Genomic DNA, 54,927 nt, shown 5'->3' with positions numbered 1-54,927 from the left:
GCGCCGAGCACCCGGCCGTCGAGCGTGGTGGCGCCGTTGGCGGCGAACACCATGTCGGGCAGGCCGGGCAGCGGCTCGATCAGCTCCACGGTGTGGCCCAGGCGCCGGAACAGCGCGTGCAGCTGGTCCCACTGGGCCAGCGCGGTGCCGGTGTCGGTGGGCTTGGCCGGGTCCATCCACGGGTTGATGGAGTAGTCGACGGTGAAGTGCGCGGGCCGGCACATCAGGTAGTGGCGCGGGGTCGCGGTTCGCGGCGACACGGTGGTGTCTCCTTCCGGGGCGGGACGGAACGGCCGACGGTCGGTCGGGGGCGTTCCGTGCGCGGGCACGTGCGGTTCCGCACGTGCGGTTTCACGCGTGCGGTTCCGCACGTGCGGTTTCACGCGTGCGGTTTCAACTGCCGATGGACTGCGGGAAGGCGAACAGCCGGTCCGGGTCGTGGCGCTGCTTGGTGGCCACCAGCCGGGGGTAGTTGGCACCGTAGTAGGCGTCGCGCCAGCCCCGCAGGTCCGGATCGGTGAAGTTCAGGTAGGCGCCGCCGGTCGCGTGCGCGGCGATCAGGCGGTCGAGTCCGGCCAGCCAGTCCAGGTGCGGGGCCGGGTCCTCGCCCGGCAGCCAGGAGGTGTCCAGGCTGACCAGGTACTGCGCGTCGCGGTGGACGAAGGCGGTGGCCGCCGGGTCGACCCGGTTGATCGCCCCGCCCCAGCCGAACAGCGCGAACCCGCAGCCGTCGGCGTTGCCGCCGGGCGGCGCGGCGGCCAGGTGCGCCAGTGCGGCGGCCAGCGCGGCGGGCGGCAGCGGGCGGGCCGCGAAGTGGGTGCGGACGGCGAACGCGCCGCCGCTGGTCTCGTGCCGCAGGTAGTCCATCGCGTCCCAGAAGGCCCGGTCGGCGATCTCCGCGCGCAGCGGCGGCCCGGCGGCGAACGCCGGGGCGAGCAGCTCGCGCAGCTCGGCGGCCGGGCCCAGGTGCAGGCCGACGGTGGAGACCAGGGTCCGGCCGCCGGAGGTGGCGACGCCCAGCCGCAGCGAGGTCTCCTCGGGCGCGGTGAGCATCAGCTCCTGGACGGCGTGCAGCACGTGCTCGGCGTGCTCGGCCTCCCAGAGCAGCAGGCAGGTGGACGCGGCGGGTGCCTCGACGGCCTGGAAGGTCAGATCGAGGTTGATCCCGAAGTTGCCGCCGCCACCGCCCCGGCAGGCCCAGTACAGGTCCTCGTTGCGGTCCGCGTCGCAGGTCAGGACGGTGCCGGCGGCGGTGGCCAGGGTGGTGGCGCGCAGCGTGTCGGCGGTCAGTCCGAACCGGCGGGAGGTGGCGGCGGAGCCGCCGCCGAGCGCCAGCCCGGCGATCCCCACCCCGGCGCCGTTGCCGAGCGGCAGCGCGAGGCCGTGCGGGCGCAGCGCGGCGTACAGCGCGCCGGTCAGCACGCCGCCGCCGACGGTGACCCGCCCGGTCGCCGGGTCGACGGTGATCGCGTCCAGGGCCCGCAGGTCCACCACCAGACCGGAGTTGACGGAGTTCCCGGCGTACGAGTGCCCGCCGCCGCGCGGCACGATCGGCACCGCGTGGTCGCGGGCCCAGTCGATGGCCCGCAGCACGTCCGGCGGGCCGGCGGCCCGCAGCACGGCGGTGGGCGCGCGGTCGGCCCAGCGTTCGTTGAAGGCCGCGGAGGACTCGTGGAAGGCGCCGTCCCCGGGGCGCAGCAGCGGGCCGGTGGTGTGCTTGTCGAGCAGCGCCCAGTCGGCGGTCACGGGGCGATCTCCTCGATGGTGGAGGTGCCGGTGCCGGGGGTGGGGCCGTAGCGCTCCCAGGTCTCGTGCAGGCGGATGCGGCCGTCGGGGGTGAGGGTGGGGGTGTTGTGGGTGCGGCCGCAGACGATCTGGCCGTCGGTGAGGACGAAGGTGTAGCCCATGGCGAGGGTGCCGTCGGGCTGGCGGGTGCCGGCGGTCCAGCCGCGCTGGATGGTGCCGCCGGTGACCTCACCCCAGACCAGGTCGCCCTGCTGGTGGTAGACGGCGACGGTGCGGCGGTCGCCGTCGGGGGCGTGGAAGCGGCGGCCGTCGTAGTCGAGCGGGGCGGGGTGGCGGGGGTTCACGCCTGCCACCAGATGGCGTAGTAGGCGAAGTCGGTGTCGTGCGGGTTGGCGACGGCGTGGTCGGTGTCGGCGGGGAGCAGGACGAGGTCGCCGGCGGCGATGGGGTGGCTGCCGTCGGCGGTGCGGACCTCGCCGCGGCCGCTCATGCAGATGAAGAGTTCGCGTTCGGTGTGCTGGTGGGTGTCGGTGAGGTCGCCGGGGCGCAGCACGCACCAGGCGCCGTGGAAGGGGGTGGTCAACTCGCCCCAGGGGTGCAGGAGTTTCAGGTCGAGTCCGTGGGCGCGTTCGAGCTGCCGGGGTTCCTGGCGGCGGATCACCAGGCCGGGCGGCGGGCCGTTCTCGGGCATGGCGGGGCTCCGTTCGGCGGAGGCGGTGGCAAAGGGGCGGAGGTGGGGGGAGCGCGGGTCAGCGGGCCGCGGCGGCGTGGCCGAGGCCGGCGTCGCGGGCGAGGACCAGGGCCTGGGCGCGGTCGGCGACGCCGAGCTTGCCGAGGATGCCGGAGATCCGGTTGCTGACCGTCTTGGAGGCGAGGGCGAGTTCCCGGGCGATGAAGGTGTTGGAGCGCCCGGCGGCGAGGTGTTCGAGGACCTCGCGTTCGCGGTCGCTGAGCTGCGGGAACGGGTAGCTGCGCGGGCGCGGGCCGACGCCGATCAGGGTGCCGAGCCGGGCCGCGATGGCGCGGTCGAGGATGGCCTCGCCCGCGCCGACGGCGTGGATGCCGCGGACGATCTGGTCGGCGGTGGCGCGTTTGACCAGGTAGCCGCGGGCGCCGGCGTGGAAGGCGGCGGCGACGGCCTTGTCGTCGTCGAGGGGGCTGAACACCAGGACGCCGGTCTCGGGGGTGAGCCGCAGCACCTGGCTGATCATCCGCATGCCGGTGCCCTCGTCCATCTGCGGGTCGAGGACCAGCACGTCGGGCCGGTGCCGGGAGGTCGCGGCGAGCACTTCGCCGGTGGTGCCGGCCTCGCCGACCACCGCCGCGCCGCCGCCGGACTCCACCATGGAGCGGACGCCCTGGCGGACGGCGGGCTGGGCGTCCGCGAGCAGCACGGTCAGCGGTGCGGTGGTCCCGTGCTGGTTCATCGTCCCCTCGCGGCGTGTGGTGGTGCGGCGGGTGGTGCGCGGCGTGGCAGCGGCGGTGCGGCGGTGCGGCGGTCCTGCGGCGGCGGTAGGGCAGCGGTACGGCAGCGGATGATCACGGGTAGTGATGATTCCGTTATCTCATCATGATCCGATCAAACCGGCACCTCAAGTGCGCAATGTCATACAGGAGTTGGCAGATGTGACGATTGGGCGGCGGCTTCCCGGGCCTTGCGCATGATCTCCTCGCGGCCGCGCCAGTGCGACCAGAAGGCGCCGGTGTAGCCGAGCCCGCCCAGGCTGGTGAGGAAGGGGTTGTCGGCGTAGTTGTTGTCGTGCTCGCTCATCCCCTCGACGGTGGGCAGCATCACCCGGTGGTGGTCGGCCGGGTCGATCAGCGCCCACAGGTCGGTGACCGCGCCGTGCCAGCGCTCGGCCGGGTCCGCGGCCCGGGCCGGGTCGGGCAGCAGGTCGGGCGAGAAGTAGCAGACCAGCCGGAAGTTGCCGTGCTCGTCGAACATGAACTGCCGCTCGTACTCGGCCGGGGAGGCGCACATCCGCAGCGGCTTGAGCACGATCGGGCCGTCCGCGGTGTTGGACTGCAGGCCGGGGACGGTGCGCACGCCCGCGCACCGCTCGGCGATGTCGATGCCCATCGGGGTGTACGGGAACAGCCGCAGGCCGAGCGAGAAGCCGGTGACGGTGGCGTCCAGTGCCATGAAGGCGTCCACGCAGGCGCGGACCGTCTCGGGGGTCTCCCCCGGCATGCCGAACAGCGCCTCGACCATGGTGAGGATGCCGCGCTCGTGGCACAGCCGCACCAGCCGCTCGGTGTCGGCGAAGGTGTAGTAGGTGCCGCCCTTCTCGGTGACCTTCCAGCCGCTGAGCACCTCGGGGCGGATGTGGTCGCTGCCCACGTTGACGCCCCGGCAGCCGGCCGCGGCCAGCAGGTCGGCGAACTCCTCGTCGAACGGACTGGGCTGGCAGTAGACCCAGAGCCGCAGCTGGTTGAGCGGGTTGTCCGGGTCGGCGTGCCGGCGCCGGACCACCTCCCGCAGCAGGTTCTTGGCGTGCGCGATGGACAGGTTGAACTCGCTGTCGGTGGTGTGCTGGTCCAGGATGCCCTGGGCCGCCAGCGACTCCATCTCGTCGACCACCGAGGCGAGTTCGCGCTGCCCGTAGCGGGTGCCCTTGGCGTCGGGCTCGACGCAGTGCGAGCAGCGGTAGGCGCAGCCGTTCTTGGTCAGGATCGAGCCCAGGCCGCCGCGCCGGTAGTACTCCAGGTTGTCGACCCGGCGCGGCACGCCGGAGCGCCGCCGGTACACCGAGAGCCGGTCGACCTGCCAGACCCGGGGCTCGAACTGCCCGGTGGCCTCGGCGGGTTGGGGCTTGCCGTGGCGGACGGTGAGGACGGCGGGCGGCACCCGGACGGCGCCGCGCGCGGTGTTGCGGATCAGGCCGGGGATGCCGGCGGTGTCGCGGCCCTCGGCGATCGCGGCGGCCAGCTCGCAGAGGATCTTCTCGCCGGGGCCCTTCACGCCGTAGTCGATGCCGAAGTACTCGACCAGCGCGAACGGCATGGTGGAGAAGCCGATCCCGCCGCCGACCACGGGCGCGTCGGTGTGCCGGCGGATCTCGGTGATGATCTCCCGGTGCTCGCCGACGAACGGGCGCTGCTCGAAGGCGTACACGGTGTCGGTGTTGCGGACGGTCACCCCGACCAGCATCGGGGAGCGCTCGGCGAAGTACTCGTGCAGGCAGGCTTTCCAGTCGTCGCGGCGGAAGGTCAGGTCGAGCACCTCCACCTCGAAGCCGTCGTCCTCCAGCGCGGTGGTGAGCACGTCGAGGGCGTACGGCGCGATCGGCGGATGCACCTTGTTCGGGTTGACCAGCAGGACGAGTCTGCTCATCGGGGTTCCCTCCCTTGGGGGTTGGCGGCGGGGGGCGCAACTGCGGCGCGGGCTCGGCTGCGGCGCGGGCTGGTCCGCGGCGGGGGCTCGGTTACGGCGGGGCTCAGACCAGGCCGAGGCTGATGCCGAACTCCGGCTCGGAGCCCAGCAGGTAGGCCCCGGCGGACTGCAGGATGCGGTCCTGGGCGACCAGGTGCTGGACGAGCACGGTGGTGTCGCGCAGCCAGCGGTCCATCGGCGAGGAGCGGTTGATCGACCAGGTCTGCAGCAGGTCGTAGAGCCGGGCGACCACGTCGCGCGAGCTGCGGAAGGCGTGCAGCCAGGACAGCGGGGAGGCGGCCCGCTCGGTCGGGGTGAGGTCGTCCAGGGTGCCGCCGGCCGCCAGCACCGCCCACTGCCGGCGCATCGCGCCGTACACGCCCTCCCGGGTGGCGTTGAACTCGGCCTCCAGCCGGGCGAGTTCGGTCTGCACCCGCCAGCTGTCGGCCCAGCTGCGGCCGGCCATCCGGTCGTAGCGGGTGGTGGCCACCTCGCGGGCGTGGTCGAGGGCGGCGCGGGCCACCCCGAGCGGGACGCCGCACATCGCCCGGGTGAAGGAGTCCGGCTGGGCGAGCGGGCCGGGGCGGCCCTGCGGGGTGGCGAAGGTGTAGGTGTGCTCCTCGGGGACGAACACGTCGTCCATCGTGTAGTCGCAACTGCCGCTGCCGCACAGGCCGGTGGTGTCCCAGTTGTCGACCACCTCGACGGCGGAGCGGGGCACCAGGAACTGCCGGGAGTCGTGCCGGTGCTTGCTGCCGGGCTCGGCCCAGGGCTCGCCGTCCTGGTAGAGGAAGGCGCCGGAGGTCACCCAGTCGGCGTGCTTGACGCCGGAGCCGAACGACCAGCGCCCGCTGAGCCGGAAGCCGCCGGGGACCCGCTCGGCCCGGCCGGCGGGCTGGAGCAGCCCGGCCACCACCAGGTCCAGGCGCGGGAAGACCTCCTTGGCGACGGTCTGGTCCAGGAAGTTGGCGTAGATGCCGGTGTTGGCGCCGATCACCGCGCACCAGGCGGCCGAGGCGTCGCCGTACGCGAGCGCCTCCACCACCTCGGTCTGCTCCATCGAGGTGAGCCCGGGGCCGCCCCACTCGGGGCCGTAGCACATGCCGAACACGCCGGTGGAGCGCAGCAGTTCGACCACCTCGGCGGGCAGGGTGCGGTGGGCCTCGATCTCCGGGGCCCGCTCCCGCAGCACCGGCGCCAGCTCCTTGGCCCGGCGCAGGATCTCCGATGTCATCGCGTCACTTCTCCTTCTCTGTCGGGGGTGGGGGCGTCGGGTCAGGTGGAGAGGCCGAGGCTGATCCGGAACAGCGGCGGCCGGCCGAGCAGGTAGGCGCCGACCGACTCCAGCACCGCGTCCTGGGCGGTGAGGTTCTGGCACATCACGGCGGTGTCGCGCAGCCAGCGGTCCATCGGCGAGGAGCGGTTGATCGACCAGGTCTGCAGCAGGTCGTAGAGCCGGACCACGACGGCCCGGGAGGTGCGGAAGGCGTGCAGCCAGGCGAGCGGGGAGGCGGCCCGCTCGGTGGGGGTGAGGTCGTCCAGGGTGCCGCCGGCCGCCAGCACCTCCCACTGCCGCCGGGCCGCCCCGTACACGCCCTCCCGGGCGGCGTGGAACTCGGCCTCGCAGCGCGCGAGTTCGGTCTGCACCCGCCAGCTGTCGGCCCAGCTGCGGCCGGCCATCCGGTCGTAGCGGGCGGTGGCCGTCTCGCGGGCGTGGTCGAGCGCGGCGCGGGCCACCCCGAGCGGGACGCCGCACAGGGCGCGCATGAAGGAGTCGGGCTGGGCGAGCGGGCCCGGGGTGCCGCGCACCTCCCAGAAGGTGAAGGTGTGCTCCTCGGGGACGAACACCCCGTCCATCGTGTAGTCGCAACTGCCGGTCCCGCGCAGGCCGGTGGTGTCCCAGTTCTCGACGACCTCGACGGCGGAGCGGGGCACCAGGAACTGCCGGGAGTCGTGCGCGTGCGGGCTGCCGGGCTCGGCCCAGGGCTCGCCGTCCTGGAACAGGAAGGCCCCGGAGGTCACCCAGTCGCTGTGCTTGATCCCGGAGCCGAACGACCAGCGCCCGCTGAGCCGGAAGCCGCCGGGGACCCGCTCGGCCCGGCCGGCCGGGGCGAGCACGCCCGCGGTGATCAGGTCCAGGTCGGGGTAGACGTCCTTGACCACGGACTGGTGCAGGAAGTTGGCCAGCAGGCCGCTGTTGGCCCCGATCACCGCGCACCAGGCGGCCGAGGCGTCGCCGTACGCGAGCGCCTCCACCACCTCCAGCTGCTCGATCGAGGTGAGTTCCGGGCCGCCCCAGGCGCGGGCGAAGCACATCCGGAACACGCCGGTGGAGCGCAGCAGTTCGACCACCTCGGCGGGCAGGGTGCGGTGGGCCTCGATCTCCGGGGCCTTCTCCCGCAGCACCGGCGCCAACTCCTTGGCCCGGCGCAGGATCTCGGCGGCGTCCAGGGCCGCGGCGGCGCTCACCGGTCCACGTCCAGCAGCCCGGCGGGCATCGCGAACGGGGCCCGCGGGTCGGCCGGGCCGACCTCGGAGACCCGGGCCTCGACCAGTTCGGCGGCGGCGGCCAGGCGCTGCTCGCAGGCGGCGAGGCTGTCGGCCTCGCAGACCACGAAGGAGTGCCGGGCCAGGTAGCCGCCGGGGGGCAGCCGCAGCACGGTGCCGGTCGGGGCCATCGGCGCGGCGTGCAGCAGGCCGGGCGCGTCGCCGGGCTTCGGGAGGGTCAACTCCTCCAGCCGGCAGTCCTGTTCGGGGCAGCCGAAGCGGATGCCGGCCACCGCGGCGCGGCTCGGGGCGGTCTGCGGGCGGCGGCCTACCGCGACGTCGAACAGCACCTCGCCGGGCTCGATGCCGGTGGCGATCCGGCCCAGCAGCGGGATCAGGTCGCCGCCGAGCCGGCCGTTGACCTCGATGATCAGCGGTCCGCGCGGGGTGAGCCGCAGCTCGGTGTGGGTGATGCCGTCCTCGACGCCCAGCGCCCGGTGCGCGTCGGCCAGCACGGCCAGCAGCGCGGGGTCGGCGAGCAGCGGGTCGGCGGCGTCGACGATGTGGCCGACCTCCTCGAAGTACGGCTCGTCGCTGCTGTACTTGCGGGCCAGGAACAGCGGCAGGTACTCGCCCCGGTGGACGGCGCCGTCCACGCTGATCTCCGGGCCGCCCGCGTACTCCTCGACGATCACGCTGGCCCGGTACGGCCCGGGGTCGACCCGGCTGGCGGACAGCGCGGTGTCGAACGCCGCGTCGAGCTCGCCCTCGTCGGCGGCGAAGACCACGCCGATGCTGGCGCCCATGGCGCGCGGCTTGAGCACCACCGGGTAGCCGATCCGGGCGGCGGCGGCGCGGGCCTCCGCCAGGTCGGTGGTGAGCGCGAAGCCGGGCTGGCGCAGTCCGGCGGCGGTGAGCACGGTGCGGGTGCGGTCCTTGTCGCGCACGCCGCGCACGCCGCGCTCGGACAGGCCGGGGACGCCGAGTTCGGCGGCCAGCAGGCCGGCGTCCAGCACCAGCGGCTCGTCCCAGCAGAGCAGGCCGACGATGTTCCGGCGGGCGGCGATCTCCCGGACGGTGGCGTTCATGGTGGCGGTGTCGAAGACGTCGGCGACCACGATCTCGTCGAAGTACTCGCGCTGCCAGGTCGGCCGCAGGTTGTTGACCAGCAGCAGTTCCAGTCCGGCGGCGCGGGCCCGGCGGCTCATCGGGCCGACCAGGTACTCGCGGTACTCCTTCAGTCCGCTGCCGATCACCAGCAGCGTTCCGGGTGTTGCTTCCTGACGTTCCGTCATGCTTCCTCCTCTGCGTGGGAGTCGAGGTCGAACCGGACCAGTGCGGCGGCCTCGTCGGCCAGTCGGCGGGCCTCGGCGGGGGTGTCGGCGAGGGCGGTGACGATGCCGACCCGGTCCCAGGAGCTGCGCAGTCCGGCGGCGCGGTGGCCGGGGGCGATGCCGACCACGGCCAGTTGCACGCCCTCGGCGGCGGCGGCCGCGTCCAGGCCATGCACGGCGGTGACGGTGCCGGGCCGGTCGGGGGCCAGGAAGGCGGCGGCGGTGGCCCGTTCGGCCTTGGCGGGCAGCGGGCCGGGGTCGTCGCCGCGCATCAGCGCGTAGTAGGCGCGGGTGAGGTCGACCGGGTAGGCGGCCTCGATCAGGTCGGTGATCGAGTCGCCGGGCAGCCGTCCGGCGCACTCGACCAGCACCGGGACGCCGTCGGCGAGGATCCACTCGCAGTGCAGCACGCCGGTGCCGAAGCCGACGGCGGCGGCCAGCCGTTCGGTCTCGGCGGCCAGGAGTTCGCAGGTGTCCGGCGGCAGTTCGGCCGGGACGGTGTGCCCGGCCTCGATCGGGTACCGGCCGGGGTAGAGCAGCTTGCCGGTGGTGTTGGCGAACACCGGGCGCCCGCCGGAGACCAGCATCTCGACGCTGAACTCCGGCCCCCGGACGTACTCCTCGGCCAGCATGGCGGCCGCGATCGGCCGGTCCGGGACGAACACGCCCTCGTCCTGGGCCTGCCCGAACGCCCAGGCCGCCTCGACCTCCTCCGGCCCGCGCACCACCAGGGTGCCGACCGAGGCCTGCCGGTTGGCGGGCTTGAGCACCGCCGGGCCGGGGTGCCGGGCCAGGAAGCCGGCCAGTTCGGCGGCGTCGGAGACCGGCTCGCTGGCCGGGTTGGCGATCCCGGCGGCAGCCGCGACCACCCGCAACTGGTGCTTGTCGCGCAGCAGTTGGGCCGCGCCCAGACCGGCCCCGGGCAGCCCGTAGCGTTCGGCGAGCCGGGCCGCGAACGGCACCGCGTACTCGACGGCGGGGATCACCGCGACCGGGTCGAGCCCGGGGTGGGCGGCGAAGAAGGCGTCCGCCCGGCCCGGCAGGTGGTACTCCCACTCGATCAGCCCGCGGGCGTAGTCGATGCCTTCGACGGCCTCGGCGAGGTGCCGCTTGCGGGCGACGTCCGGCTCCTCGACGTAGACCACCGAGCCGGTCTCCTGGAAGGCGGCCACGACGGGCACCGCGAAGGCCACGTAGCCGACGATCAGCACCGGGCCGGCGGGGGTGGGGCGGGCGTTCATACGGTCTCCTCCACGGGTTCCGGGTCGGTGTCCCGCCGCTCGGCGTCCGCCGGGCCCGCCCGGTGCTTGATGCCGAGCAGCGCGAGCACCCCGGCCAGGCCGTTGACCAGCGCCATCAGCACCCAGAACCCGGCGTGCAGCCTGGTCCAGGCCCAGACGCCGAACAGCGGTCCGACCGCCGAGGCCAGCCCGGCCGCGGCCTGCATGGTGGCCAGGTAGCGGGCCTTGGCCGCGGCCGGGAAGGTCGCCGGGTGGGCGAACATGCTGGGCCCGGCGATCATCAGGCCGCTGACCGCGAGCACCGCGCCGAACAGCACGAACGCCCCGGAGTGCACGGCCAGCCCGTAGGCGGCCAGGCCGAGCGAGTTGACCAGGTGGCCGACGCCGACCGCCAGGTGGGTGGGGATGCGGGTGATGTACGCGGTGATCTTCAGCTCGCAGGTGATCAGCACCAGCGAGGAGGCGGTCAGCACCGCGCTGTACAGCCAGGTCGGGTAGCCGTCGTGAACGATCTCCAGCGGCAGCGAGATCGAGGACTGCACGTAGGCGACCGTCCCGAGCACCACCGCGGCCAGGTAGGCCAGGTAGGCCCGGTCCCGGAGCATCGCCGCGTACGCCGCCCGGCCGCCGGAGCGCCGCTCGGCCTTCGCCTGCGGGGTCGGCTCGGGCACCTGGTGCCGGGGCAGCAGCCGGTGGGCGAGCAGCGCGTAGACCAGGGTGGTGGCGCCGTCCAGCCAGAACAGCAGGTCCCAGTCGAGCAGGATCACGCCCGCGGCGATCAGCGGGGCGAGCGCCGCGCCGGTGTTCAGCGCGATCCGCATCATCGAGAACGCCATCACCTGGTAGCGCTCCGGCATCAGGTCGCTGAGCAGCACCGAGGCGGCCGGCCGGTACGCCTGGGCGCACAGCCCGGCCAGCGCGATCGCCACCAGCAGCACCGGGACCCGTCCGGGCCGGGCCAGCAGCGGCAGCACCGCGACCAGCGGCGCGGAGCAGGCCATCGCCGCGACGATCGCGGTGCGCGCCCCGAGCCGGTGGGTGATCTCCCCGCCGAGCACGGTGCCGAACACGGTGCCCAGGCTGTAGGCGGCCAGCGCCAGGCCCGCGGTGCCGTCGGACATCCCCCGGTGCGTCAGGTACAGCACCAGGAAGGTCTGGACGAACGCGCCGAGCTGGTTGACCAGGACGCCGCCGAGCAGGTAGCGGACGGTGGCCGGGGTGGCCCGGAGCGTGTCGAGGACCCCGATCGGTGGCCCTTCGTCGGTCATGCCGCCTCCCTCACTGCCTCGGCGATGCGCTCCGCGACCAGCGGAGCGGTGGAGAACCCGCTGCCGCCGCAGGCGGCGCGGGTCCACAGGCCCGGGGAGACCCGGGCCAGCAGCGGGCCGCCGGTGGCGGCGTCCGCGGTGTAGTGGCAGACCCGGACGCCCGCCACGGGGTAGCGCTCCAGGTCGGGCAGGACGCCCTCGGCGGCCAGCCGGTCCAGGTACGGGCGCTGGTCCTCGCCGCCGCTGTCGGTGTCCGCCACTGGGCGGCACACCGTGTCGGAGCTGAGCTTGAGCAGGGTGCCCGCGCCGGGCGGCAGCACCCAGCCGCGGCCCTCGCGGCCGAGGCCGCCCGCGGTGGGGGCGGCGTCCCAGCGGTCGCCGCCGGCCGGCCGGCCCAGGTAGAGCATGGTCTGCCGGTACAGGGTGACGGGGCTGTCGGCGAGCCGGCGCGTCCACGGGCCGCCGGCCAGCAGGGCCAGGTCGCCGCGGAGCACCTCGCCGGTGTCCAGCACGATCCGCCCGGAGCCGGTGAACACCGAGCGGACGGTGCTGTGCGGGCGCAGCGCCACCCCCGGCCGGGCGGTCAGCCAGCGGACGGCGGCGCGCAGCACCCGGTCGGCGAGCAGCACGCCGCCGGTGCGCTCGCGCACCCCGACGGTGCCGGGCGGCAGGCCCAGCGGCGGGAGGTCGTCCGGCGCGGGCAGGTCGACCGGGACGCCCGCCTGCTCGGCCGCGGCGAGCAGTTCGTCGAGGCGGTCCGCGGGGTGGGCGGTGAGGACCCCGACCCGGCGGTACAGCGCGGTGCCGAGCAGGGTCTCCAGGTCCTCCCAGTGGCGGTGCGCGGCGAGCCGGCGGGCGGTGCCGTCGGGGTCGCCGGGCAGCAGGGTGCGGAGGGCGCGGTGCTGGTCGTGCGAGGTGGCGTCGGGGTTGGGCAGCGGGCCGCGCTCCAGCACGGTGACCCGGTGCCCGGCCCGGGCGCAGGCGACGGCGGTGAGCAGCCCGGTGACGCCCGCGCCGACCACCAGCACGTGCGCGGCGGCGCTGCCGGTGGTGCCGCTGCCCGTGCTGCCGCTGGTGCCGCTGTCCGCCCGGGCGGCGGCGGTGCTCACCGTCCGCCGCCGCGCACGCGGGTCGCCAGCCGGGGCAGGGCGCGGGGCAGGGCGGTGGTGGCGGACGGTTCGGCGGGGATGGCGGGGTCGGGCAGGGCCTCGGCGCCGAGGTCGACCAGCAGCGGGGCGGCGCAGCGCAGGAACAGGTCGAGTTCGTGCCAGAAGTCGCCCGCGTCGGCGTCGGTGACCTCCCAGCGGTCGAGCCGGCCGAGCTGTTCGGTGAGGGTGAACGCGGCGGCGCTGAGGCTGAAGCGGCGCGGGCGCAGGGCGGCCGCGAAGCGTTCGGCGATCAGGGCGGCGGCGTGCCGGGAGCGGTCGCTGACCGGCAGCGGGCCGCGGTCGAGGTACGCCTCGGCCTTGGCGGCGACCCGGTTCCAGGGTTCGACCAGGCGCTGGCCGCAGACCCGGTCCATGGCGGCGCGGGTGAAGTTGGTGCGCTGGAAGTCCGGTCCGGTGACGGCCAGGTAGTAGCGGGCCAGGTCGCGCGGGACTTCGGCGGTGAGCTGGCGTCCGGTGACGACGTGGCCGCGGCTGGTGGAGAACTTGTCGCTGTCGAGCTCGTAGAACTCGTTGGTGACGAAGTGCGCGGGCAGGGCGAGCCCGCCGAGGGCCAGCAGCATGGCGGTGCCGGCCAGCGCGAAGGCGAAGCTGGCGTCGGAGCCGAAGAAGTAGACCACTTCGGGCCCGGCCTCCAGCGCCCAGTGCCGTTCCTCGTCGCCGGGCACCTCGCCGCGCGACTCGGCGGCCAGCGCGATGGCGTGCAGGCTCCAGGCGACCGTCTCGGTGTCGGAGTACAGCACCTGGCCGGGGGTCTCGGCGAACGGGGCGGGGATGCCCCAGTCGATGGGCAGGGTGATCGGGTAGTCGGGCAGCCGGCGGGCCATCAGTTCCTCGACCAGTTGGGCGAGCCGGGGCCGCATGGTGGGGGCGAGCCGGGCGAAGTGGCTGGCGAGGGCGGCCCGGTGCTCCTCCAGCGGCAGGACCAGGACCTCCTTCTCCCGCAGTTCGACCGGGAGTTCGGGGTGCCGGGTGGAGCGCGGGCCGAGCAGTTCGCCGGAGGCGATCCAGTGGCCGCAGTTCTCGCACAGCCCGGCGCAGCCCTCGGCCAGGCAGACCGGGCAGCCGCCGCGGACGTAGGCGTCGGTGAGGTACTCGCCGGTGGCCGGCAGGTACGGGAAGCGCACCTTGCGCAGCCGCAGGTGCCCCTCGCCGTGCAGCCGCTCGAAGAAGGTGCGGACGGTCTTCAGGTAGCGCTCGTCGAAGCGGACGAAGCCGTCGGGGACGATGCCGGCCGCGGCCAGGGTGGCCTCGACCTGTTCGGCGGCGCGCAGCCGCAGTTCCTCGGGGGCCTCGCCGAGCCGGCGGGCGGTGGTGACGATGTAGTTCTGGGTGAAGTGGACGCCGGTGCCGAACAGGCTGTCGCGGCCGGTGGCGCGGGCGTAGCGGGCGCAGACGTCGGCGGAGAGGAACGGCCCGGCCAGGTGGCCCAGGTGCAGGTCCCCGTTGGCGGTGGGGCCGGGGGCGATCACCAGCAGCGCGGCCATCAGCGGGCACCGGCCGGGGCGAGGCCGTGGCGCTCCAGCAGGTCGCCGGTGATGTCGCGGGCCCGGTGGGCGAGCACGCTGATCAGCGAGTCGGCGATGCCGTGGGTGGCCTCGTTGACGCCCTGGAGGTAGAGCGCGGCGTCGGTGCCGGTGCCCAGGTCGACCCGGTAGTCGCGGCTGACGGTGACGTCGGACAGGCCGGTCTTGCCGGTCAACTCCCTGACCAGGGACGGCATCCGGCTGTCGTAGCCGGTGCCGAGCAGGACCAGGTCGCAGCGCATCTCGGTGACCTTGCCGGTGCGCCGGTCGCGCAGGTCGAGGACCACCTCGCCGTCCTCCTCGCGGGCGGCGAGCACCTCGGTCATCGCCCGGACCTCGGCCCGGCCGGTGCCGATCATCTTCTCCCGGTAGAGCAGCATGTACAGCTCGTCCAGGAACGGCGGGGCGAGGGCCGCGTAGTTGGTGAACCGCATCTCGTCGAGGAGCTGGGCGCGGGTCTCGGCGGGGGCGTCGAAGAACTCGTCGACGAAGGACGGGTAGAACAGCTCGTTGACGAACTTGCTGGTCTGGTAGTTCTGCAGGCCGATCGAGCGGACCAGCATGGTGACGGTGGAGTTCGGCAGGTTCTCGTACAGCGCCATGAACATCTCGGCGGCGCTCTGCGCGCCGCCGACCACCACGGTGCGCAGCGGGGCGTCCTTGTCGACGGCGTTGATCCGGCTGCGGAAGCGGGCGCTGTGGATGAGCTTCTCGGCGGGCAGGTCGGCGAAGACCTCCGGGATGTGCATGTCGCGCCCGGCGCCGACGACCAGGTCGCGGCAGCGGACGGTGTCGCCGTCGGCGAGGGTGACCTGCCAGCCGATCAGCCGGCCGTCGGCGTCGTGGCGCGGCTCGGTGGCGGTGACCCGGGCGTCGTAGCGGATGCGCACCTTCTCCAGCGAGCGGGCCACCCACTGGAGGTAGTCGGAGAACTCCCAGCGGTGCGGGTGGAAGGTGCCCAGGTTGATGAACTGGTCGAGCCGGTCGTGCTGGTGCAGGAAGTTGAGGAACGAGAAGCGGCTGCGCGGGTCGCGCAGCGTCACCAGGTCCTTCAGGAAGGACACCTGGCTGCGGGCCCAGGGCATCAGCAGGTCGCGCTGCCACTTGATGTCCGGGGCCTGCTCCAGCAGCAGGGTGCGCTCGGCCAGTTCGGCCGATCCGCTCTCCTCGATCGCGGCGGCGAGGGCCAGGTTCGCCGGGCCGGCGCCGATCGCCAGTACGCCCACCTCTAGGTCAGCCACATTCTCCCCCTCGGGAACTCGGTTGAACTCGGTTTCGTCCAGGGCCGGTTGTCGTGTCGGCATCGCGGCGTCGTCGCGGCGTCGTCGCATCGAGGAATCTAGGAAGCCGGGCTTCCCGGCGGGTAGGGCGCGCTTCCCGGCGGCGGGGGAAATTCCGGACGGGCGTGCGAAGGGCCCCGGGGGAGCTTCCCCCGGGGCCCTTCCGGCGTTCCCTACTTGCGGGTGATGCGCAGCACGCCGGTCTCGGTGCCCTGGTAGAGGGTGCCGTCGGGCGCGGTGGTGCCGGTCATCTGGAGCGGGTTGTACAGCAGTCCGATGCCGAAGGCGGTGCTGGTGAGCTTGGCGCCGGTGGCCGGGTCGATGACGGCGTGCGCGTAGGTGGCGAAGGTCTGCGCGCCGATCGAGTCGGTCGGGCCGCTGACGGTGGCGGTGTAGATCAGGTTGTCGCCGAGCGAGAGCCGTGGCAGCGCCGCCGACTTGACGTCGCTCTCCCAGACGGTGGCGCAGCCAGTGCCGCTCTCGTTCAGGTCGACCCGGGCCAGGCCGCCCTGGTAGGAGGCCGAGGACGGGACGCTGGCGGGCGCGCCCTCGGGCAGCGCCGGGTACGGGTAGCCGTAGGTGTTGGTGACGAACACGCTGCGGCCGGAGGCGATCACCGCGTCCTCGGTGCCGCTGGCGGCCCACTTGGTGAGCACCGGCGTGGCGCAGACCGGCGCCGGTCCGGCGTCGACCTTGTAGACCAGCAGGTTCTCGTGCGGGGCGGCGTTGTCGGTGAGGGTGACGTACTCGGTGCCGGTGCCGGGCCCGAAGAAGCTGGGCGTGGCGCCGGTGCCCCAGCTGAGCTGGCCGGGCTTGCGGCCGGGGCCGCGGTCGTAGGGGGCGCGCCACTGCACGACGGGCGTGCCGTCGGCGGCCTGGCCGAGCAGGTAGAGGGCGTGGTCGGTGGCGACGGCGGTGTGGCCGGGGACGGTGGAGATGCTGTTGGCGACGCCCTCGCCGGTGGCCAGGGTGCGCACCGCGCCGGTGGCGGTGTCGGCGGTGCCGATCACGCCGCCGCCGGTGGCGAACCAGACCTTGCCGTCCCAGCCGGGGCTGAGGCCGACGATGTTGTCGCCGGACGGGACGGCGCCGGCCAGCGGGGTGCTCTGGTCGACGGTCAACTGCCAGCCACTGCCCGCCCGGTGGTGGCCGATCCGGAGCAGGTTGTCGTTGCCGTCGACGCCCACCAGCCGGTCGTCCTGGTCCAGGTAGGCGTACACGCCGCCGAACAGCGCGCCCTTGGGCAGCTCCAGCGAGGCGAGGTCCTTGCCGTTGGCCGGGTCGAGCAGGTGCACGGTCGGGGTCTGGCCGAAGATCGTGGTGCAGAGCGCGACGGGGTAGCCGTCCCGGCCGACGGTGACGGTCGGGCAGGCCGAGGCGAGCGCGGTGCGGCTCCAGTTGACGGCGCCGGTGCCGGGCCCGGCGTACGGGGTGGTGTCGCTGGACGCCGAGTCGCCGTGCATCCCGGCGTTGCCGTTCGGGGCGGTCGCCGGGTTCTGCGGCGGCAGCGGCCCGAAGGCGGTGGCGGCGAGCGCGGCGGCCAGGGCGAGGGCGGGGAGCAGCAGTCGTGAGCGCATGGCAGGTCCTGTTCCGGGAGTCGGACGTGTTCCGCCGGGAGCGGAAGGAAAGGACGCCGGACGGCACCGGGGCAGGAAGGCGCGGAGCCGCTCGGCGGAGTGCGTGAGCGGCCCTCGGCAGGAGGGAGGGGAACGGGCCGCGTCAGCCGACGCGGCGACACCCCGTCGTGGTGGCACGGCCATGGTCGACATGGCGGCGGCTCACCAGCAGGGTCATGTCAGGCACCTTAGCGCCGGCACCCCGCCCCCCGCCGCCCCCGTCCCACCCCTCGGACGGGCCCGTCCCCCGCCTCCCGCCCCGGCGCTTCCCGACGTTCGGTCGGAAACCGGACCGCTCGCGCGGCGCTAACATGCCGTCAGAGTGAGCGTTCCGGACGGGAGTCGACGATGGTCGAACTGGTGGTGGGGTCGCGCGCCAGCCAGCTGGCGCGGGCCCAGGTCAAGGAGTTCCTCGCCCCGCTGCGCGAGCGCTTCCCGGACGTCGTGTTCCGCCACCGGGTGATCCTGGAGGACGGCGACCTCGACCGGAGGTCCGACCTGCGCGAGGTCTCCGAACGCGGCGGCGGCGCCGCGTTCGCCGGACGGCAGGCCGCCGCCCTGCTCGGCGGCGAGGTCGACGTGGTCGTCCACTCCCTCAAGGACCTGCCCACCGCCGACCCCGACGGCCTGGTGCTGCTCCCCTCCCCGCCGCGCGCCGACGTCCGGGACGCCCTGTGCGGGGCCGCCCTCGCCGACCTCCCGGCCGGCGCCCGGGTCGGCACCTCCGCCGCCCGCCGGATCGCCCAACTCCTGCACGTGCGGCCCGACCTGGCCCCCGAGCGGATCCGCGGCAACGTCCCGACCCGGCTGGCCCGGCTGCGCACCCTGGACGCGGTCGTCGTGGCCGCGGCCGGCCTGCACCGGCTCGGCCGCGCCGGGGAGGCCGCCGAGTTCCTCCCGCTCGACCGCTTCCCGCCCAGCCCCGGGCAGGGCGCCCTCGGCATCCAGGTCCGCGCCGACGACGCCCGGGCCCGCGAACTGCTCGCCGGCACCGGCGACCCCGGCACCGACGCCGAGGTCCGCGCCGAACGCGCCATGCTCGCCGAACTCCACGGCGGCTGCTCCGTCCCGGTCGGCGCCCTCGCCACCACCGCCGACGGCGTCCTCACCCTGCACGGCCAGATCACCTCCCCCTGCGGCACCCGGCAGATCGAGGCCCGTCTCTCCGGCACCCCGGCCGGCCCCGAGAAGCTCGGCCGCGCGGTGGCCGGCCTGCTCCTCGACCAGGACGCCGAGACCCTGCTGCGCGGACCGCGCCCGCGCCCCTGAACGCGGGGGAACGCACCGACCGATTGCCGCCAGCACCCGGTGCCCGCCCGGACGAAGCTCGACGCCATGGACAGCAACCGACTCGAAGGACACGTCGCCCTGGTGACCGGCGGCAGCCGGGGCATCGGCGCCGCCATCGCGCTGCGGCTCGCCGCGGAGGGCGCCGACGTCGCCCTGACCTACCGCCAGGACGCCGAACGGGCCGAACAGGTGGCCCGGAAGATCGAGGGACTGGGCCGCCGGGCCCTGGCGATCCGGGCCGACAGCGCGGACGAGGCGGCCCTGACCGGCGCGGTGGCACGCACCGTGCGCACGCTCGGCCGACTGGACGTGCTGGTCAGCAACGCGGCCGCCTTCCCCTCCGGCCCGCTGGACGGGGTCGGCACGGCGCAGCTCGACGCCGTCCTGGCCGTCAACGTCCGCGCCCCGTTCCTGCTGGCCCGGGCCGCCGCGGCGCACCTGCCCGAGGGCGGCCGGATCATCGGCATCGGCAGCAACATCGCCGACCGGGTCCCCTTCCCCGGCCTCGCCCTGTACGCGATGACCAAGACCGCCCTGGTCGGCCTGACCAAGGGCCTGGCCCGCGAACTCGGCCCGCGCGGCATCACCGTCAACCTGGTCCACCCCGGTCCGACCGACACCGACGCCAACCCCGCCGACGGCCCCGGCGCCAGCGCGATCAGCGGCCTCACCGCCCTCGGCCGCTACGCCGTCCCGGCCGAGATCGCCGCCACCGTCGCCCACCTAGCCGGGCCCGACGCCGGGTACGTCACCGGCGCGGTGATCGCGGTGGACGGCGGCTTCTCGGCCTGACCGCCTGGCGCGGCGCGGGCGGTCCGGGACGGCCCGGCGCGGTCAGAGCACCAGGTCGTCGTGCTCGTCGAAGATCCAGCCGTCCTCGTACAGCACCTCGAACAGGTGGCCGTCGGGGTCGGTGAAGTACCCGCTGTGCCCCCAGGGGTTCGGGCCGGCCGGGCGGGTGACGGCGGCGCCCAGCTCGGCGGCCCTGGCCATGACCCGGTACACCTCGTCGGCGCTGCGGGCCACGTACGCCAGGGCGAAGCCGGCGAAGCCGCCCGGCCCCCGGTCGGGCAGCCCGGCGTCGGCCGCGAAGTCCGCCCGGGACTGGAACCCGACCGCGACGCCGCCCAGTTCGAACAGCGCGAACCCGTCCGAGCCCGCCGCGGACCGCCGCCAGCCCAGCTCCTGGTAGAACGCCACCGAGGCGGCGACGTCGCGCACCCCGAGCAGGATCAGGTTGAGTCGCTGTCGCACTGTCTTCCTCCGATGGCCGGGTCCGGCGCGCCATCCTGCCACCCGCCACCGACAGCCCCGCCCGGCGCCCGCGGGCTCAGCCGCGCAGCCCGCCCCCGAGCAGCAGCAGGCCGAGCGCCAGCGCCGCCGCCGCGATCACCGCCAGGAAGGGGGCGCGGCTGCGGGGCGGGGCGAGCAGGGTGGCCAGGGCGGGCGGGGCGGTGACGGCCAGGGCGGGCCAGCCGGGGGCGAGCAGCAGGGCGGCGGCGGTCGCGGCGAGGACGGCGACGGCCGCCGAGGCGCGGCGGCCCAGCCGCTGGGGCAGGCCGCGGATGCCGGCGGCGCGGTCCGCGACCAGGTCGGGCAGCACGTTGGCGAAGTGCCCGGCGACACCGAGCAGCGCGCCCGCACCGAGCACCTCGGGGGCGGGCCAGGGCCGTCCGGGCAGGGCGAGCGTCACGAACGCCGGCAGCAGCGCGAAGGCCACCGCGTACGGGAGCCAGGACCAGGCGGTCGCCTTCAGCCGCAGGTTGTACGCCCAGCCCGCGGCCACCGCCACCAGGTGGACCGCCGCCGCGGCGACCCCGCAGGCCGCCGAGAGCAGCACGCAGCACACCACCGCCCAACGGGTGGCCCCGGCGACCTGCCCCGCCGTCACCTCCGCCGCGGCGAGCGGCTTGTCGGGCCGCCCCGCGTCCGCGTCCCGCCGCCGGTCGATCAGGTCGTTGCTCCAGCCGATCGACAGCTGCCCGGCCCCGACCGCACCGGCGGTGAGCACCGTGCCGAGCGCGCCGCGCCCGGCCGCCGCGGCCATCGCGGCGGCCAGGGCGGTCACGGCGGCGGAGGGCGCGGGGTGGCAGGCGCGCAGCAGCGCCCCGATCCGGGCCCTGGTCACCACCGCTGCGCTGCTCACACCGGCCAGACTAGGCGGTGCGCGGCGGATCGCCGCCGAGGACATGGACGAATCGTCAAGATCCCATTCGGGAAAGGCAGTTCACCCGCCCGCCGCGGCCCGGCGGACCGTATACTCCCCCGACCCGTTCACGGCCGCCCACGACCGCTCAGGTCCATTCAGATCCGCTCAGGACCGCCCACGGAAGGAGGAACCGACGGTGGGGAACCCCGGTTTCACCGTTGCCCTGCCGATCGCCGCACCGCTCGCGGAGGCGGCCTCGAACTGGGCCTCCGACTACGGCGAACTCGCCGTCGACCTGTTGGTGGTCGTCCTGCTCGCGCTGGCCGCCCGGCTGCTGTCGCTGCCGCTGCTGCGCCGCGCTCAGCGGGAGGCCCGGGGCCGGGCGGCGGCCGCGGTGTCCGGTCCGGCGCCGGTGGGCACCGGGGCGACGGTGGCCGAGGTGGTGGCGTGCGCGGTGTTCGCGGCCGGGCTGGAGGCGGCGATGTTCGCCGGGCCCAACTACGGCTTCGACCTGCTGCGCAGCCCGGTGGCGTTCGCGGATTCACGGCAGATGGCGATCGCCCTCGGGCTGGCCTCCGCCGATGTGCGGGTGCGGGTGCTGGTCGTCGGAGCGGTGCTGCTGGCGCTCTGGCTGCTGCTCGCCCACCTGGCCCGGCGGGCGCTGCTCACCGCCGGGATGCCGACCGCGGTGGCCGCGGACGGGCGGGTCCGGGGCCGGAGCCTGCTCCGGCTGGGCCTGTTCGCCGTCGCCGGGGTGCTCGTGCTGCCGATGGGCGTGCTGGCCGCCGGGGCGGTGTTCCAGGCGGTCGCGCTGCTCTCCGCCCGCAGCCTGCCGACGCTGTCCGCACCGACCGGTCCGACCGGACCGACCGGACCGGCCGCCGCCGTCCCGTTCCCCCCGCGCCCCGAAGCCGCACCCGCCACGCCGGTGACGGCCCCCGCGACCGCGTACACCCCGCCCGTCCCCGCCCTTGCCCCCGTCCACTCCCCCGCCCCCGCGCCCGTCCACTCCCCCGTCCCGCACCAGCCGCTGAACGGGCACGAGCCGCGCAGCATCGGCGGGTACCAGCTGCTGGGCCGGATCGGCGCGGGCGGGATGGGCACCGTCTACCTGGCCCGGCGGGAGGGCGCGGCGACCCAGGTCGCGCTCAAGACGATCAACCTGGAGCTGCTGGACGACCCCGACCTGCTGCGCCGCTTCCAGCGGGAGTCCGAGGTGCTGGCGATGGTGCCGGGCGCGTACACCGCCCGGGTGCTGGACACCGGCGTGGACGCGGGTCGCCCGTTCCTGGCCATGGAGCTGCTGGACGGCCGCCCGCTCGACGCGCACCTGCGCGAACTCGGCCCGCTGCGCTCCCCGGAGGCCCTGCGGGCGCTCGCGCTGGCGCTGGCCGTGGCGCTCTCGGGCGTGCACCGGCTCGGACTGGTGCACCGGGACCTCAAGCCCGCCAACATCATGCTGACCTCGGCCGGCCCGCGGCTGCTCGACTTCGGCATCGCCGCGCTGGTCGACGGCACCCGCCTGACCATGACGGGCGCCGGGCCGGGCACGCTCACCTACATGGCCCCCGAGCAGTTCGGCGAGGAACGGGTCGGCACCGCGGCGGACGTCTGGGCCTGGGCCTGCTGCGTGGTCTGCGCGGCGCACGGGGCCAGCCCGTTCGCGGCGACCAGCACCGGCGGGGTGATCCGCCGGATCGTCGACACCGGCCCCGAACCGTCCGCCCTCGCCGCCGTCCACGCCCTGGACCCGGCCCTGGCCGCCACCGTCACCCGCGCCCTCACCCCCGATCCGGCCGACCGCCCGGCCGATGGCGCCGCCCTGCTCTCCCTGCTGACCGCCGGTCAGCCGACCGACGTCCGGGCGGAGATCACCCGAGGCTGGAACACCCTGCGCCTGTGACGCCCGGCGTCTCCACCGGCCCGCGCGGCCGTCCGCGCGGGCATCACGTAGGGGACGCCCCACGTCCACCACGGCTCGGCGCACCGGCTGAAGTGCCGCTCCCCCGTCCCCGCCCCCGTCCAGGGGAACAGCCCCCGCACCCGCCCGCCAGCCCGCACCGCCCGTCGACGTCGACGGCGACGGCGACGGCGACGGCGACGGCGACGGCGACGGCGACGGCCCGGGGTTGACGCTCCGTCACCGGCCGGGACGCGCCCGGCCGGGCGAATTGACCGGTTCTCTCCGAATCTTCCCTATTCTGGGCCGGTGACGCGGATCGCGGCTGTGCACGGAGTGCTCCCGGCCCACCGCTACGGGCAGCGGGAGTTGGCCGGGGCGGTGGCGGCGCTGCGCCCGGGCGCCGGGCAGGCGGGGGCGTTGGCGGAGCGGTTCTTCGCGGGGGCGGGGGTGGAGTTCCGGCACCTGGCGTTCCCGTTGGAGCGCTATCCGGAGCTGAGCGGTTTCGGCCGGGCCAACGACGCCTGGCTGACGGCCGCCGCCGAGCTCGCCGAGCGGGCCGCCGCGCGGGCCCTGGACGAGGCCGAGATCCCCTCCCAGCGGGTCGACTTCGTGGTCTCCACCACGGTCACGGGCATCGCGGTCCCGTCCCTGGAGGCCCGGTTGGCGTCCCGGCTGGGGCTGCGCGAGGACGTCCGGCGGCTGCCGCTGTTCGGGCTGGGCTGCGCGGGCGGGGCGGCGGGGGTCGCGGCGGTGGACGACCTGCTGGCGGGCCGTCCGGACGGGGTGGCGCTGCTGCTGGCCACCGAGCTGTGCTCGCTGACGCTCCGGCGCGCCGACACCTCGGCGGCGAACCTGCTGGCCACGGCGCTGTTCGGGGACGGCGCGGGCGCGCTGGTCGCGGTCGGTGACGCGGCCGGTGCCGCGCTCGGCCGCACGGGGCCCGAGGTGGTGGCGACCCGCAGCCGACTGTACCCGGGCACCGAGCGGCTGCTCGGCTGGGAGGTCGGCGACTCGGGGTTCGGCATCCTGCTGGGCGCCGAACTCCCGGAGCTGGTACGGCTGCACGTGGGCGAGGAGGTGGCGTCCTTCCTGGCCGCGCACGACCTCAAGCCGGGCGACGTGACGGCCTGGATCTGCCACCCGGGCGGCCCCCGGGTGCTGGACGTGCTGGAGGAGGAACTCGGCCTGCCCGCCACCGCGCTGGCCCCGAGCCGGGCCTCGCTGGCGCGCTGCGGCAACCTCTCCTCGGCGTCCGTGCTGCACATCCTGCGGGACGTGCTCGCGGCCGGTCCGCCGCCGCCCGGCTCGTACGGGCTGATGCTGGCGCTCGGGCCCGGCTTCGCCTCCGAACTCGTCCTCCTGCGCTGGTAGTCGAAGATGATCCCCTACACCGTCCTGATCGCGCTGGTCGCCGTGGAGCGGCTGGCGGAACTGCTGGTCGCCCGCCGCAACGCCGTCTGGAGCCTGGCCCGGGGCGGCGTCGAGTACGGGCGGGGGCACTACCCGGCGATGGTGGTGCTGCACACCGCGCTGCTGGCCGGCTGCCTGCTCGAAGTCCGGTACGCGGGGCGGCCGTTCCTGCCCGCGCTGGGCTGGCCGATGTTGGCGCTGGCGCTGGGCGCGCAGGGGCTGCGCTGGTGGTGCATCCGGACGCTGGGGCCGCGCTGGAACACCCGGGTGATCGTGGTGCCGGGCCTGCCGCTGGTCTCCGGCGGCCCGTACCGGTGGCTGCGGCACCCCAACTACCTCGCGGTGGTGGTCGAGGGCTTCGCGCTGCCGCTGGTGCACACCGCGTGGGCCACCGCGCTCTGCTTCACGGTGCTGGACGCTTGGCTGCTGGCCACCCGGCTGCGCTGCGAGGACGCCGCGCTGACCCGCTGCCGGGTGGCCGGGTGATCGACCTGCTGGTGGTCGGCGGCGGCCCGGCCGGGCTGGCCACCGCGATCCACGCCGCCCGCGCGGGGCTGGTCACCACCGTCCTGGAGCCGCGGCCGACGCCGATCGACAAGGCGTGCGGCGAGGGCCTGATGCCGGGCGCGGTGCGGGCCCTGGAGCGGCTGGGCGTCGAGGTCGGGGGCCGCCCGTTCGCGGGCATCCGCTACCTGTCCGCGGACGGCGCCCGCACCGCCGAGGCCCGCTTCCGCACCGGGCACGGCCTGGGCGTGCGCCGCACCGCCCTGCACGCCGCGCTCGCCGCCCGCGCCGAACAGCTCGGCGTCCACCGCCTCACCGCGCGGGCCGACGGACTGCACCTGGGCCAACACTCGGTCACCGTCGGCGGGTTGACCGCCCGCCACCTGGTCGCGGCGGACGGCCTGCACTCCCCCGTCCGCCGCGCGCTCGGCCTGCACCTGCCCGCCCCCGGCCGGCACCCGGCCCGGTACGGGCAGCGGCGGCACTTCGCGGTCCGGCCGTGGAGCGACCTGGTCGAGGTGCACTGGTCGCGGCACGCCGAGGCGTACGTCACGCCGGTCGCGGACGGGACGGTCGGGGTCGCCGTGCTCGGCACCGCCCGCCTCCCGTTCGACCGCCAACTCGCCTCCTTCCCGGCCCTGCTGGACCGACTCGGCGACGCACCGGCCGGCCCGGTCCGGGGCGCGGGCCCCCTGCGGCAGCGGGCCGGGGCCCGGGTGCACGGCCGGGTCCTGCTGGTCGGCGACGCGGCCGGCTACCTGGACGCCCTCACCGGCGAGGGCGTCGCCCTCGCCCTGGCCTCCGCCGAGGCCGCCGTCCACTGCCTCACCACCGGCCGCCCCGCCGCCTACGAACGCGCCTGGCACCGCGCCACCCGCCCCTACCGGCTCCTCACCTCCGCCCTCCTGACCACCCGCCACCACCCCTGGCTAGGCCCCCGCATCGTCCCCCTCGCCGCCACCCTCCCCCCGCTCTTCCGCACCGCCGTCAACCTGCTGGCCCGCTGACCCACCCCGCCGGGGCTACGGAGCGGGCCAGGCCACCGCGGTTTCGACCCCGACGGCGTAGTCCACGCCGGGCACGTCCCAGCCGTACAGCTCCCGGAACCGCCGGTGGAACCAGGCGGCCCCGGTCGGGTCGGCGGCCAACGCGACGGCCGGGTCGGCCCACCGGGCCCGGACCTGCTCCTGGACCTTCTCGTCCAGCTCCCAGCCGTCGAGCCGGATCCGGCCCTGCGCGTCGAGGCCGAGCGGTCGCTCGCCGGTCAGCCGGGCCCACAGCTCGACGGCCTGGTCGTCGGTGGTGCGCCAGCCGTCCGCGCCGAGGACGCCGCGCAGCAGCGAGGTGTACAGGGCGATCGAGGGGATCGCGGTGGATGCCTGGGTGACGGCCGCACCGGCTACCACGGTGAACGCCCGGCCGGCGCCGTCGGCGAGGACGCCGTCGGCCAGGGTGCGGGCGGTGGCCTCCAGGTGCTCCTTGGCGGCGCCGATCGTGCCCCGCCGGTAGACGGGGGCGGTGATGTCGGAGCCGACGTAGGACAGCGCGACGGTGGTGAAGCCGTCACCGAGCAGGCCGCGTCCGGCCAGCGCCTCGACCCACAGCCGCCAGTCCCCGCCGCCCATCACCTCCACGGTGGCGCGCCGCTCCTCCTCGCTCGCCGGGTCGAGCCGCACGGTGCCGACGGCTGCGGCCCCGCCGTCCGGGAAGACCAGGGAAGCGGCCTCGTACGCCTCGCCGATCGGCTTGATGACGGAGTGGTGCACTTCGCCGGTGGCGGGATCGGTGCGGCGGGGCGCAGCCAGGCTGTAGACCAGGTGGTCGACGGGGCCGAAGCGTTCGGCGACCAGGTCGAGCACCTTCTTCTTGGCCTCGCCGGAGAAGGCGTCGGCGTTGAGGAACACGAAGTCCGAGCCGTTCTCGGCGGCGAGCCGGGCGGTGGCCGCGGTGCGGTACCACCCGGCGGTGGCGGTGCGGCGCTCGGTCGGGGCACCCTCGTAGGCGACGCCGACGCCCCGGATACCGTGCCGGCGCAGACCGGCCAGCAGGATCGACAGGCCGTACCCGGCGCTGGAGCCCAACAGCAGCACGACCGGGGCGCGGCCGCCAGGGGTGCGGGCGGGGATCGACCGCCAGGCGCGCTCCACCGTCTCGGCGCAGCCCTCGGGGTGGGAATTGACGATCAGGTAGCCGCGCTGCTTCGGGGTGATCTGCTGGAGGGTCACTCGGGGGTCCGTTCCGATGGGGTGACCGAGTCGGGCGAGGAGGCCGCGCAGGTCGGCGACGGTGGCCAGGCGGCCGACCTCCTCGTCCGGGACGGTCACGTTCAGCTGCTGCTCCAGGTGCACGACGAGTTCGTGCAGCGCGAGGCTGTCGATGCCGAGGTCGTGCTCCAGGTGCCCGTCTTCGGGGAGCGTATCCGGGGCGGTGCCCGTCGCCCGTGCGAGCGCGCCACGGAGGATCCGCGCGGTGGTTGTCGGTGTCGTCATTGCGGTGGAACCCCTTCCTGAGCTACTGGGTGGAGACACGCCGCAGCAGGTCCTGCGGCGGGATGATCGGCAGCGGCCGGGCGGGCGGCAGTCCGCGTTCGGCGCGGAAGCGGTCGGAGAGCAGGCCGCAGGAGTCGCAGAACCCGCCGCAGGTGGTGTTCTCGGTGAACTCGGCCGACACCGAGCCGTGCAGTCCCTTGAGTCCGCCGCCGGCGGCGATGAGCCGCAAGTACTCGGAGTCGTTGGCGCGTTCGATGATCGTGCGCAGCGGCGTGGTGAAGAGGTTCCCGAAGCCGAGGGACTCGGGCACGTCGAAGGAGGCGCAGGCGTACCAGCGGCCGTCCTGCTTGAGCAGCGCGGAGGGCAGGACGTACGTGCCGACGGTCGGCGCGAAGCAGTCGAAGCAGGCGTCCATCCAGCGCTTGACGGTGGTGCGGCCGGGCCGGTCGGCCTTCTTCTGCTCCTCCAGGCGGTCGTTGTTGAGGTAGACCCGCATCGTGGAGTGGACGCGGTCGTGCGGGAAGTCGCCGTACGCCTTCTCGTAGACCTCGATCAGCTCGTAGATCCGGTGGTTGCGGTCGGCCGGGTCGGCGAGGGAGGAGACGGCGACGTTCAGCTCGCGGTCGCTGTAGTGGGTGACCGCGTGGTGCAGGATCCGGGCGACGTACTCCAGCGGCACGGTCTGCTCGCCGACGGACAGCATGATCAGCGGTACGACCAGCTCGTTGCCGAACAGCCCGGCCCGCTCCAGCCGGTCGAAGGTCCGTTCGCAGCGGCGCGGCGCGCCCCACACTCCGTTGGTGGTCAGCTTCGAGACGTCGATGCGGCGCGAGCGCAGCGCGGAGATCAGCGGGGTGAGCGCGTGGAGGGCGACGAACGGCTCACCGCCGGTGATCGCGGCCGTCGGCAGGCCGATCGAGTCGAACTCGTCGACGAACCGGGCGCGTTGGTCCGGGGTCAGCGTGATGCCCTGCGCCAGCGGCAGCGCGCCCATCCCGCACGAGGGGCAGGAGTCGTTGCACTTCGTGGTGATCTCCAGCTCGATCCGCAGCGGCCGGTAGCGCAGGCCGGCCAGTCCGGCGGCGGCGAACCGGGCCTCGATCACCTCGAAGACGTCCGCCCGCTTGGGCGCGTACTTGCCCAGGAACGGTTTCACCGGGCCGCGCCCGGCGATGAAGGTGTGCGCCCCTTCCTTGATCACGACGCCCCTCCTGCGGTGAACTCCTCGACGGCGACCTCGCGCTCCACCAGGTGGACGCCTCCCGGTACCAGGCGCCGCAGATCCCGTCGCCGTCGGTGCCGTACAGGTTGTGCAGCGAGGTGTACAGGCCGGCGTCGGCGAGTTGCTGCCGGGTGATCGGGGTGACGTGGGTGGGGTCCATCGCGGGCACGTCCACGACGTCCGGGTTCGGGGTCGTGATCACCACGCCGTGCACCGCGCTGGTCATCAGTCGCTCCAGCAGCCGGAACGGGTCGCGCAGGTGCTCCAGCACCTCCAGGCAGGCCACCCAGTCCCAGCGCACCGGCGGCGACCACACCTCCAGGTCCACGGGGCCGGTCCAGCGGTCCACCGGCAGGTAGCGGCCGCGCCAGCCGTGGACCGTGCGCAGGCACACGTCCAGCTCGGTGTGGCCTGCGCCGACGTCCGCCAGGCTGTGGCGGTCGGACAGGCCGCCGGCCGTCAGGCGGTCGGCGGCGATCTCGTAACGGGCGCTGCGCTCGCCGTACGGGCGCCGCACGTGCCGCAGTACGGGGACGGGCGGGAACGCGGTGACATCGGTCCTGGTCACAGGTCTGCTCCTCTCGGATCAACGGGAAGACCAGGGAACCGCCGCCGGTGGGGTTGCCAGAAGGGCTCACACGGGGGGCTCACCATCACGACCCCTGTCACCGAGAGCGGTGGACGTACTACGCTCGGCCACCCCGGCGGTCGTGGGGGAAGTACCGACCGGCCGGGTCCGACCGGGACCGCAGGGGGTTGTCGTGCCAGCAGGGCGCCGCACCAAGGAGCCGAACCGCAAGCTCGGCCGGCTGATCGAGGAGTCGGGGGCCAGCCACGCCGCGCTGTCCACCCGGATCAACCAGCTCGCCGCCCGCGCCGGGGTCAACCGCGCGTACAGCCACACCTCGATCGTGAACTGGACCCGGCGGGGGATGCGACCCAAGCCCCCGGCACCGGCGCTGCTGGCCGCTGCGCTGGGCGAACGCCTCGGCCGGCCCGTGACGCTCCAGGAGATCGGCATGGCCGACGTCCCGCCGACGGGCCCCGAGATCGGATTCACTTTCTCCAGGGACACCGATCACGCCCTCCGGATCGCTGCCGAGTATTGGAGAACCGTGGACCGACGAGACTTCCTCAGCAGCAGTCCCTTCGCCGTGGCCGCGTTCGCCACCCCCTTCAGCCGCTGGCTGTCCGTCCCCGCCGACCCCGCCACCGCACGTCTCGGCGGACGCCGCGTCGGACGCGCCGACCTGGACGAACTGTGGGCCGCCTCCGAAGAGGCCCGGGCCTGGGACAGCCGCTGCGGCGGCGGCAACTGGAAGTCCTCCATGGTCACCGAGTGCCTGCGCCTGCGCGCCGCCCCGCTGCTCGAAGGGACGTTCACCGAGGCGATCGGCAGCGAGCTGTTCGCCGCGACGGCCGAACTCGCCCGCGTCGCCGCCTGGTCCGCCGTCGACATGGGCGACCACACCGAAGCGCAGCGGCAGTTCGTCCAGGCCCTGCGGATGGCCCGCGCCTCCGGCGACGTGGCGGTGGGCTCGTACGTCCTGGCCACCATGAGCCTCCAGGCGTTCCTGCGCGGCTACCCGGTCGAAGCCGTCGACATGGCCGAAGGCGCGTACGAGCGGGCCAAGCACGACGCCCCCGCCCGCGTGCTGGCCTTCGCCAAGCTCGCCCAGGCCCGGGCCCACGGACGCGCCGGCGACGCCAAGGCCGCCGCCGCCGCGATCATCCACTCCGAGCAGCTGGTCGACGCCGCCGCCACCGACCCGCGCGACCCCGCCTGGCTGGCCTACCTGACCCGGGCCCGCATCGCCGCCGACGCCGCCGAGATCCACCGCGACCTCCACCGTCCGAAGGAGGCCCTGCGCTGGCACCGCGAGGCGGCGGCGATGCCCAGCGGCGTCTACACCCGGGCCGTCGGCATCCAGCACGCCGTCATCGGGACCGCCCACCTCCAGAACCGGGACCTCGAACCCGGCCTGGAGTCGGGCGAGCTGGCGCTGCGGATCCTCGGCACCGTCCGGTCCACCCGCGCCCGCGACTACCTCCGCCGGTTCACGACCGCACTGGACCCCTGGGGCGCCGAGCCGATCGCCGCGGACTTCCTCCGCCGGGCCCGGACCGCCTGCTGAGCGGCTCCGACCCATACCGGCCGACCGCGAAAAGTAGCCGGTCAAGCACTCTCCGCGACACCGACGGGCCGTCGCGCGTGGGGCGCGGGACACTGGGGGTATGAGCGAGTCCGGAGACATATTCCACCCGCCGGTCGTGGTCCGCCCGCCGACCCGCGGGGGACGGTCGTACCGGCGGGTGGAGATCTACGGGCGGACGGTGGGGCGGGCGACCGGGCCGGAGGAGGTGGTGGAGCTGATCCGGCGGGCGGGGGTCGCGGAGCCGGACCTGGACGATCCGGACCTGGTGGGGTGGCGAGGCGGGGACCGGACGGTGTGGGGGCGGACGGCGTGAAGCGGTCGTGGCGGATCAGGGGGCGGGGAGGGCGCGGAGGTAGGCGCGGACCGCTCCGGAGGTCTCGTCGGGGCGGCCGATGACCAGCAGGTCCGGCCCCGGTGCGGTTCCGTGCAGGGGTCGGTAGGTGAGGCCGGGCAGGGTGATCCGTTCGGTGGCGGCGGGGACGAGGGCCACGCCCGCGCCGGCCGAGGCGAGGGCGAGGACGCCGAGGGTGCTGCCGACCACGCGGACCCGGGCGCGGTCCTCCTCGGCGGCGGGCCGGATCCGGGACAGGACGGTCTCGTCCTCCTCGCGGCCGGCGAAGACGATGAGGTCGTGGGCGGCCAGCGCGGCGGCGGTCACGGCGGGGGCGGAGGCCAATTCGTGGTCGGAGCGCAGGGCGACGGAGAGCGGGGTGGGCGCGCGGCGGGTGACCCGCAGGCCGTCGGCGTCGCCGAGGGCGAGGTCGGGGCAGTAGCCGAGGTCGAGCGTGCCGTCGCGCACCGCCTGGACCTGGGCGGCGGGCGGGAGTTCGGTCAGGGCGAGTCCGACCCGGGGGTGGGCCAGGCGGAAGTCGTGCAGGTCGTCGGGGAGGACGCCCTGGAGGACGGCGACGCCGGAGAAGCCGATCCGCACCGTCCCCGTCTCGCCGCGCACGGACTGCCGGGCGGCCCGCAGGGCCCGGTCGGCCTGCGCCAGGGTGCGGCGGGCCGCGGGGAGCAGCAGTGCGCCGGCCTCGGTCAGCTCGACGCTCCGGCTGGTCCTGGTGAACAGCCGCCCGCCCACCTCGCGCTCCAGGGCCTGCACCTGGGCGCTGAGGGTGGACTGGGTGACGTTCAGCCGGGCGGCGGCCCGGCCGAAGTGCCGTTCGTCGGCGACGGCGGTGAAGTAGCGCAGGTGCCGCAGTTCCACGGTCCGTCCTCCCCTCCATCGCTCCCATCGCTCCATCGCTCCCAGCGATCGTTCGATCGTATCTTTCGGTTGGACCCATCGCTCTGCGGAACGAAGACTGGACGCATGAACGCGACACTCCAGGACCGACAGGACATCGCCGACCTCATGACCGGGTGGATCCACCGCGACCTGGGCGACTGGGAGCGGCTGAAGGGCCTCTTCCACCCCGACGGCCGGATCGAGATCACCTGGTTCGAGGGGCCGGCGCACGAGTTCGTCGACGCGTCCGCCCGGATGGGGGCCTCCGCCTTCCGCACCAAGCACCTGATCACCGCGCCCGTGGTGGCCTTCTCCGCAGACGGCACCCGCGCCGTCAGCGAGACGAACGCCGTCATCATCGGCGAGAACACCGACCTCCGGCTCGGCTGCGAGGGCCACAACCGGTTCGTCGACCGCCTGGAGAAGCGGGACGGGGTGTGGCGGATCGGCGACCGCAGGAGCGTCTACGACTTCGCCTCGTTCACCTTCCCGGCCGGCCCCGTCGACATCGACCCGCGGGCACTCGACCGGCACCCGCGGGAGTACGCGGCCCTCGCCTACCTGCTGGAGGCCACCGGCTACCCGGTGGGCCGGGTCTTCGCGACCAGGGGCAGCGAGCTGGAGCGCGACCTCAAGGAGTCCGCGACCGCCTGGCTGCACGAGCGGACGGACGGCTGACGACCCGCCCGCCACCCGCCACCGCGCCTGCCCCCGCGCACGGGGGCGCCGGACGGCGCGATCGGGCCGATCACCGTCGAGGAACGCGCCCCGCCCCCGGAGCGGCCCGACGGACCGGCCGGGCGGACCTGTCGCGGGACGCCGCTCAGACCGCCCGGCGGTAGAGCCAGACGCCGAGCGGGGCGAACACGGCGATGATCCCGGCGTCCCAGGCGAGGGCCTGCCAGACCTGGGTGCCGAGCGGGCCGCCGACCATCAGGGCGCGGACGGCCCCGGCGGTGATGGTGACGGGCTGGTGGTTGGCGAAGACCTGGAGCCAGCCGGGCATGGTCGAGGTCGGGACGAACGCGGAGGACGCGAAGACCAGCGGGGCCAGGACGGGGAAGGCGGCGGCGGTCGCGGTCTCCGGGTCGCCGACGGCCAGGCCGACGACGGCGAAGACCCAGGACATCGCGAGCCCGAAGGCCAGCACCAGCAGCGCGCCGGCCAGGAACGCCAGGACGCCGTTGTGGATCCGGAAGCCGACCAGGAAGCCGACGCCGGTCATCAGCGCCACCACGAACACGTTCCGGGCCAGGTCGGCGGTGGTCCGCCCGGAGAGCACCGCGGAGCGGGCCATCGGCAGCGAGCGGAAGCGCTCCATCAACCCGGTCTGCAGGTCGCCGGCCAGGCCGATCGCGGTGTTGACCGCGCCGAACGCGACGACCTGCACGAACACCCCGGGCATCAGGTAGTCGACGTACGAGACGCCGTGCAGGACCGCGCCGACCACCCCGCCGAACACGTACCGGAACATCAGCACGAAGACGATCGGCTGCACGGTCGAGAAGATCAGCAGCCGCGGCACCCGGCGCAGCGCGATCAGGTTGCGCCCGGCGACGGCCAGCCCGTCCCGGACGGGGGCGAGCAGGCGGTCGAGCAGCGGCGGTTCCAGGGGGGCGGCGACGGTCATGACGGCGGGTCTCCTGCGGCGGAGGATGCGGCGGGGGGCGCGGCGGGCGGGCCGGTCCCGGTGCGGTGGCCGGTGAGGGCGAGGTAGACGTCGTCGAGGCTGGACTCGCGGACGGCGATGGTGCGCGGGGTGAGCCGTTCGGATTCGAGCGCGTGCAGGACGTCCATCAGCAGCAGCGAGCCGTCCGCGCTGGGCAGGCGCAGCACCGCGCCGTCGCGTTCGGGGGTGTACCGGAGGCGGTCGGTGAGCAGGGCGGCGGCGCGGGTGGCGCGCGGGTCCTCGCCCATGCCGAGTTCGAGGACGGTGGTGCCGAGGCGGGACTTGAGGTTGTGCGGGCTGTCGTCGGCGACCACCCGACCCTCGGCGAGGACGGCGACCCGCTGGGCGAGCCGGTCGGCCTCCTCCAGGTACTGGGTGGTGAGCAGGACGGTGGTGCCCTCGGCGACGAGTTCGCGGATCAGCTCCCAGAGCGCGGTGCGGCTCTGCGGGTCGAGGCCGGTGGTGGGCTCGTCGAGGAACAGCACGGGCGGTTCGGGGACGAGTGCGGCGGCCACGTCGAGCCGGCGGCGCATCCCGCCGGAGTAGGTGCGCACCGGCCGGTCGGCGGCCTGTCCGAGGTCGAAGCGGGCCAGCAGGTCCGCGGCGCGCGGGTCGCGGCGGTGGCGGGGCAGCTGGGTGAGGCGGCCGATCAGACGGAGGTTCTCCCGGGCGGTCAGGTTGGGGTCGACGGCGGCGTACTGCCCGGCGAGTCCGATCAGGCGGCGGACGGCGGCGGGGTGGGCGGCCACGTCGGTGCCGAGCACCTCGGCGCGGCCGGAGGTGGGCCGGATGATGGTGGTCAGGATGCGGATCGTGGTGGTCTTGCCCGCGCCGTTCGGTCCGAGCAGGCCGAACACGGTGCCGGGCGGGACGGCGAAGTCGACGCCGTCCAGGGCGATGAAGTCCTTGAAACGCTTGCCGAGCCCCTGGACCCGGATCGCGCTGCCGGTGCCGGTGCCGCCGGTGCTGTCGATGCCGCCGGTACTGCCGGTACTGCCGGTTCCGGCCGACTGGGTGGTCATGGGCGCCCCCTCGGGCGAGTGGTACCCCTCCAGTGTCCGCCTGCCCGGGCGAGGGGCGAATCGGGCGCGGGGAGCAGGCGGGGGACGGGCCCGGGGTGGGCCTTCCGGGGCAACGGGGTCCCTCCTGGTGCGGAGCGGCCCGGCTCTGGAGTGGCCGGGCGGCGGTCGGCGGGGGTGGATGGTCTCCAGTGCCGCGCCGTCCCCTGGAGCCCCGATGCCCCGTACCCGCCGTGCTGCCGCCGCCCCGCTGTCCCGTACCCGCCGCCCCGCCTGCCGCAGGTGCCGCACCCGCTGGGCCGCCGTGGCCGTGGTGCTGTCGCTGTCCGTCCTCTCGGCCGCGGGGTGCTCGGCGTCCCCGGACCCGAGCGCCCCGCCGGCCGCCGAGTCCTCGCCCGCCACCGCGGCGCCGGTCGCCGACGCGGGACCGTCGGTGTCGGCGTTCGCCACCACGGTGGGCACCCGGGTGGCGCTGGCCCGGGTGGGCAGCCTGGGCCCGCTCCTGGTGGACGACCAGGGCCGCACCCTGTACCTGTACGGCGCCGACACCTCGGTGCACGCGACCTGCCTGGACGAGTGCGCGAAGTCCTGGCCGCCGGTGACCACCCCGGGTTTCCCGTCGGCCGGGCCCGGCGTGGACGACGGGCTGCTGGGCGCGGCGGCGCTGCCGGACGGGACGGCCCAGGTGCTGTACAAGGGCCACCCGCTGTACCGCTACACCGGCGACCACGGGCCGGGCGAGACCGCCGGGCACACGGTGGCGGGCCCGCAGGGCCCCTTCTACGCCGTCACTTCGCTGGGCGACCCGGTCGGCGTCGACATCGCCACGCTGCGCGGCGCGGGGGGTGCGGTCCCGAGCCCGGGTGCGAGCGCGAGCGCGGGGGCCGGCGCGGGGGCGGGGGCCACGCCCGCACCGGACGCGACCGCCGACCCGACGGCGTCCCCGACGACACCCCCGGCGGACCCCGGCGCCCAGACCCCGGCCGCCCAGGCCCCGGCCGACGGCTCGGGGGCCGCCCCCACCGGTGGCGATCCGGCCGGTGGCGGTGCCCCGGCGGGCGAGGCGGGGTCGCAGCCGGGCTGAGTCCGCGGTTCGGACCGCCCGCCCGGGACGCCGTTCCGGGCGGGCGTTTCGCGACCGGCCGCAGAGCCGGCCCCGCGACCGGCTCTGCGACCGGCTCTGCGGCCGGCCCTCACAGCCGGTCGCGCGACCGCGTCCGTGGCCGGTTCCGCGGTCGCTCGTTGACAAGTGTCGCCGCCGGGCCGATCCTAAGCAAGCGCTTAGTCAGTACGTCCCGACCCCTGCGAGGTGCCCCGATGACCACCGCTGCTCCGCCCGGACTGGACCTGGAGAGGCTGCGCGCCCACCTGGACACCGCGCTGCCGGCGCCCGTCGCGGGGCCGCTCACGGCGCGGCTGTTCGAGGGCGGGCGGTCCAACCTGACGTACCTGGTCGAGGACGGCGCCTCCCGCTGGGTGCTGCGCCGCCCGCCGCTCGGGCACGTGCTGGCCACCGCGCACGACATGGCCCGCGAGTACCGGGTGCTGGGCGCGCTGGCCGGGACGGCGGTGCCGGTGCCGCGGCCGGTGCTGCTGGTCGAGGACACCGGGGTGATCGGCGCGCCGTTCTACCTGATGGAGTACGTGCCCGGCACCGCGCACCGGGACGCGAAGGCGCTGGCCGCGCTCGGCGAGGACCGGGTGCACGCCCTGGGCGTGCGGCTGGTGGAGACCCTGGTCGCCCTGCACGCGCTGGACCCGGAGGCCGCGGGCCTGGCCGGCTTCGGCCGTCCCGAAGGCTTCCTGGAGCGCCAACTGCGGCGCTGGGGAAAGCAGTTGGACGCCTCCCGGAGTCGCGAGGTGCCGGGCGTGGACGAGCTGCACCGCCGCCTCGCCGAGACCCTGCCGCTCTCCCCCGCCCCGGCGCTGGTGCACGGCGACTACCGGCTGGACAACGTCCTGGTGGACGGCGAGGACCGGATCACCGCCGTCCTGGACTGGGAGATGTCCACCGTCGGCGACCCGCTCACCGACCTGGGCCTGCTGGTGATGTACACCGAACTGGCCCGCCGCTTCGACGGGTTGCTCCCCGGCGCGGCCCTCGCCCCCGGCTTCCCGTCCACCGCCGAGCTGGTCCGCCGCTACGCGGAGGGCTCCGGCCGGGACGTCGCCGGGCTCGGCTGGTACGTCGCCTTCGCCTCGTTCAAGCTGGCGGTCGTGCTGGAGGGCATCCACTTCCGCTACACCCAGGGCGGCACCGTCGGCGCGGGCTTCGACCGGGTCGGCGAACTCGTGCCGCTGTTCGTGGAGTTCGGGCTCGAATCGCTGGAGGGCTGAGGAATGGATTTCGGGTACGACGCCAGGACGACCGAGCTGCTCGGTGAACTCGGCTCCTTCATGGACGAGTTCGTCTACCCCGCCGAACCGGTGCTGGCCGGGCAGCTCGACGACCCGGGGCGCGAGCCGTGGTCGATCCCGCCGGTAATCGGCGAGTTGCGGGCCGCCGCGCAGTCCCGCGGCCTGTGGAACCTGTTCCTGCCCGGGGAACTGGGCGCCGGGCTGACCAACCTCCAGTACGCGCCGCTGGCCGAACTCACCGGCCGCTCCATCCTGCTGGCCCCGCCCGCGCTCAACTGCGCGGCCCCCGACACCGGCAACATGGAGCTGCTCGCCCAGTTCGGCTCCCCCGAGCAGCGCGAACGCTGGCTGCGACCGCTGCTCGACGGCACCACCCGCTCCGCCTTCGCGATGACCGAACCGGACGTGGCCTCCTCGGACGCCACCAACATCACCACCCGGATCGAGCGCGACGGCGACGAGTACGTCGTCAACGGCCGCAAGTGGTACATCACCGGGGCGATGAACCCGGACTGCGGGATCTTCATCGTGATGGGCAAGACCGACCCCGCCGCCGAGACCCACCGCCAGCAGTCGATGGTCCTCGTCCCGCGCGACACCCCGGGCGTGCGGGTGCTGCGCGGCATGCGGGTGTTCGGCTACGAGGACGCCGACCACGGCGGCCACGCCGAGATCCTGTTCGAGGACGTCCGCGTCCCCGCCGCGAACCTGATCGGCGAGGAGGGCGGCGGCTTCGCCATCGCCCAGGCCCGGCTCGGCCCCGGCCGCATCCACCACTGCATGCGCGCCCTCGGGATCGCCGAACGCGCCCTCGAACTCACCTGCCGCCGGGTCGACTCCCGGGTCGCCTTCGGCCGTCCGCTCGCCGACCAGGGCGTCGTCCAGGACTGGATCGCCGAGGCCCGGGTCCGCATCGAGCAGGCCCGGCTGCTGGTCCTGAAGACCGCCTGGCTGATGGACACCGTCGGCAACCGCGGCGCCCACACCGAGATCCAGGCGATCAAGATCGCCGTCCCGTCCACCGTCGAGTGGATCCTCGACAAGGCCGTCCAGGCCCACGGCGCGGCCGGCGTCAGCCAGGACACCCCGCTCGCCCAGCTCTGGTCCGGCAACCGCACCCTGCGCCTGGCCGACGGCCCGGACGAGGTCCACAAGCGCTCGCTCGCCCGCCGCGAGCTGAGGAAGTACCGCTGAGGACGAGGGAGTCGGAGACCCGCTGACGGGCCCCTGCTCAGGGGCCCGTCAGGGGATGATCGCGAGGCGGCCCGTGGTGGTGCCGGAGGCGACGTCGTGGACGGCGGTGGCGGCGGCGTCCAGCGGGAGGCGGGCGGAGACCAGCGGGCGGGGGGCCAGCGCGGTGAGCGCGGCGTGGCAGTCCCGGACGGCGGCGGGGTCCTCGGTGACGTAGCGGCCCCAGTGCAGGCCGAGCAGCGAGTAGTTCTTGACCAGGGCGTGGCCGAGGGCCGGGGCGGGGATCTCGCCGGAGGCGAAGCCGACCAGCACGATCCGGCCCTCGAAGGCGACGCACCGGGTGGAGCCGGTGAAGGCGGGGCCGCCGACCGGGTCGAAGACCACGTCCGCGCCGCGCCCGCCGGTGGCGTCCTTGACGGCGGCGACGAAGTCCCCGGCGCGGCGGTCGACGACCAGGTCGGCGCCCAACTCCCTGGCCACTGCGGCCTTCTCCGGCCCGCCGACCACGGCGATGACGAACGCCCCGGCGGCCTTGCCGAGTTGGACGGCGGCGCTGCCGACGCCACCCGCCGCGGCGTGCACCAGCAGGGTCTCGCCGGGGGCCAGGCGGGCGCGGCGGTGCAAGGCGAACCAGGCGGTCTGGTAGGCGATGTGGAAGCCGGCGGCCTCGGCGTCGTCCAGGTGGCCGGGGGCGGGCAGCGCGGTGGCGGCGTTCATCAGGGCCTGCTCGGCGAACGCCCCGGCGGGCAACTCGGCGGTGCCGATCAGGCGTTCGCCGGTGCGCGGGCCCTCGGCGACCTCGCCGCAGAGTTCCACGCCGGGGGTGAACGGCAGCGGCGGGCGGACCTGGTAGAGGCCGGCGGCCATCAGCGCGTCGGGGAAGTTGACGGCCGCGGCCCGGACCCTGACCAGGAGCTGTCCGGGGCCGGGGACGGGCGGGTCGGCGTCCTCGACCAGCTTCATCACGTCGCGGGGCGCGCCGAGTTCGGTGATCTGCCAGGCTCGCATCAGTTCTCCTGGAGTGTCTCGATCTGCTGCTGGAGCCGGTTCATGCCGCGCAGCCAGCGGTCGGGGGTGGTGGCGCGGGCCGCGTAGTGGTCGGCGGTCTCCGGGTGCGGCAGGATCAGGAACTCCCCGGCCGCCATGCCGCGCAGGGCCGCCGCGGCGGCCTCGGCGGGTTCGATCGCGGTGGGTTCGAGCAGCACCCGCCCGTGGGTGCCGGTGCCGTCCAGCATCCGGGTGCGCACCCCCTGCGGGCAGAGCGCGTGCACCCGGACGCCGCGGTGCCGGTAGGTCGCGGACAGCCACTCGGCGTAGGCCAGCGCGCCGTGCTTGGTGACGGCGTACGGGGCGGAGCCGAGCATGGTGAGCAGTCCGGCGGCGGAGACGGTGGCCAGGAAGCGGCCGGTGCCGCGCTCCAGCCAGTCGGGCAGCAGCAGGCGGCTGGCCCGGACGTGGCCGAGCACGTTGACCTGCCAGGCCGTCTCCCAGGCGTCGGGGGTGGCGTCGGGGCCGCCGGTGGTGGCGACGCCCGCGTTGGCGCAGTACAGGTCGACGGCGCCGAGGTGGGCGCGGGCGGCGTCGATCAGGGCGGCGACGCCGTCCTCGCTGGCCGCGTCGCCGGGGACGGCGTGCCCGCCGGTCTCGGCGGCGACGGCGCGGGCGGCGTCGGCGTCGAGGTCGTTGACCACCACCCGGGCGCCGGCGGCGGCCAGCGCCCGGGCGAGGGCCGCGCCGATGCCGTGCCCGGCGCCGGTGACGACCGCGCCGACGCCCTCGAACTCCGCGCCGGGACCGGGACCGGGGCCGGGGCCGGTCGCGTCGGGGCCGGTCGCGTCGGTACCGGTCACAGCCCGCCGCCGAGGGTGACGCCGCCGTCGACGACCAGGGTCTGGCCGGTGATCCAGCCGGCGTCCTCGGAGAGCAGGAAGCAGACGGCGCCGGCCACGTCCTCGGGCAGGCCGAGGCGGCCGAGCGGGTAGGCGCGGGCGACCTTCTCCTCCCGGCCCTCGTAGAGCGCCTCGGCGAACTTGGTCTTGACCACGGCGGGGGCGACGGCGTTGATCCGGACGCCGGGGCCGAGTTCGGAGGCGAGTTCCATGGTGAGACGGATCAGCGCGGCCTTGGAGACGCCGTACATGCCGATGCCGTTGGAGGCGCGGAGGCCGGCGATGGAGGCGACGTTGACGACCGCGCCGCCGTGCTCGGCCATCCAGGCGGCGTGGGCGCGGCGGGTCCAGGCCAGCGGGGCGAGCACGTTGACGGCGAGGATCTTGGCCGCGGCGGCGGGGTCGGTGTCCAGGACCGGGCCGTAGACGGGGTTGATGCCGGTGTTGTTGACCAGCAGGTCGAGGCGGCCGTAGGTGTCCAGGACGGTGGCGACGGTCTCCTCCTGGTGCGCGGCGTCGTCGGACTTCCCGGCGACGGCGATCGCGTGCGCGGGCCCGCCGAGGGCCTGGACGGCCTCGTCCAGGGTCTCCTTGGTGCGGGCGGTGAGGCAGACCTTCGCCCCGCGCCGGACCAGTTCCCGCGCGACGCCGAACCCGATGCCCCGGCTCGCGCCGGTGACCACGGCCACCTTGCCCTCGAACGACACTGTCATCGCCGTACCTCTCGGATCTGCGGGCGCTCCGGGCCCCCGCGTTGACTAAGCGCTTGCTTAGCATCTTGGCGGCGGGCGACACTGTCAACAGCCCGACCCGCCGACCCGCGCCCGACCGTCTGGGAGGATGACCCCCATGACCGACCCAGCGACCGCCGCGCTCTGGCCCGGGGAGCGCACCGAGGCCGCCCGGCGGCTGCTGCTGGCCGCCGTGGACTCCTTCGCCCGCCGCGGCTACCACGCCACCACCACCCGGGACATCGCCACGGCCGCCGGGATGAGCCCGGCCGCGCTGTACATCCACTACCCGTCGAAGGCGGCGCTGCTCGCCGAGATCTCCCGCACCGGCCACCGGGCCACCCTGGAGCTGGTGGAGCGGGCCGAGGCCGCCGGGTCCGACCCGGTGGAGCGGATGCGGGCGCTGGCGGAGTCCTTCACGGTCTGGCACGCCCGCGGCCACACCGTCGGCCGGATCGTCAACCACGAGCTGCACGCGCTGCCCGAGGAGGACTTCGCGGCCGTCGCCGAGCTGCGCATCCGGATCGAGGAGGCGGTGCTGCGGATCATCGCGGACGGGGTGGCGCGGGGCCTGTTCCGCGTCCCGGACCAGCGCACCGCGGCCCGCGCGGTCACCTCGCTGGGCATCGACGTCTCGCGCTGGTACACCGAGCGCAGCAGCGAGTCCCCCGAGGAGCTGGGGCGGCGTTACGGGCAGCTGGTGCTGCGGATGCTGGGCGCGCCGGCCGACCGGATCGGCGACTGACCGCGCGCCACTGGACCTCCCGCCCTCCTGGTGATTAGGTTAGCCTTACCTAATCATCAAGGAGGCTCCCCGTGCTGCCCCAGCCCGACCGCCGCCCGTCCGCCCACGAACGCGCCCGCACCCTGCTGGAGTTCGCCTCCTCCGCCGTGCTGGACGTCCGCGGCGCCGACCTCACCGCCCGTCCCGGCCTGCCCCCGCAGGTCGCCTGCGCGCTGCGGCCGGACGGATCGGTGGCCGTGCTGGTCGGCCGCGAGTCGGCCCTGCACCGGATCACCGCCCTGGCCCGCGGCCCGCTCACCGCCGAACTCGACTGCGTGGACGTGGCCCCCGTCGCCGTCCCGCACCGCATCCGCGGCCGCCTCCAGGTCCAGGGCCTGCTCTCCCGCTCCCCCGGCGAGGACCCGGCCGCGCTGTTCCCCCGCCACGGGCACCGCGGCGAGGCCGGCGTGCTGCTCCGGCTGGAGCCCGACCACCTGGCGCTGGACGACCTGTGGGGCTCCGAGTGCTGCCTCGACCCGGACGGGCTGGCCGCCGCCGAGCCCGACCCGGTGGCCGCCGAGGAAGCCTGCCTGCTCCAGCACCTGGCCACCGCCCACACCGACCAGCTGCGCGAACTCGGCGCCCGCGCCCTGGACCGCCCCGACGGCCCGCCGGCCGGCTGGCACCCCGCCGACCGGCTGCGCGAGGTCCGCCCCGTCGCCCTGGACCGGCGCGGCCTGCGGGTGCGCCTGCTCGGCGCCGGCAGCGCCCTGGACGCCCGCTTCGAGTTCCACCGCCCCGTCGCCCACCCGGAGGAGCTGCCGGAGGCGATGCACCGCCTGTTCGCCCCGGTCCTGCACGGCGGCCGGGGCGACTGACGGCGGGGGCCCGGACAGGGCCTAGCCGGGGCCGAGGACCGAGAAGTGCCCGCCCTCGGCGTCCGCCAGCCGGGCCACCCGGCCGTACGGGGAGTCGGCCGGGCCGTCCAGCACCCGGCCGCCGAGGTCGACGGCCCGGCGGGCGGCGGCGTCGGTGTCGGCGACCGAGAAGAACACCTCCCAGTGCGGCGAGAGGTCCCGCGCGGCGCGCAGCGCGGCGACGCTGCGGCCCTCGGAGCGCAGCACCACCCGCTCGTGCTCGTAGCGGACCTCGAAGTGCGCCGGGTCGCGGTCGTCCCAGCGGAACACCTCGCCGTAGAACAGCGCGGCGGCGAACGGGTCGGCGGTGCGCAGCTCGATCCAGGCGGGGGCGCCGGGCCGGGCGGCCCAGGGGGCGTCGCCGGGCCGGAGGTCGACGGGTTCGCCCTCCCAGATGCCGAAGGTCGCGCCGAACGGGTCGGCGGCCAGCGCGACCCGGCCCGCGTCGAAGGCGAGCGGGCCGACCGCGAGGGTGCCACCGCGCTCGCGGACGCCGTCGGCGGCCCGGTCGGCGCTCTCGATGCCGAAGTAGGTGGTCCAGGCGACCGGGCGCTCCCAGTCGGTGCCGAGCTCGCTCAGCCCGGCGACCTCGACCCCGTCGGCCAGCGCGCGCAGGTAGCTGCCCCAGCGGTCCGGCCCGGGGGTGAACTCCCAGCCCAGCAGCGGCCCGTAGAAGTCCCGCGCGGCCGGCAGGTCCCGGACCGTCAGGCCGACCCAGCACGGCACCGCGGGCACGCAGCGCACCGTGGCCGTTCGCTCCACCATCCCGCGGGCTCCCTTCGCCGCTCCGCCGGCCGGACGGCCGGACCCGCCCAGCCTAGGCCGACGGCCCCGCCGGATCGTGGTCCGCCTCGCGGGCGAATCCCGGCCGCCGCACCGGACCGACCGGCGCGGGTCCCCCGGTCGGACGCGTGCCGGTGCCAAGGTCGGGCAGGACGGGGGCACGGGAACACCACTGCGGGAAGGACGTGGGCATGGACACCGGGATCGTGATCGTCGGGGCGAGCCTGGCCGGGGCGAAGGCCGCCGAGGCGCTGCGCGCGGAGGGCTACCAGGGGCCGGTCACCCTGGTCGGCGACGAGTCCGAGCGGCCGTACGAGCGGCCGCCGCTGTCCAAGGGGTACCTGCTCGGCAAGGAGGAGAAGGAGAAGGTCTACGTCCACCCCGCCGACTGGTACGAGCGGCACGGGGTGACGCTGCGGCTGGGCACCGCGGCCACCGGGGTCGACCCGGCCGGGCACACCGTCACGCTGGAGGGCGGCGAGCGGCTGCCGTTCTCCAAGCTGCTGCTGGCCACCGGTTCGGCCCCGCGCACGCTGCCGGTGCCGGGCGGCGACGGGGACTTCGTGCGGACGCTGCGCCGGATCGGCGACAGCGAGGGCCTGAGGGCCGTGTTCCGCCCCGGGGCGCGGGTGGTGGTGGTCGGCGCGGGCTGGATCGGCCTGGAGGCCGCCGCCGCGGCCCGCACCGCCGGGGCCGAGGTCACCGTGCTGGAGGCCGCCGAACTGCCGCTGCTGCGGGTGCTGGGCCGGGAGGCCGCGCAGGTCTTCGCCGACCTGCACCGGGCGCACGGCGTCGACCTGCGGCTGGGCGTCGAGGTCGCGGAGCTGCGCGCGGACGGCGTCCGGCTCGGCGACGGCGGCACCGTCCCGGCGGACGTGCTGCTGGTCGGCGTCGGCATCAGCCCGAACACAGCGCTGGCCGAGAACGCCGGGCTGACCGTCGACGACGGCGTGCGCACCGACCAGCACCTGGCCACCTCGCACCCCGACGTGTTCGCGGCGGGCGACGTGGCCAACGCCTTCCACCCGCTGTTCGGCAGGCCGATCCGGGTCGAGCACTGGGCGAACGCGCTCAACCAGCCGGCGGTGGCCGCCGCCTCGATGCTCGGCAAGTCCGCGGTGTACGACCGCGTCCCGTACTTCTTCACCGACCAGTACGACCTGGGCATGGAGTACACCGGCCACGCGGAGCCCGGCGGCTACGACCGGGTGGTGTTCCGGGGGGACGTGGCCGGGCGGGAGTTCATCGCGTTCTGGCTCTCCGGCGGGAAGGTGCTGGCGGGCATGAACGTCAACGTCTGGGACGTCACCGACCCGATCCGCGAACTGGTCCGCTCCGGGCGGCCGGTGGACCCGGAGCGGCTGGCCGACCCGGCGGTGCCGCTGGCCGAACTCTGACCCGGCCGGGCCGCGTCACGGGCGGTTCGCGGCCGGCCCCGCGTCACCCCGTGTCGTCGCACGCCGCCTCAGGTCACCTCGCGCCACATCAGCGGGGCCATCGGGTCGGCGGTCGGCCGGCTGACCTCCTCGTGCGCCTTGGTGAGCAGCTGCATGGCGAGGTCGTTGAGCGCGCGGGCCCCGGCGACCTCCTCGCCGACCCGCAGTTGCGGGCTGTCGTCGTGGTGCCGGGTGGAGAAGCCGTGCCCGCGCAGCTCGGTGCCGTCGGAGAGGCGGACCAGCGCGGCCGCCTTGGTGCGGTCGCCGTCCTCCTGGAACTCCATCTCGATGTGCCATCCGACCAGGGTCCTCATCATGGCCGCCACCTCCCGGGTGGGTACGGGGTGTTCGAACCGGTCCGGTCCTTCCAGGGTGCGCCGGGCGGACCGGACCGGCCAGGGGAGCCCGTCACGGCAGGGGTTCCGCGGGGGCCGGGCCGTCCGGCGCCTCGGGCGCGCACTCCTCGCGGCCGGTGTCGGTGTGCACCACGCGCACCGGGTGGCCGGGGTCGTCGGGGTGGATGATCTGCTGCGGTCGGCCGCAGCGCGGGCAGAGCAGGGGAATCCGGTTCATCGCCACTGTCCACGCGCCCCGCGGCGGGCAGCTCCCCGGGCCCGCGTGGCCTCCTCACCTCCAGTGTGCCGCCGCACCGCCCCCGACCCTCAAGTCCGGGGCGCCCGGTGTCGATAACCGTGACGGGGGTGCGGCTCGGGCGCCAGCGCCGCACCCCCTCCCCTCCTCTCCGGGCCCCTCCCCGACGCCCGGAATAGTTCCGCAGGCAGCGGAGTTGTGCGGGGCGACGGACCCGATCGGCGGGGCCAGGACGGCGAGAGGCAGGTGGCGACGATGAGCACGGTGGAATTGACCAAGGACAACTTCGACGAGGTGGTCCAGGGCGAGGACGGCAAGGCGTTCGTCCTGATCGATTTCTGGGCGGCCTGGTGCGGCCCGTGCCGCCAGTTCGCACCGGTCTTCGAGCGGGCGTCGGACAAGCACGCGGACCTCACCTTCGCGAAGGTCGACACCGAGGCCCAGCAGGAGCTCGCCGCGGCGTTCGACATCCGGTCGATTCCGACCCTGGCGATCATCCGCGAGGGCGTCCTCGTCTTCGCCCAGCCCGGCGCGCTCCCCGAAGCCGCCCTGGAGGACCTGATCGGCCAGGCCCGGAAGCTCGACATGACCGAGGTCCACGCCGGCGTCGCGGCCCAGAAGGCCGACCAGAACTGACCGTCCCCGCAGGGAAGTTCCCGCACCACCGAAGACCCGAACAGGGGCCCCGGGAGCACCGCGCCTCCGGGGCCCCTGTCGTCCGCCCGCCCTCGGTCCCGCCGAGGTCGGACGGATCAGTTCTCCTGGTAGGGCTCGCGCAGCGGCCGAGGCCGGCGCGCCCCGCTTGTGATCTCCTCGGGCAGGTCGGTGCCCGCGGTGTAGTAGCGCCCCTGGGCCTCGCCCTTCACGGTGAGCCAGCCGGCCCGGACGAGTTCGCGGATGTCGCGCTGGGCCTGCTGCTCACTCAGGTCGGCGTCCGCCTGGTAGGTGGCTCGGCGGACCCGGTTGCCCATGGCCGCCGGGTAGAGGGCGTAGAGCATGCGGTCGGGCCAGCCGCGCCGCTCGATGACGTCGTCCAGGGCGGTCCACACTTCACGGGTGGTCTCCACCTGTCGTTCGACGGCTTGGGCCTGTTGGTGGTGGGCCCGCAGGCAGAAGCGGATCCAGGCCAGGGTGTCGCGTTCCGGGGTCCACACCGGTCCGCCGACCTCGGCGAGGACGTCGTAGTAGCGGTAGGTGTTGCGGGCCCGGCCCAGCCACTCCTCGATGCTGGAGAACTCCGGCGCCACCACGCCTTCCCGGGCCAGCACCAGGGTGTGCAGCGCACGGGACATCCGGCCGTTGCCGTCCGCCCAGGGGTGGATCGCGACCAGGTTGAGGTGGGCCATCGAGGCCCGGACCAGCCCCGGCTCGTCCAGGTCCCCCTCGTTGAGCCAGGCGGCCAACTCCGCCGTGAGCGCGGGGACCGAGTCGGCGTCGGGCGCGGTGTAGGCGGCGATGGTGGGGTCCTCCGCCGAGGTGACGTAGACCGGGCCGGTGCGCCACCAGCCCGGGCGCTTGAGCAGGTGGTGGCCCTGCATCATGAAGTGCAGGGCGTTGAGCAGTTCCTTGCTGAAGGAGAAGTCGTCCCCGGCTTCGGCCAGTCGCTGGATGTAGGTCATCGCCTGCCGGTAGCCCTCGATCTCGGCGGCGACGGTGTCGTTCGCCTCGATCGGAGCCTCTCCGACCATGATGTCCTCGACGTCCGAGACGCTCGCCGCGTAGCCCTCGATCGTGTTCGACCCGGCGATCGCCCGGGCGGTGAGGTTGCGCCGCAGTTGGCCCTCCCAGCGGCGCGAGGTGCGCAGGTGCAGTCGCAGCCGCCCGCGCATGTCGTCGATCTCGGCGAGGACGGCTTCGTCGATGTCATGCAGCACGGGCGTCTTGTAGAGCATGAAGAGATGACACCATGACGGTGTAACGGCGTCAACAAAGCATCGGCGGCCCGGGTCGATCGAGGATGACCGCCCGACTCGGGACCAGGGGCCGGGGCTCAGGAGTCGGCGGCGCGCAGGCGGTCGCCGACGGTGTGGAGGATGTCGGCCAGGGCGGTGAGCTGGTCGGGGGTGAGGACGTCGATGAGCGCTTCGCGGACGGCGGCGACGTGGCCCGGGGCGGCGGCCCGCAGGGCGGTCCAGCCCTGGTCGGTGATTTCGGCGAAGACGCCGCGGACGTCGCTGGGACAGGAGCGGCGGCCGACCAGTCCGGCTTTCTCCAGTTGGGTGACCTGGTAGGTGAGGCCGCTCTTGGAGGTGACCAGGCGGTCGGCCAGGTCGGTCATCCGGAGCGAGCCGCCGGGGGCGGCGGAGAGCTGCACCAGGATCTCGTACTGGGTGTGGGAGAGCCCCGCGTCCTCCTTGAGCTGGCGCTCCAGTCGGCGGGCGACCAGGTTGGTGGCGGCGACGAATCCGCGCCAGGCGGCCATCTCGGTCTCGTTGAGCCAGCGGGGATCGTCCATGCCCCGCAGTCTACTCCGGTTGTTCAAATTCGAACTCGGGTGTACCTTCGGGAGCGCAAGGTTCAAATTTGAACTACACGGTTCGGGACCACCCGGTTCCGCACCACACCGCCGACAGCGAACGGCAGCGCGGCCCCGGCAGCAGGAGGACGGACCCATGAGCACCCCCACCACCGAGCGCATGCCCGCGCTCTACCTCTCGCACGGCGCGCCCCCGCTCGCCGACGACCCGGTCTGGCCCGGCGAACTCGCCGCCTGGTCCGCCGACCTGCCCCGCCCCAAGGCGATCCTGATGGTCTCGGCGCACTGGGAGGAGGCCCCGCTGGCGATCGGCGCGGTGCGCACCCTCCCGCTGGTGTACGACTTCTGGGGCTTCCCCGAGCACTACTACCAGGTCCGGTACGCCGCCCCCGGTGCGCCCGAGCTCGCCGAGTCCGTCCGCAAGCTGCTGCGCGCCCCCGGCACCCCCGTGCAGGACGTGCCGGACCGCGGGCTGGACCACGGCGCGTACGTCCCGCTGGTCGAGATGTACCCCGACGCGGACGTCCCCGTCCTCCAGGTCTCGCTGCCCACCCTGGACCCGCGGCGGCTGATGGAGATCGGCCGCAAGCTCGCCCCGCTGCGCGACGAGGGCGTGCTGATCGTCGGCTCCGGCTTCTTCACCCACAACCTGCGCGCCCTCTCCCCCGACGGCCGGATCACCTCCGTGATGGCCGAGTTCGACGACTGGGGCCGCCGCGCCCTGGACGCCCGCGACCTCGACGCACTGCTCGACTTCGAGCACAAGGCCCCCGCCGGACGGCTCGCCCACCCCCGCACCGAGCACTTCGCCCCGCTCTTCGTCACCCTCGGCGCCGGCGAGGCCGACCTCGGCGAGCAGCGCAGCGTCATCGACGGCTTCTGGATGGGCCTGGCCAAACGGTCGATCCAGCTCGGCTGACCGGGCCCCGCCCTCCCCCGCCACGGCTGGTCCTTACGCGTCCTTTCCGTCCCGTTCGGCAGAATGCACCCGGGACGGCGGTCGGAGACCGGTGGACCGCGGACGGACCGGCGACCGGTCGGCCGCGGCCGGACCGGCGACCGCCGGACCGCGGAACGGGAGGACGGACGGGATGGCGGGAGCGGGATGCCCGGGCCGGGCCAGGTACTGCCTGGCCGCGATGGCCGCCGGCTGGGCCGGCAGCTGGCCGGCCCTGCACGCCGAGGGGAACGTGCAGGAGCTGCTGCGGCACTGTCTGAGCGGCCCCGGCGTCCCCTCGTACGCCATGCTGCTGGCCTGGGGCGGGCTGCTGCTCAACCTGGCCGCCGTGGTCTGGGCCGTCCGGCTGGCCCACCGGACGCTGCGGGAGACCAGTCGGCCGATCAGCGCCGGGCGCGGCCTGCTGTTCGTGGCGCTGCCCTCGGCGCTGCTGATCGGGGCGTTCCAGTGCGCCGTCCTCCAGGACGCCGGCGCGCACCGCGGGCCGCAGCGCAGCCTCTGCGTGGGCGCGCCGGCCGGTGGCGCGCCGTCCGGTGGCGGGTGGGCGGGACCGGCGTGGGGCCGGACGGTGGTCAGTAGCCGCAGGTGAAGCGCTCGCCGCGGTGGGCGGGGCGTTCGAGCTCGTCGACCAGGGCGACCGCGAGGTCCGGCAGCGAGACGGTGGAGAGGCCGTCCGGGGCCGTGACCAGCGCGTCGGTGCCGGAGCGGTAGCGGCCGGTGCGCTCGCCCGGGAGCAGGCTCTGCGGCGGGCTGAGCACCGTCCAGTCCAGGTCGCGGACGGTGCGCAGGTAGTCCAGCGCCCGGCCGTGGGCGCGCATCAGCTCGAACTGGCGCGGCGGCACGGACGGGTCGTCCCACAGCGGGGCGCCGGACCCGGCGGTGAGGCTGCCCGCGCTGCCGACCACCAGCAGGCGCGGGGCCGCGTCCGCGAGCTGCCGCAGCCCCGCGACCAGCGCGTGCGCGGCCGGTTCCACCAGCCGCCCCCGGCCCGGACCGTCCCCGCCGCCGACCGCGCTCACCACCGCCTCCTGCCCCTGCGCGACCCGCGCGACGTCCGCCGGGTCCAGCACGTCCCCGCGCTCCACCCTGATCGCCAGCCCCTGGTACTCCTCCGGCCGCCGCACCACCGCGGTCACCCGGTGGCCCCGGGCCAGCGCCTCGGTCACCACGCACCGACCGATCCCGCCGTTCGCCCCGATGACCGCGATCTGCATGCCCGACCAGCCTCGCTCTCCGCACCGCGAATCCGACGTTTCATCAGACCATGTGAGCGGGCGGAGGCCCGGGAGGCCGCCACGGGGCGAGGGGAGGGCTGAGGACCGCTGCGCGGGGCCCGAGGGCGACGGGACGGGGAGCGAAGACGCGGGAGGCCGCCGCGAGCCAGGGACGCTAGCACCGCTGCGTGGGGCCGGGGGCGAGGAGCAGAGGCACGGGAGGCCGCCACCGGGCGAAGGGAGGGTGGAGGACCGCTGCGCGGGGCCCGGGGCCACGGGACGGGGAGCGAAGACGCGGAGCCAGGGACGCGAGCGCCGCTGCGCGGGGCCGGGGGTGAGGAGCGGAGGCACGGGAGGCTGCCACCGGGCGGGGTCTCGGTGGGCCTGGGCGGGACTCGGTGGGGTGGTGGCGGGGTGGGGTTCGGGGGTAGGGGTGGGGGGGTCGGGTTGTCGGGCGGGAAGGGGTGGGGCCGGTGGACCGGCTGGTGGCGGATCTGATCGCGGAGGGGGCGGAACTGGAGGCGCTGGTGGGCGGGTTGGGGCCCACCGGGTTCGCGGCGGGGACTCCGGCGGCGGGGTGGACGGTGGCGCACCAGGTGGCGCACCTGGCCTGGACGGACCGGTGGACGTTGCTGGCGGTGCGGGACCCGGCGGGGTTCGCGGCGGCGCTGGGGCGGGAGTTCGCGGACGGGGCGGCGGCGGTGGACCGGGGGGCCGCCGAGGGGGTCGGGGAGGAGCCAGCGGCGCTGCTGGAGCGCTGGCGGGCGGGGCGGGCGGAGGTGGCGGCGGCGCTGGCGGAGGTACCGCCGGACGTGCGGGTGCCGTGGTTCGGGCCGCCGATGAAGGCGCGGTCGATGCTGACGGCGCGGCTGATGGAGACCTGGGCGCACGGGCAGGACGTCGCGGACGCGCTCGGGGTGGAGCGCGTCCCGACCGACCGGCTGCGGCACGTCGCGCACCTGGGGGTCCGGACCGTCGGCTTCGCGTTCGCCGCGCACGGGCGGCCCGCGCCGGACGTCCCGTTCCGGTTCGAACTGCGCTCCCCCGGCGGCGAGTCGTGGTGCTGGGGCGCGGCGGACGCGGCCGACCGGGTGAGCGGCCCGGCGCTGGACTTCTGCCTGCTGGTCACCCAGCGCCGCCACCGCGACGACCTGGCGCTGACCGCGGAGGGCGAGGCCGCCCGGGCCTGGCTGCCGATCGCCCAGGCGTTCGCCGGGCCGCCCGGTGAGGGGCGTCCGCCCCGGCGGGGGTGAGCGGGTCAGCGGCGCGGGAAGCAGGGCTCCTGATCGGGCATCGAGACGTACGAGCCGGTCTCCTCACCGCCGCCGACCTGGAGGAAGACCACCTCGTTCGGGCCGTCGAGGCCGTAGCCGAGCGCGGTGACGCGCCGGCACAGGGCCAGGGTCTGCGCGCGGGTGGTGCCGGGCTCGACGTCGATCATGACGGCGTTCCCCTCCCCGGGGACGTCGTCCGAACCGGAGGGCTGGCGCAGGTAGGAGCCGTCGGCGACGTGCGGCAGGCAGCGGATCTCCTCCGGCAGCGACGTCGACCAGCCGCCGAGCCAGCTCCGGGTGGGGCTGGGCGCCGCCCCGCACGCGGCCCCGGGGGGGCTCGGCGGCAGCGACGGCGGTCGTGGCGGCGGCAGCGGCAGTCGTGGCGGCAAACGTGGTGGCCGTGGTGGCGGTGGTGGCGGTGGTGCCGGTGCAGCCCGCGAGGGCGAGCAGGGCGGTCGCACCGAGGGCGAGCGCGGCGACGCGACGGCTGGGCATGCTTCTCCTCTGGTCCATCCGCACCCTACCGACCGGGGCAACCGCTTTTCCGCCGTCGCCCACCACCACCCACCACCACCCGCCACCGGCCGCTACTCGGTGGCGAGTTCCGCGCGGGCCTGGTTCACCCAGCGGCGGACGCCGCGGGCGGCGGGGGCGTCGGTCAGGTCGGCGGCTTCCCGGAGGTGGGCGGCGGCGTCGTCCGGGCGGCCCTGCCGGGCGGCGAGGTGGGCCAGGCCGACGAGGTTCGCGGCGACGCCGGGGAGGAAGCCCAACTCGCGGCGCAGGCGGGTGGATTCCTCCAGGTGGGTGCGGGCCTCGTCGAGCCGGCCGGACAGGTGGGCGGCGATGCCGAGGTGGCGGCGGGCGTAGGAGACGGTCAGCCGGTCCCCGGCGGCGGTGGCGAGAGCGAGGGCGTGTTCGAAGGCGGGCAGGGCGGTGGCGGTGTCGTCCCGGACGACCTGGTGGAAGGCGCCGATCCAGAACCGGGCCTCGCCCTCGCCGCGGGTGTCGCCGAGGGCCCGGTACAGCCCGGCCGCGCGTTCGAACAGCTCCAGCTCCCGCTCGTCCGCGACCCGCTGTTCCAGGAAGCGGGCGTGGGCCACCCGGCCGCGGGCCAGCGCGAGGTCGGCCTCGACCGCGTCGAGGTCCCGGTCGGCCGCTGACAGGACGTCAGTCCTTCCACCGAACACGGCCTGTTCGTAGCGGAGTTGGGCTTTCTCGATCCGCGCGTCCATGGTCATGGGCCGATCGTAGCAACGATGTTCGAACGGCGGCCGTACGGTGCGGCGGCCCGGACGGTTGGGATGTTTTGAACTAGATTGCCCGGTTATGGGAGACAGTGACGGGATCAGTCGGCGGACGGTGCTCAGGACGGCCGCCGTCGCCGGTCTCACGGCGGTGGCGGGCGGCGGGGCACGAGCGGCGGCAGCGGGCACGGCGCCGGCGGGGGGCTTCCCGCAGCCCGTGACGGCGCACCGGCGGCCGACGCCGGGGCGGGTGCCGTCGGTGCTGGAGCAGGTGCTGGACGTCCGGTTCGCCGGGATCGACGTGCCGGGCCACGGGCGGATCACCACCCGCGCCTACAACGGGGCGTTCCCGGGCCCGACGCTGCGGGTGCGGGCCGGGGACACCCTGCTGCTCACCCACGTCAACGGGCTGCCGCCGAACCCGGCCGCGCCCGGCACCGGGGACGCCCGCGCCCACGGCGCACGGATGCCGCACCGCCCCAACAGCTTCAACCTGCACACCCACGGGATGCACGTCTCCCCGTCCGGGCACGCCGACAACGTGCTGCGGGAGTTCGCGCCGCGCGCCGCCGAGGGCGACCCGGAGCCGCGCTACACCAGCGCCGTGCACGTCCCGGCCGACCACCCCGCCGGGACGTACTGGTACCACCCGCACCTGCACGGCTCCACCGCCGAACAGCTCGCGGGGGGCCTGGCGGGGGTGATCGTGGTGGAGGGCGACGTCGACGAGGTGCCGGAGATCCGGGCCGCCGCGGACCTGGTGGTCTGCGTCAACGAGCTGAAGCTGCGCGACGGGCGGGTGCCCGCGTTCACCTCGAACACCTGGCTGTCCGGGGTGCCGTCGGTGTTCACCGTCAACGGCGCGGTCGGCCCGGTGCTGGCGCTGCGGCCGGGCGAGGTGCAGCGGTGGCGGCTGGTCGGGGCCACCGCGTTCACCGCGCTCACCCTGCAACTCGTCGGCGAACACGGCACGTTGACCATGCACCGGATCGCCCAGGACGGGGTGACACTGCCCGCGCCGGTGGCCGCGCGGACGGTGGAGCTGGCGATGGGCAACCGGGTCGACGTCCTGGTCCGGGGCGGGGCGCCCGGGCGGTACGAGCTGCGCGCGGAGCGGGTGAACCGGCCGCTGCTGACCGTCGAGGTCGCGGGCGAGCCGGTCGACCCGCCGATGGGCCTGCCAACCGCGCTGCCGCCGGGCCGCCCGTTCCTCGACGAACGGGAGGTCACCGGCCCCGGCCGGGAGGTGGTCTTCCACGCCGACCCCGGCGTCCTCCCGCAGCCGTTCCCGGACGCCTTCCGCGTCCTGGGCAGCCACCCGACCCCGCCCGCGCACCCCGGCGGCGACCTGCGCCGCGACCCGGCGTACGGCCTGTACGACCCCGGCTACGTCAACCACGTACTGCCGCTGGGCCGCACCGAACGCTGGACGGTCCGCACCGGCGAGACCTCCCCCGGCTTCAACCACCCCTTCCACCTGCACACCAACCCGTTCCTGGTGACCCACCGCAACGGCGTCCGCCTCGACCCGCCGGTCTGGCACGACACCGTCGGCCTGGCCGGCGGGCACCCCGGCGACGAGGTGACCTTCCTGGTCCGCTACGAGGACTTCACCGGCCGCGCCCTCGCCCACTGCCACCAACTGCACCACGAGGACCTCGGCATGATGCAGGCCGTGTCGTACGTCGCCCCGTGAACCACCCCGCCGAACCACCCCGCCGAACCACCCCGCGAGGGCCGCGCCCGCCTCAACCCCGCCCCGGCGGCGGGGACGCGGGCCGCACCCGCCGCACCTCGCTCCACACGGTCTCCCGCGCGACGCCGCCGTTGCGCGCCAGGGACGAGTACCGGTGCCCCCAACGGTCGCCCAGCGCAAGGGCCTCCAGCACCCCGTACTCGTCCGGCGCGGGGCCGTTCAGGCGCAGTTCGACCCGGTAGCAGCTCCCGGTCCCGGTCAACCGCGCCTCCCCGCCACCGGCCCGGGCCAACCGCTCGGCGATCTCCCACGCCCGGCCCCGGGCGTCCTCGTCCTCCTCCGGGACGTCGTCCCCCGCCGACGGCTCGCCGGTGTACCGCACGTGCTTCCTCCGATGTCTCGTTCCGCGTGTCCGGCAAGGGCGTTCAGGCCGCGTCCGGCGCCCCGTCGGTGGCCGCGACGGCGCAGCGCGGGCACCCGCAGGGCGGCCAGATCAGCGCCGAGACCAGGGGTAGGCAGAACGTCTCGTCGCACGTGCGGTACGAGACCTGCACCCGGGTGCCGTCGTCCCGCACCCGGTAGACCCGGATCGTCAACCTTGATGAGGAGCAAGGGAGTTCGCGGGACTGGTCATCCGCCGCCGGCTCGTCCGGCTGGGACTGAGTGATCGTCATGATTGTTGCTCCATGGTGCAATTGCCCTCGGCGAGGGTCACTTTCCGCACTCCAAGCGTCACTGTTCGGCGCTAGGCTGAGAAGGCGGGACACGTCCGCACGCGGAATGCGGAGATTGGGGAGCCATGGCAGCCCAGGAGAGGACGCTCCACCCGGAGCGCTCCGTACGTGACTTGTTCGGATTCCACCTCCGCCGGATGCGCAAGGAGCGGGGGCTCTCGCTCGCCGACCTGGCCGCGGAACTCATGCACGCCAAGACGGTCCTCGCCGACGTGGAAACGGCCGTTCGTCCGATTCCGCGAGAGCTTCCGAAGGAACTCGACGAATTCTTCGGCGCCGGGGGGATTTTCGGACACCTGTACAAGCTCTCCTATTTGGAGGCTTTCCCGGACTGGTCGCGCCGGTTCATGGAACTCGAACCGCTCGCCTCCCAGGTGTGGAAGTACGCCGCCAACCTGTTTCCCGGCCTGTGGCAGACCGAGGAGTACGGTCTGGCCGCACTCCGGCTGGGGCTGCCGCGCGCCGACTCCGAGGAGATCGAGCGCGTCTGGTCCACCCGAGCGGCGCGGCAGTCCCTTCTGTGCGGTGACAACCCGCCTTTCATCTGGGTCGTACTGGACGAGAGCGTCATCCGGCGGCAGGTCGGCGGCCCGGCGGTCATGGCGCGGCAGATCGAACATGTGCTGAAGCTGGCG

At 75.1% G+C, this 54,927-nt stretch carries 56 protein-coding genes (2 of these 56 cut by a window edge); 21 read left to right on the top strand and 35 right to left on the bottom strand.

The window, feature by feature from the left end; genetic code table 11:
• From ddaH to ACIP60_RS27640, 15 genes are all read right to left on the bottom strand, one after another.
• Positions 1–260, bottom strand: partial view of a dimethylargininase gene (gene ddaH, locus ACIP60_RS27710; RefSeq protein WP_400689038.1) — the start only. It extends 550 nt beyond the left edge of the window; 260 of the gene's 810 nt are visible here — the first part of the coding sequence; it begins with the start codon at positions 258–260; its stop codon lies off the left edge, out of view.
• A gap of 133 nt (positions 261–393) precedes the next feature.
• Positions 394–1,746 (bottom strand): FAD-binding oxidoreductase, encoded by a 1,353-nt coding sequence (locus ACIP60_RS27705; protein ID WP_400689036.1) that lies wholly within the window; start codon positions 1,744–1,746, stop codon positions 394–396.
• Complete coding sequence (locus tag ACIP60_RS27700) at positions 1,743–2,090, bottom strand: hypothetical protein (protein WP_100835554.1); 348 nt, start codon at positions 2,088–2,090, stop codon at positions 1,743–1,745. The genes ACIP60_RS27705 and ACIP60_RS27700 overlap by 4 nt, the downstream gene beginning before the upstream one ends.
• On the bottom strand, positions 2,087–2,437 hold the full coding sequence (locus tag ACIP60_RS27695) for a cupin domain-containing protein (protein WP_100835555.1): 351 nt from the start codon (positions 2,435–2,437) through the stop codon (positions 2,087–2,089). Before ACIP60_RS27695 ends, ACIP60_RS27700 begins: the two co-directional genes overlap by 4 nt.
• A 58-nt stretch (positions 2,438–2,495) precedes the next feature.
• On the bottom strand, positions 2,496–3,173 hold the full coding sequence (locus ACIP60_RS27690; protein ID WP_111554354.1) for a response regulator transcription factor: 678 nt from the start codon (positions 3,171–3,173) through the stop codon (positions 2,496–2,498).
• Positions 3,174–3,352: 179 nt separating this feature from the next.
• Entirely contained in the window at positions 3,353–5,080 is a 1,728-nt protein-coding gene (gene tsrT / locus ACIP60_RS27685; RefSeq protein WP_400689031.1) for a tryptophan 2-C-methyltransferase, read from the bottom strand.
• A gap of 103 nt (positions 5,081–5,183) precedes the next feature.
• Positions 5,184–6,353, bottom strand: coding sequence for an acyl-CoA dehydrogenase family protein (locus ACIP60_RS27680; RefSeq protein WP_400689028.1), 1,170 nt, complete (start codon positions 6,351–6,353; stop codon positions 5,184–5,186).
• Between the two features lie 41 nt (positions 6,354–6,394).
• Complete coding sequence (locus ACIP60_RS27675) at positions 6,395–7,588, bottom strand: acyl-CoA dehydrogenase family protein (protein WP_400689025.1); 1,194 nt, start codon at positions 7,586–7,588, stop codon at positions 6,395–6,397.
• A complete protein-coding gene (locus ACIP60_RS27670; RefSeq protein WP_400689022.1) occupies positions 7,585–8,901 on the bottom strand; it encodes an acetyl-CoA carboxylase biotin carboxylase subunit family protein in 1,317 nt (438 codons plus the stop codon). The genes ACIP60_RS27675 and ACIP60_RS27670 overlap by 4 nt, the downstream gene beginning before the upstream one ends.
• A complete protein-coding gene (locus ACIP60_RS27665; RefSeq protein ID WP_400689019.1) occupies positions 8,898–10,181 on the bottom strand; it encodes an ATP-grasp domain-containing protein in 1,284 nt (427 codons plus the stop codon). Before ACIP60_RS27665 ends, ACIP60_RS27670 begins: the two co-directional genes overlap by 4 nt.
• A complete protein-coding gene (locus ACIP60_RS27660; RefSeq protein ID WP_400689016.1) occupies positions 10,178–11,449 on the bottom strand; it encodes an MFS transporter in 1,272 nt (423 codons plus the stop codon). Before ACIP60_RS27660 ends, ACIP60_RS27665 begins: the two co-directional genes overlap by 4 nt.
• Positions 11,446–12,558, bottom strand: coding sequence for an NAD(P)/FAD-dependent oxidoreductase (locus ACIP60_RS27655; RefSeq protein WP_400689013.1), 1,113 nt, complete (start codon positions 12,556–12,558; stop codon positions 11,446–11,448). Before ACIP60_RS27655 ends, ACIP60_RS27660 begins: the two co-directional genes overlap by 4 nt.
• Positions 12,555–14,102: a class I tRNA ligase family protein gene (locus ACIP60_RS27650; RefSeq protein WP_400689009.1), complete on the bottom strand. Its 1,548-nt coding sequence runs from the start codon at positions 14,100–14,102 to the stop codon at positions 12,555–12,557. Before ACIP60_RS27650 ends, ACIP60_RS27655 begins: the two co-directional genes overlap by 4 nt.
• Positions 14,102–15,382 (bottom strand): SidA/IucD/PvdA family monooxygenase, encoded by a 1,281-nt coding sequence (locus ACIP60_RS27645; protein WP_400689007.1) that lies wholly within the window; start codon positions 15,380–15,382, stop codon positions 14,102–14,104. The genes ACIP60_RS27650 and ACIP60_RS27645 overlap by 1 nt, the downstream gene beginning before the upstream one ends.
• 212 nt (positions 15,383–15,594) lie before the next feature.
• Positions 15,595–16,998: a hypothetical protein gene (locus tag ACIP60_RS27640; RefSeq protein WP_100835564.1), complete on the bottom strand. Its 1,404-nt coding sequence runs from the start codon at positions 16,996–16,998 to the stop codon at positions 15,595–15,597.
• Between the two features lie 387 nt (positions 16,999–17,385).
• Here ACIP60_RS27640 and hemC point away from each other — a divergent pair, with 387 nt between their 5' ends.
• Positions 17,386–18,306, top strand: coding sequence for a hydroxymethylbilane synthase (hemC, locus tag ACIP60_RS27635; RefSeq protein ID WP_400689004.1), 921 nt, complete (start codon positions 17,386–17,388; stop codon positions 18,304–18,306).
• A 66-nt stretch (positions 18,307–18,372) separates the two neighbouring features.
• Positions 18,373–19,119: an SDR family NAD(P)-dependent oxidoreductase gene (locus ACIP60_RS27630; protein ID WP_400689001.1), complete on the top strand. Its 747-nt coding sequence runs from the start codon at positions 18,373–18,375 to the stop codon at positions 19,117–19,119.
• A gap of 42 nt (positions 19,120–19,161) precedes the next feature.
• Here ACIP60_RS27630 and ACIP60_RS27625 read toward each other — a convergent pair whose 3' ends face one another.
• Positions 19,162–19,581: a VOC family protein gene (locus ACIP60_RS27625; protein WP_111554366.1), complete on the bottom strand. Its 420-nt coding sequence runs from the start codon at positions 19,579–19,581 to the stop codon at positions 19,162–19,164.
• Between the two features lie 76 nt (positions 19,582–19,657).
• Positions 19,658–20,473 (bottom strand): UbiA family prenyltransferase, encoded by an 816-nt coding sequence (locus tag ACIP60_RS27620; RefSeq protein WP_400688997.1) that lies wholly within the window; start codon positions 20,471–20,473, stop codon positions 19,658–19,660.
• A gap of 199 nt (positions 20,474–20,672) precedes the next feature.
• Between ACIP60_RS27620 and ACIP60_RS27615 the strand changes: the two genes are divergently transcribed.
• The 4 genes from ACIP60_RS27615 to ACIP60_RS27600 all read left to right on the top strand — a co-directional run bounded on the left by ACIP60_RS27615 (position 20,673) and on the right by ACIP60_RS27600 (position 25,300).
• The gene (locus ACIP60_RS27615) at positions 20,673–22,379 is read left to right on the top strand and encodes a protein kinase (RefSeq protein ID WP_400688994.1); all 1,707 of its coding nucleotides are present in this window, start codon (positions 20,673–20,675) and stop codon (positions 22,377–22,379) included.
• Positions 22,380–22,685: 306 nt separating this feature from the next.
• Positions 22,686–23,750, top strand: a complete 1,065-nt coding sequence (locus ACIP60_RS27610) for a type III polyketide synthase (protein ID WP_400688992.1) — start codon at positions 22,686–22,688, stop codon at positions 23,748–23,750.
• A 6-nt stretch (positions 23,751–23,756) separates the two neighbouring features.
• Positions 23,757–24,275 (top strand): isoprenylcysteine carboxyl methyltransferase family protein, encoded by a 519-nt coding sequence (locus tag ACIP60_RS27605; protein ID WP_111554369.1) that lies wholly within the window; start codon positions 23,757–23,759, stop codon positions 24,273–24,275.
• The gene (locus ACIP60_RS27600) at positions 24,272–25,300 is read left to right on the top strand and encodes an NAD(P)/FAD-dependent oxidoreductase (protein ID WP_400688988.1); all 1,029 of its coding nucleotides are present in this window, start codon (positions 24,272–24,274) and stop codon (positions 25,298–25,300) included. Before ACIP60_RS27605 ends, ACIP60_RS27600 begins: the two co-directional genes overlap by 4 nt.
• A gap of 15 nt (positions 25,301–25,315) precedes the next feature.
• Here the strand turns inward: ACIP60_RS27600 and ACIP60_RS27595 are convergent, their stop codons facing one another.
• On the bottom strand, positions 25,316–26,782 hold the full coding sequence (locus tag ACIP60_RS27595) for a phosphopantetheine-binding protein (RefSeq protein WP_400688986.1): 1,467 nt from the start codon (positions 26,780–26,782) through the stop codon (positions 25,316–25,318).
• Positions 26,783–26,804: 22 nt separating this feature from the next.
• A complete protein-coding gene (locus tag ACIP60_RS27590; protein WP_400688983.1) occupies positions 26,805–27,983 on the bottom strand; it encodes a radical SAM/SPASM domain-containing protein in 1,179 nt (392 codons plus the stop codon).
• Positions 27,984–28,765: 782 nt separating this feature from the next.
• Between ACIP60_RS27590 and ACIP60_RS27585 the strand changes: the two genes are divergently transcribed.
• Positions 28,766–30,139 (top strand): sporulation protein, encoded by a 1,374-nt coding sequence (locus ACIP60_RS27585; protein ID WP_400688980.1) that lies wholly within the window; start codon positions 28,766–28,768, stop codon positions 30,137–30,139.
• Positions 30,140–30,239: 100 nt separating this feature from the next.
• Positions 30,240–30,473, top strand: a complete 234-nt coding sequence (locus tag ACIP60_RS27580; RefSeq protein WP_400688977.1) for a hypothetical protein — start codon at positions 30,240–30,242, stop codon at positions 30,471–30,473.
• Positions 30,474–30,488: 15 nt separating this feature from the next.
• On the opposite strand, the gene ACIP60_RS27575 is transcribed toward ACIP60_RS27580, so the two are convergent.
• On the bottom strand, positions 30,489–31,367 hold the full coding sequence (locus tag ACIP60_RS27575; protein ID WP_400688974.1) for a LysR substrate-binding domain-containing protein: 879 nt from the start codon (positions 31,365–31,367) through the stop codon (positions 30,489–30,491).
• Between the two features lie 105 nt (positions 31,368–31,472).
• On the opposite strand from ACIP60_RS27575, the gene ACIP60_RS27570 reads away from it, so the two are divergent.
• Positions 31,473–32,066, top strand: a complete 594-nt coding sequence (locus ACIP60_RS27570; protein WP_400688972.1) for a nuclear transport factor 2 family protein — start codon at positions 31,473–31,475, stop codon at positions 32,064–32,066.
• 145 nt (positions 32,067–32,211) lie between these two features.
• On the opposite strand, the gene ACIP60_RS27565 is transcribed toward ACIP60_RS27570, so the two are convergent.
• A complete protein-coding gene (locus ACIP60_RS27565) occupies positions 32,212–33,018 on the bottom strand; it encodes an ABC transporter permease (protein ID WP_400688969.1) in 807 nt (268 codons plus the stop codon).
• Positions 33,015–34,079 carry an ATP-binding cassette domain-containing protein gene (locus tag ACIP60_RS27560; RefSeq protein ID WP_400688966.1) on the bottom strand — a complete coding sequence of 355 codons (1,065 nt, stop codon included), beginning with the start codon at positions 34,077–34,079 and terminating at the stop codon, positions 33,015–33,017. Before ACIP60_RS27560 ends, ACIP60_RS27565 begins: the two co-directional genes overlap by 4 nt.
• A 214-nt stretch (positions 34,080–34,293) precedes the next feature.
• Between ACIP60_RS27560 and ACIP60_RS27555 the strand changes: the two genes are divergently transcribed.
• From ACIP60_RS27555 to ACIP60_RS27545, 3 genes are all read left to right on the top strand, one after another.
• The gene (locus ACIP60_RS27555; protein ID WP_400688963.1) at positions 34,294–35,160 is read left to right on the top strand and encodes a hypothetical protein; all 867 of its coding nucleotides are present in this window, start codon (positions 34,294–34,296) and stop codon (positions 35,158–35,160) included.
• 233 nt (positions 35,161–35,393) lie between these two features.
• Entirely contained in the window at positions 35,394–36,413 is a 1,020-nt protein-coding gene (locus tag ACIP60_RS27550) for a phosphotransferase family protein (RefSeq protein WP_400688961.1), read from the top strand.
• 3 nt (positions 36,414–36,416) lie between these two features.
• Entirely contained in the window at positions 36,417–37,628 is a 1,212-nt protein-coding gene (locus ACIP60_RS27545; protein ID WP_400688958.1) for an acyl-CoA dehydrogenase family protein, read from the top strand.
• A gap of 48 nt (positions 37,629–37,676) precedes the next feature.
• Here ACIP60_RS27545 and ACIP60_RS27540 read toward each other — a convergent pair whose 3' ends face one another.
• The 3 genes from ACIP60_RS27540 to ACIP60_RS27530 are packed head-to-tail and all read right to left on the bottom strand — an operon-like array spanning position 37,677 to position 40,227.
• A complete protein-coding gene (locus ACIP60_RS27540) occupies positions 37,677–38,633 on the bottom strand; it encodes an NADPH:quinone oxidoreductase family protein (RefSeq protein WP_400688955.1) in 957 nt (318 codons plus the stop codon).
• Complete coding sequence (locus ACIP60_RS27535; RefSeq protein WP_400688951.1) at positions 38,633–39,475, bottom strand: SDR family oxidoreductase; 843 nt, start codon at positions 39,473–39,475, stop codon at positions 38,633–38,635. The genes ACIP60_RS27540 and ACIP60_RS27535 overlap by 1 nt, the downstream gene beginning before the upstream one ends.
• Positions 39,472–40,227, bottom strand: a complete 756-nt coding sequence (locus ACIP60_RS27530; protein WP_400688949.1) for an SDR family oxidoreductase — start codon at positions 40,225–40,227, stop codon at positions 39,472–39,474. The genes ACIP60_RS27535 and ACIP60_RS27530 overlap by 4 nt, the downstream gene beginning before the upstream one ends.
• A 136-nt stretch (positions 40,228–40,363) precedes the next feature.
• Between ACIP60_RS27530 and ACIP60_RS27525 the strand changes: the two genes are divergently transcribed.
• Positions 40,364–40,990, top strand: a complete 627-nt coding sequence (locus ACIP60_RS27525) for a TetR/AcrR family transcriptional regulator (protein ID WP_100835585.1) — start codon at positions 40,364–40,366, stop codon at positions 40,988–40,990.
• A gap of 71 nt (positions 40,991–41,061) precedes the next feature.
• A complete protein-coding gene (locus tag ACIP60_RS27520; protein ID WP_400688945.1) occupies positions 41,062–41,847 on the top strand; it encodes a DUF2470 domain-containing protein in 786 nt (261 codons plus the stop codon).
• Between the two features lie 21 nt (positions 41,848–41,868).
• Here ACIP60_RS27520 and ACIP60_RS27515 read toward each other — a convergent pair whose 3' ends face one another.
• Positions 41,869–42,651 (bottom strand): VOC family protein, encoded by a 783-nt coding sequence (locus ACIP60_RS27515; protein ID WP_400688942.1) that lies wholly within the window; start codon positions 42,649–42,651, stop codon positions 41,869–41,871.
• Positions 42,652–42,860: 209 nt separating this feature from the next.
• Between ACIP60_RS27515 and ACIP60_RS27510 the strand changes: the two genes are divergently transcribed.
• On the top strand, positions 42,861–44,066 hold the full coding sequence (locus ACIP60_RS27510) for an NAD(P)/FAD-dependent oxidoreductase (RefSeq protein ID WP_400688939.1): 1,206 nt from the start codon (positions 42,861–42,863) through the stop codon (positions 44,064–44,066).
• A gap of 68 nt (positions 44,067–44,134) precedes the next feature.
• On the opposite strand, the gene ACIP60_RS27505 is transcribed toward ACIP60_RS27510, so the two are convergent.
• Positions 44,135–44,422 carry a DUF1876 domain-containing protein gene (locus ACIP60_RS27505; protein WP_199846948.1) on the bottom strand — a complete coding sequence of 96 codons (288 nt, stop codon included), beginning with the start codon at positions 44,420–44,422 and terminating at the stop codon, positions 44,135–44,137.
• A gap of 91 nt (positions 44,423–44,513) precedes the next feature.
• Positions 44,514–44,678, bottom strand: coding sequence for a hypothetical protein (locus ACIP60_RS27500; RefSeq protein WP_159073028.1), 165 nt, complete (start codon positions 44,676–44,678; stop codon positions 44,514–44,516).
• Between the two features lie 264 nt (positions 44,679–44,942).
• Between ACIP60_RS27500 and trxA the strand changes: the two genes are divergently transcribed.
• Positions 44,943–45,332, top strand: coding sequence for a thioredoxin (gene trxA, locus ACIP60_RS27495; protein WP_400688935.1), 390 nt, complete (start codon positions 44,943–44,945; stop codon positions 45,330–45,332).
• Between the two features lie 116 nt (positions 45,333–45,448).
• Here the strand turns inward: trxA and ACIP60_RS27490 are convergent, their stop codons facing one another.
• Positions 45,449–46,588, bottom strand: a complete 1,140-nt coding sequence (locus tag ACIP60_RS27490; RefSeq protein WP_400688931.1) for a Fic family protein — start codon at positions 46,586–46,588, stop codon at positions 45,449–45,451.
• A gap of 98 nt (positions 46,589–46,686) precedes the next feature.
• On the bottom strand, positions 46,687–47,151 hold the full coding sequence (locus ACIP60_RS27485) for a MarR family winged helix-turn-helix transcriptional regulator (protein ID WP_111554384.1): 465 nt from the start codon (positions 47,149–47,151) through the stop codon (positions 46,687–46,689).
• A 157-nt stretch (positions 47,152–47,308) separates the two neighbouring features.
• Between ACIP60_RS27485 and ACIP60_RS27480 the strand changes: the two genes are divergently transcribed.
• Both ACIP60_RS27480 and ACIP60_RS27475 read left to right on the top strand, forming a co-directional pair.
• A complete protein-coding gene (locus tag ACIP60_RS27480; protein WP_400688928.1) occupies positions 47,309–48,091 on the top strand; it encodes a dioxygenase in 783 nt (260 codons plus the stop codon).
• 172 nt (positions 48,092–48,263) lie between these two features.
• Complete coding sequence (locus ACIP60_RS27475; RefSeq protein ID WP_400688925.1) at positions 48,264–48,719, top strand: hypothetical protein; 456 nt, start codon at positions 48,264–48,266, stop codon at positions 48,717–48,719.
• Here the strand turns inward: ACIP60_RS27475 and ACIP60_RS27470 are convergent.
• Complete coding sequence (locus ACIP60_RS27470; RefSeq protein ID WP_100835594.1) at positions 48,703–49,344, bottom strand: NAD(P)H-binding protein; 642 nt, start codon at positions 49,342–49,344, stop codon at positions 48,703–48,705. The two genes, ACIP60_RS27475 and ACIP60_RS27470, sit on opposite strands and share 17 nt — an antisense overlap.
• Before the next feature lie 482 nt (positions 49,345–49,826).
• Between ACIP60_RS27470 and ACIP60_RS27465 the strand changes: the two genes are divergently transcribed.
• Positions 49,827–50,597, top strand: coding sequence for a TIGR03084 family metal-binding protein (locus ACIP60_RS27465; protein ID WP_400689275.1), 771 nt, complete (start codon positions 49,827–49,829; stop codon positions 50,595–50,597).
• A gap of 5 nt (positions 50,598–50,602) precedes the next feature.
• Here the strand turns inward: ACIP60_RS27465 and ACIP60_RS27460 are convergent, their stop codons facing one another.
• A complete protein-coding gene (locus ACIP60_RS27460; protein WP_400688921.1) occupies positions 50,603–51,007 on the bottom strand; it encodes a hypothetical protein in 405 nt (134 codons plus the stop codon).
• A gap of 198 nt (positions 51,008–51,205) precedes the next feature.
• On the bottom strand, positions 51,206–51,856 hold the full coding sequence (locus ACIP60_RS27455) for a tetratricopeptide repeat protein (protein ID WP_400688918.1): 651 nt from the start codon (positions 51,854–51,856) through the stop codon (positions 51,206–51,208).
• Between the two features lie 265 nt (positions 51,857–52,121).
• Here ACIP60_RS27455 and ACIP60_RS27450 point away from each other — a divergent pair, with 265 nt between their 5' ends.
• Positions 52,122–53,558 (top strand): multicopper oxidase family protein, encoded by a 1,437-nt coding sequence (locus ACIP60_RS27450; protein ID WP_400688915.1) that lies wholly within the window; start codon positions 52,122–52,124, stop codon positions 53,556–53,558.
• Between the two features lie 52 nt (positions 53,559–53,610).
• Here the strand turns inward: ACIP60_RS27450 and ACIP60_RS27445 are convergent, their stop codons facing one another.
• Both ACIP60_RS27445 and ACIP60_RS27440 read right to left on the bottom strand, forming a co-directional pair.
• On the bottom strand, positions 53,611–53,940 hold the full coding sequence (locus ACIP60_RS27445; RefSeq protein WP_400688912.1) for a hypothetical protein: 330 nt from the start codon (positions 53,938–53,940) through the stop codon (positions 53,611–53,613).
• 43 nt (positions 53,941–53,983) lie between these two features.
• Entirely contained in the window at positions 53,984–54,232 is a 249-nt protein-coding gene (locus ACIP60_RS27440; RefSeq protein WP_400688909.1) for a hypothetical protein, read from the bottom strand.
• 125 nt (positions 54,233–54,357) lie between these two features.
• Between ACIP60_RS27440 and ACIP60_RS27435 the strand changes: the two genes are divergently transcribed.
• Positions 54,358–54,927: the 5' portion of a helix-turn-helix transcriptional regulator gene (locus ACIP60_RS27435; RefSeq protein ID WP_400688907.1), read on the top strand. It continues 258 nt past the right edge of the window; 570 of the gene's 828 nt are visible here — the first part of the coding sequence; it begins with the start codon at positions 54,358–54,360; the stop codon falls past the right edge of the window.

It is taken from the genome of Kitasatospora sp. NPDC088783 (assembly GCF_044750705.1).
Classification (GTDB): Bacteria; Actinomycetota; Actinomycetes; order Streptomycetales; family Streptomycetaceae; genus Kitasatospora; species Kitasatospora fiedleri.
The sequence above is the reverse complement of the archived record's forward strand: the minus strand, read 5'-3'. Positions and strand labels throughout refer to the sequence as shown.

Bases quoted from the DNA above. Each gene is read 5' to 3' on its own strand.
- ACIP60_RS27695 (WP_100835555.1), bottom strand. From the start codon at position 2,437: ATGCCCGAGAACGGCCCGCCGCCCGGCCTGGTGATCCGCCGCCAGGAA.
- ACIP60_RS27690 (WP_111554354.1), bottom strand. From the start codon at position 3,173: ATGAACCAGCACGGGACCACCGCACCGCTGACCGTGCTGCTCGCGGAC.
- tsrT (WP_400689031.1), bottom strand. From the start codon at position 5,080: ATGAGCAGACTCGTCCTGCTGGTCAACCCGAACAAGGTGCATCCGCCG.
- ACIP60_RS27680 (WP_400689028.1), bottom strand. From the start codon at position 6,353: ATGACATCGGAGATCCTGCGCCGGGCCAAGGAGCTGGCGCCGGTGCTG.
- ACIP60_RS27670 (WP_400689022.1), bottom strand. From the start codon at position 8,901: ATGACGGAACGTCAGGAAGCAACACCCGGAACGCTGCTGGTGATCGGC.
- ACIP60_RS27665 (WP_400689019.1), bottom strand. From the start codon at position 10,181: ATGAACGCCCGCCCCACCCCCGCCGGCCCGGTGCTGATCGTCGGCTAC.
- ACIP60_RS27660 (WP_400689016.1), bottom strand. From the start codon at position 11,449: ATGACCGACGAAGGGCCACCGATCGGGGTCCTCGACACGCTCCGGGCC.
- ACIP60_RS27650 (WP_400689009.1), bottom strand. From the start codon at position 14,102: ATGGCCGCGCTGCTGGTGATCGCCCCCGGCCCCACCGCCAACGGGGAC.
- ACIP60_RS27640 (WP_100835564.1), bottom strand. From the start codon at position 16,998: ATGCGCTCACGACTGCTGCTCCCCGCCCTCGCCCTGGCCGCCGCGCTC.
- hemC (WP_400689004.1), top strand. From the start codon at position 17,386: ATGGTCGAACTGGTGGTGGGGTCGCGCGCCAGCCAGCTGGCGCGGGCC.
- ACIP60_RS27630 (WP_400689001.1), top strand. From the start codon at position 18,373: ATGGACAGCAACCGACTCGAAGGACACGTCGCCCTGGTGACCGGCGGC.
- ACIP60_RS27605 (WP_111554369.1), top strand. From the start codon at position 23,757: ATGATCCCCTACACCGTCCTGATCGCGCTGGTCGCCGTGGAGCGGCTG.
- ACIP60_RS27595 (WP_400688986.1), bottom strand. From the start codon at position 26,782: ATGACGACACCGACAACCACCGCGCGGATCCTCCGTGGCGCGCTCGCA.
- ACIP60_RS27580 (WP_400688977.1), top strand. From the start codon at position 30,240: ATGAGCGAGTCCGGAGACATATTCCACCCGCCGGTCGTGGTCCGCCCG.
- ACIP60_RS27570 (WP_400688972.1), top strand. From the start codon at position 31,473: ATGAACGCGACACTCCAGGACCGACAGGACATCGCCGACCTCATGACC.
- ACIP60_RS27565 (WP_400688969.1), bottom strand. From the start codon at position 33,018: ATGACCGTCGCCGCCCCCCTGGAACCGCCGCTGCTCGACCGCCTGCTC.
- ACIP60_RS27560 (WP_400688966.1), bottom strand. From the start codon at position 34,079: ATGACCACCCAGTCGGCCGGAACCGGCAGTACCGGCAGTACCGGCGGC.
- ACIP60_RS27555 (WP_400688963.1), top strand. From the start codon at position 34,294: ATGCCCCGTACCCGCCGTGCTGCCGCCGCCCCGCTGTCCCGTACCCGC.
- ACIP60_RS27550 (WP_400688961.1), top strand. From the start codon at position 35,394: ATGACCACCGCTGCTCCGCCCGGACTGGACCTGGAGAGGCTGCGCGCC.
- ACIP60_RS27545 (WP_400688958.1), top strand. From the start codon at position 36,417: ATGGATTTCGGGTACGACGCCAGGACGACCGAGCTGCTCGGTGAACTC.
- ACIP60_RS27540 (WP_400688955.1), bottom strand. From the start codon at position 38,633: ATGCGAGCCTGGCAGATCACCGAACTCGGCGCGCCCCGCGACGTGATG.
- ACIP60_RS27530 (WP_400688949.1), bottom strand. From the start codon at position 40,227: ATGACAGTGTCGTTCGAGGGCAAGGTGGCCGTGGTCACCGGCGCGAGC.
- ACIP60_RS27525 (WP_100835585.1), top strand. From the start codon at position 40,364: ATGACCGACCCAGCGACCGCCGCGCTCTGGCCCGGGGAGCGCACCGAG.
- ACIP60_RS27515 (WP_400688942.1), bottom strand. From the start codon at position 42,651: ATGGTGGAGCGAACGGCCACGGTGCGCTGCGTGCCCGCGGTGCCGTGC.
- ACIP60_RS27510 (WP_400688939.1), top strand. From the start codon at position 42,861: ATGGACACCGGGATCGTGATCGTCGGGGCGAGCCTGGCCGGGGCGAAG.
- ACIP60_RS27505 (WP_199846948.1), bottom strand. From the start codon at position 44,422: ATGATGAGGACCCTGGTCGGATGGCACATCGAGATGGAGTTCCAGGAG.
- ACIP60_RS27500 (WP_159073028.1), bottom strand. From the start codon at position 44,678: ATGAACCGGATTCCCCTGCTCTGCCCGCGCTGCGGCCGACCGCAGCAG.
- ACIP60_RS27490 (WP_400688931.1), bottom strand. From the start codon at position 46,588: ATGCTCTACAAGACGCCCGTGCTGCATGACATCGACGAAGCCGTCCTC.
- ACIP60_RS27485 (WP_111554384.1), bottom strand. From the start codon at position 47,151: ATGGACGATCCCCGCTGGCTCAACGAGACCGAGATGGCCGCCTGGCGC.
- ACIP60_RS27480 (WP_400688928.1), top strand. From the start codon at position 47,309: ATGAGCACCCCCACCACCGAGCGCATGCCCGCGCTCTACCTCTCGCAC.
- ACIP60_RS27475 (WP_400688925.1), top strand. From the start codon at position 48,264: ATGGCGGGAGCGGGATGCCCGGGCCGGGCCAGGTACTGCCTGGCCGCG.
- ACIP60_RS27470 (WP_100835594.1), bottom strand. From the start codon at position 49,344: ATGCAGATCGCGGTCATCGGGGCGAACGGCGGGATCGGTCGGTGCGTG.
- ACIP60_RS27455 (WP_400688918.1), bottom strand. From the start codon at position 51,856: ATGACCATGGACGCGCGGATCGAGAAAGCCCAACTCCGCTACGAACAG.
- ACIP60_RS27440 (WP_400688909.1), bottom strand. From the start codon at position 54,232: ATGACGATCACTCAGTCCCAGCCGGACGAGCCGGCGGCGGATGACCAG.